This is a genomic window from Bacillus sp. PK6-16 (genome assembly GCF_056530295.1).
Map to the genome: position 1 here is coordinate 1,289,542 of NZ_CP096511.1, position 56,896 is coordinate 1,346,437.

The 56,896-nt window shown below is 35.8% G+C and carries 63 protein-coding genes, 2 pseudogenes, 1 riboswitch and 1 other annotated feature (2 of these 67 running past the window's edge); of the genes and pseudogenes, 42 read left to right on the forward strand and 23 right to left on the reverse strand.

Annotated features, from left to right (window positions below):
• Positions 1-91 carry the 3' portion of a hypothetical protein gene (locus M1D66_RS06725; protein WP_048536132.1) on the forward strand. The gene continues 449 nt to the left of window position 1, outside the view, so the window shows 91 of its 540 coding nt (coding positions 450-540); its start codon lies off the left edge, out of view; it ends in the stop codon at positions 89-91.
• A gap of 34 nt (positions 92-125) precedes the next feature.
• On the opposite strand, the gene M1D66_RS06730 is transcribed toward M1D66_RS06725, so the two are convergent.
• The gene (locus tag M1D66_RS06730; RefSeq protein ID WP_000665709.1) at positions 126-377 is read right to left on the reverse strand and encodes a DUF3932 family protein; all 252 of its coding nucleotides are present in this window, start codon (positions 375-377) and stop codon (positions 126-128) included.
• Between the two features lie 189 nt (positions 378-566).
• Between M1D66_RS06730 and rnz the strand changes: the two genes are divergently transcribed.
• The 4 genes from rnz (at position 567) to sdaAA (ending at position 3,927) form a co-directional block, all read left to right on the forward strand.
• Positions 567-1,490: a ribonuclease Z gene (gene rnz / locus M1D66_RS06735; protein ID WP_000397455.1), complete on the forward strand. Its 924-nt coding sequence runs from the start codon at positions 567-569 to the stop codon at positions 1,488-1,490.
• A gap of 686 nt (positions 1,491-2,176) precedes the next feature.
• Positions 2,177-2,323, forward strand: coding sequence for a hypothetical protein (locus M1D66_RS06740; RefSeq protein ID WP_479831922.1), 147 nt, complete (start codon positions 2,177-2,179; stop codon positions 2,321-2,323).
• Positions 2,324-2,370: 47 nt separating this feature from the next.
• Complete coding sequence (gene sdaAB / locus M1D66_RS06745) at positions 2,371-3,030, forward strand: L-serine ammonia-lyase, iron-sulfur-dependent subunit beta (protein ID WP_000877450.1); 660 nt, start codon at positions 2,371-2,373, stop codon at positions 3,028-3,030.
• Between the two features lie 18 nt (positions 3,031-3,048).
• Positions 3,049-3,927 (forward strand): L-serine ammonia-lyase, iron-sulfur-dependent, subunit alpha, encoded by an 879-nt coding sequence (gene sdaAA, locus M1D66_RS06750; protein WP_000489461.1) that lies wholly within the window; start codon positions 3,049-3,051, stop codon positions 3,925-3,927.
• A 46-nt stretch (positions 3,928-3,973) separates the two neighbouring features.
• Here the strand turns inward: sdaAA and proI are convergent, their stop codons facing one another.
• Positions 3,974-4,813, reverse strand: coding sequence for a pyrroline-5-carboxylate reductase ProI (gene proI / locus M1D66_RS06755; protein WP_086386156.1), 840 nt, complete (start codon positions 4,811-4,813; stop codon positions 3,974-3,976).
• Positions 4,814-4,978: 165 nt separating this feature from the next.
• Here proI and M1D66_RS06760 point away from each other — a divergent pair, with 165 nt between their 5' ends.
• Both M1D66_RS06760 and M1D66_RS06765 read left to right on the forward strand, forming a co-directional pair.
• The gene (locus M1D66_RS06760; protein ID WP_000125119.1) at positions 4,979-5,932 is read left to right on the forward strand and encodes an MBL fold metallo-hydrolase; all 954 of its coding nucleotides are present in this window, start codon (positions 4,979-4,981) and stop codon (positions 5,930-5,932) included.
• Between the two features lie 9 nt (positions 5,933-5,941).
• On the forward strand, positions 5,942-6,736 hold the full coding sequence (locus M1D66_RS06765) for an SDR family NAD(P)-dependent oxidoreductase (protein WP_000147794.1): 795 nt from the start codon (positions 5,942-5,944) through the stop codon (positions 6,734-6,736).
• A 29-nt stretch (positions 6,737-6,765) separates the two neighbouring features.
• Here M1D66_RS06765 and M1D66_RS06770 read toward each other — a convergent pair whose 3' ends face one another.
• Entirely contained in the window at positions 6,766-6,954 is a 189-nt protein-coding gene (locus M1D66_RS06770) for a YqzH family protein (protein WP_001003222.1), read from the reverse strand.
• 224 nt (positions 6,955-7,178) lie between these two features.
• Here M1D66_RS06770 and argC point away from each other — a divergent pair, with 224 nt between their 5' ends.
• From argC to M1D66_RS06805, 7 genes and pseudogenes are all read left to right on the forward strand, one after another.
• A complete protein-coding gene (argC, locus tag M1D66_RS06775) occupies positions 7,179-8,216 on the forward strand; it encodes an N-acetyl-gamma-glutamyl-phosphate reductase (RefSeq protein ID WP_242555071.1) in 1,038 nt (345 codons plus the stop codon).
• A 10-nt stretch (positions 8,217-8,226) separates the two neighbouring features.
• Positions 8,227-9,450 (forward strand): bifunctional glutamate N-acetyltransferase/amino-acid acetyltransferase ArgJ, encoded by a 1,224-nt coding sequence (argJ, locus tag M1D66_RS06780; RefSeq protein ID WP_242555072.1) that lies wholly within the window; start codon positions 8,227-8,229, stop codon positions 9,448-9,450.
• 11 nt (positions 9,451-9,461) lie between these two features.
• Entirely contained in the window at positions 9,462-10,229 is a 768-nt protein-coding gene (argB, locus tag M1D66_RS06785; protein ID WP_001286797.1) for an acetylglutamate kinase, read from the forward strand.
• Positions 10,226-11,386 carry an acetylornithine transaminase gene (locus M1D66_RS06790; RefSeq protein ID WP_076876020.1) on the forward strand — a complete coding sequence of 387 codons (1,161 nt, stop codon included), beginning with the start codon at positions 10,226-10,228 and terminating at the stop codon, positions 11,384-11,386. The genes argB and M1D66_RS06790 overlap by 4 nt, the downstream gene beginning before the upstream one ends.
• 12 nt (positions 11,387-11,398) lie before the next feature.
• A complete protein-coding gene (argF, locus tag M1D66_RS06795; protein ID WP_242555073.1) occupies positions 11,399-12,349 on the forward strand; it encodes an ornithine carbamoyltransferase in 951 nt (316 codons plus the stop codon).
• A 138-nt stretch (positions 12,350-12,487) separates the two neighbouring features.
• Complete coding sequence (locus tag M1D66_RS06800; protein ID WP_002026296.1) at positions 12,488-13,048, forward strand: DUF2062 domain-containing protein; 561 nt, start codon at positions 12,488-12,490, stop codon at positions 13,046-13,048.
• Between the two features lie 57 nt (positions 13,049-13,105).
• A pseudogene (locus tag M1D66_RS06805) lies at positions 13,106-13,313 on the forward strand (hypothetical protein).
• Positions 13,314-13,337: 24 nt separating this feature from the next.
• Here the strand turns inward: M1D66_RS06805 and M1D66_RS06810 are convergent.
• Together M1D66_RS06810 and M1D66_RS06815 are read right to left on the reverse strand one after the other, a co-directional pair.
• The gene (locus tag M1D66_RS06810; protein ID WP_000445819.1) at positions 13,338-13,784 is read right to left on the reverse strand and encodes a MarR family winged helix-turn-helix transcriptional regulator; all 447 of its coding nucleotides are present in this window, start codon (positions 13,782-13,784) and stop codon (positions 13,338-13,340) included.
• A gap of 72 nt (positions 13,785-13,856) precedes the next feature.
• Complete coding sequence (locus M1D66_RS06815) at positions 13,857-14,636, reverse strand: GDSL-type esterase/lipase family protein (protein ID WP_000755850.1); 780 nt, start codon at positions 14,634-14,636, stop codon at positions 13,857-13,859.
• Positions 14,637-15,001: 365 nt separating this feature from the next.
• Here M1D66_RS06815 and cpdB point away from each other — a divergent pair, with 365 nt between their 5' ends.
• A complete protein-coding gene (gene cpdB, locus M1D66_RS06820) occupies positions 15,002-17,359 on the forward strand; it encodes a bifunctional 2',3'-cyclic-nucleotide 2'-phosphodiesterase/3'-nucleotidase (RefSeq protein ID WP_242555074.1) in 2,358 nt (785 codons plus the stop codon).
• Between the two features lie 48 nt (positions 17,360-17,407).
• On the opposite strand, the gene nhaC is transcribed toward cpdB, so the two are convergent.
• Positions 17,408-18,781, reverse strand: a complete 1,374-nt coding sequence (nhaC, locus tag M1D66_RS06825) for a Na+/H+ antiporter NhaC (protein ID WP_000253731.1) — start codon at positions 18,779-18,781, stop codon at positions 17,408-17,410.
• Positions 18,782-19,058: 277 nt separating this feature from the next.
• Positions 19,059-19,279, reverse strand: a binding site (T-box leader).
• Between the two features lie 140 nt (positions 19,280-19,419).
• On the opposite strand from nhaC, the gene M1D66_RS06830 reads away from it, so the two are divergent.
• The 8 genes from M1D66_RS06830 to M1D66_RS06865 all read left to right on the forward strand — a co-directional run bounded on the left by M1D66_RS06830 (position 19,420) and on the right by M1D66_RS06865 (position 26,173).
• On the forward strand, positions 19,420-19,776 hold the full coding sequence (locus M1D66_RS06830) for a hypothetical protein (RefSeq protein ID WP_000726896.1): 357 nt from the start codon (positions 19,420-19,422) through the stop codon (positions 19,774-19,776).
• Positions 19,777-19,853: 77 nt separating this feature from the next.
• Positions 19,854-21,287: an adenosylmethionine--8-amino-7-oxononanoate transaminase gene (bioA, locus tag M1D66_RS06835; protein ID WP_140335867.1), complete on the forward strand. Its 1,434-nt coding sequence runs from the start codon at positions 19,854-19,856 to the stop codon at positions 21,285-21,287.
• Complete coding sequence (gene bioD, locus M1D66_RS06840; protein ID WP_025687583.1) at positions 21,287-22,015, forward strand: dethiobiotin synthase; 729 nt, start codon at positions 21,287-21,289, stop codon at positions 22,013-22,015. The genes bioA and bioD overlap by 1 nt, the downstream gene beginning before the upstream one ends.
• Complete coding sequence (bioF, locus tag M1D66_RS06845; RefSeq protein WP_001077285.1) at positions 21,981-23,168, forward strand: 8-amino-7-oxononanoate synthase; 1,188 nt, start codon at positions 21,981-21,983, stop codon at positions 23,166-23,168. The genes bioD and bioF overlap by 35 nt, the downstream gene beginning before the upstream one ends.
• On the forward strand, positions 23,165-23,905 hold the full coding sequence (locus M1D66_RS06850; RefSeq protein ID WP_242555075.1) for an alpha/beta fold hydrolase: 741 nt from the start codon (positions 23,165-23,167) through the stop codon (positions 23,903-23,905). The genes bioF and M1D66_RS06850 overlap by 4 nt, the downstream gene beginning before the upstream one ends.
• Positions 23,871-24,680, forward strand: a complete 810-nt coding sequence (gene bioC, locus M1D66_RS06855; RefSeq protein ID WP_000608914.1) for a malonyl-ACP O-methyltransferase BioC — start codon at positions 23,871-23,873, stop codon at positions 24,678-24,680. Before M1D66_RS06850 ends, bioC begins: the two co-directional genes overlap by 35 nt.
• Before the next feature lies 1 nt (position 24,681).
• Entirely contained in the window at positions 24,682-25,680 is a 999-nt protein-coding gene (bioB, locus tag M1D66_RS06860; RefSeq protein ID WP_000815856.1) for a biotin synthase, read from the forward strand.
• Positions 25,681-25,861: 181 nt separating this feature from the next.
• On the forward strand, positions 25,862-26,173 hold the full coding sequence (locus tag M1D66_RS06865) for a hypothetical protein (RefSeq protein ID WP_098605457.1): 312 nt from the start codon (positions 25,862-25,864) through the stop codon (positions 26,171-26,173).
• Positions 26,174-26,204: 31 nt separating this feature from the next.
• Here the strand turns inward: M1D66_RS06865 and ribH are convergent, their stop codons facing one another.
• The 5 genes from ribH to M1D66_RS06890 all read right to left on the reverse strand — a co-directional run bounded on the left by ribH (position 26,205) and on the right by M1D66_RS06890 (position 30,475).
• The gene (gene ribH, locus M1D66_RS06870; protein WP_000230895.1) at positions 26,205-26,666 is read right to left on the reverse strand and encodes a 6,7-dimethyl-8-ribityllumazine synthase; all 462 of its coding nucleotides are present in this window, start codon (positions 26,664-26,666) and stop codon (positions 26,205-26,207) included.
• A gap of 18 nt (positions 26,667-26,684) precedes the next feature.
• Entirely contained in the window at positions 26,685-27,878 is a 1,194-nt protein-coding gene (ribBA, locus tag M1D66_RS06875; RefSeq protein WP_016111643.1) for a bifunctional 3,4-dihydroxy-2-butanone 4-phosphate synthase/GTP cyclohydrolase II, read from the reverse strand.
• 12 nt (positions 27,879-27,890) lie between these two features.
• On the reverse strand, positions 27,891-28,535 hold the full coding sequence (gene ribE / locus M1D66_RS06880) for a riboflavin synthase subunit alpha (protein WP_242555076.1): 645 nt from the start codon (positions 28,533-28,535) through the stop codon (positions 27,891-27,893).
• The gene (gene ribD, locus M1D66_RS06885; protein ID WP_242555077.1) at positions 28,517-29,629 is read right to left on the reverse strand and encodes a bifunctional diaminohydroxyphosphoribosylaminopyrimidine deaminase/5-amino-6-(5-phosphoribosylamino)uracil reductase RibD; all 1,113 of its coding nucleotides are present in this window, start codon (positions 29,627-29,629) and stop codon (positions 28,517-28,519) included. The genes ribE and ribD overlap by 19 nt, the downstream gene beginning before the upstream one ends.
• 305 nt (positions 29,630-29,934) lie before the next feature.
• Positions 29,935-30,078, reverse strand: a riboswitch (FMN riboswitch).
• Between the two features lie 190 nt (positions 30,079-30,268).
• A complete protein-coding gene (locus tag M1D66_RS06890) occupies positions 30,269-30,475 on the reverse strand; it encodes a CDGSH iron-sulfur domain-containing protein (protein ID WP_001151582.1) in 207 nt (68 codons plus the stop codon).
• Positions 30,476-30,614: 139 nt separating this feature from the next.
• Between M1D66_RS06890 and M1D66_RS06895 the strand changes: the two genes are divergently transcribed.
• Positions 30,615-30,860, forward strand: a complete 246-nt coding sequence (locus tag M1D66_RS06895) for a DUF2552 family protein (protein WP_000360793.1) — start codon at positions 30,615-30,617, stop codon at positions 30,858-30,860.
• Positions 30,861-30,869: 9 nt separating this feature from the next.
• On the opposite strand, the gene M1D66_RS06900 is transcribed toward M1D66_RS06895, so the two are convergent.
• Positions 30,870-31,796, reverse strand: coding sequence for an alpha/beta hydrolase (locus M1D66_RS06900; protein WP_000819234.1), 927 nt, complete (start codon positions 31,794-31,796; stop codon positions 30,870-30,872).
• An 81-nt stretch (positions 31,797-31,877) separates the two neighbouring features.
• Between M1D66_RS06900 and M1D66_RS06905 the strand changes: the two genes are divergently transcribed.
• Together M1D66_RS06905 and M1D66_RS06910 are read left to right on the forward strand one after the other, a co-directional pair.
• Positions 31,878-32,360: a GNAT family N-acetyltransferase gene (locus M1D66_RS06905; protein ID WP_000902435.1), complete on the forward strand. Its 483-nt coding sequence runs from the start codon at positions 31,878-31,880 to the stop codon at positions 32,358-32,360.
• Between the two features lie 99 nt (positions 32,361-32,459).
• Positions 32,460-33,323 (forward strand): LacI family DNA-binding transcriptional regulator, encoded by an 864-nt coding sequence (locus tag M1D66_RS06910; RefSeq protein WP_000201346.1) that lies wholly within the window; start codon positions 32,460-32,462, stop codon positions 33,321-33,323.
• A gap of 24 nt (positions 33,324-33,347) precedes the next feature.
• Here the strand turns inward: M1D66_RS06910 and M1D66_RS06915 are convergent, their stop codons facing one another.
• Together M1D66_RS06915 and M1D66_RS06920 are read right to left on the reverse strand one after the other, a co-directional pair.
• Positions 33,348-34,667, reverse strand: a complete 1,320-nt coding sequence (locus tag M1D66_RS06915) for a Na+/H+ antiporter family protein (protein ID WP_000994816.1) — start codon at positions 34,665-34,667, stop codon at positions 33,348-33,350.
• 131 nt (positions 34,668-34,798) lie between these two features.
• Entirely contained in the window at positions 34,799-35,797 is a 999-nt protein-coding gene (locus M1D66_RS06920; protein WP_000898973.1) for an alpha/beta fold hydrolase, read from the reverse strand.
• Between the two features lie 121 nt (positions 35,798-35,918).
• On the opposite strand from M1D66_RS06920, the gene M1D66_RS06925 reads away from it, so the two are divergent.
• Complete coding sequence (locus M1D66_RS06925) at positions 35,919-36,395, forward strand: ribbon-helix-helix domain-containing protein (protein ID WP_000151931.1); 477 nt, start codon at positions 35,919-35,921, stop codon at positions 36,393-36,395.
• A gap of 124 nt (positions 36,396-36,519) precedes the next feature.
• Here the strand turns inward: M1D66_RS06925 and M1D66_RS06930 are convergent, their stop codons facing one another.
• Positions 36,520-38,109 (reverse strand): bifunctional metallophosphatase/5'-nucleotidase, encoded by a 1,590-nt coding sequence (locus M1D66_RS06930; RefSeq protein WP_000265553.1) that lies wholly within the window; start codon positions 38,107-38,109, stop codon positions 36,520-36,522.
• A 200-nt stretch (positions 38,110-38,309) separates the two neighbouring features.
• On the opposite strand from M1D66_RS06930, the gene M1D66_RS06935 reads away from it, so the two are divergent.
• The 3 genes and pseudogenes from M1D66_RS06935 to M1D66_RS06945 all read left to right on the forward strand — a co-directional run bounded on the left by M1D66_RS06935 (position 38,310) and on the right by M1D66_RS06945 (position 40,119).
• Positions 38,310-38,573, forward strand: coding sequence for a YqkE family protein (locus M1D66_RS06935; protein ID WP_000727561.1), 264 nt, complete (start codon positions 38,310-38,312; stop codon positions 38,571-38,573).
• Between the two features lie 67 nt (positions 38,574-38,640).
• Entirely contained in the window at positions 38,641-39,165 is a 525-nt protein-coding gene (locus tag M1D66_RS06940; protein WP_001227186.1) for a GrpB family protein, read from the forward strand.
• Between the two features lie 127 nt (positions 39,166-39,292).
• Positions 39,293-40,119 (forward strand): annotated as a pseudogene (locus tag M1D66_RS06945) (aldo/keto reductase).
• A 58-nt stretch (positions 40,120-40,177) separates the two neighbouring features.
• On the opposite strand, the gene M1D66_RS06950 reads toward M1D66_RS06945, so the two are convergent.
• Complete coding sequence (locus M1D66_RS06950) at positions 40,178-41,092, reverse strand: aldo/keto reductase (RefSeq protein WP_016123309.1); 915 nt, start codon at positions 41,090-41,092, stop codon at positions 40,178-40,180.
• 92 nt (positions 41,093-41,184) lie between these two features.
• Entirely contained in the window at positions 41,185-41,319 is a 135-nt protein-coding gene (gene mciZ, locus M1D66_RS06955; protein ID WP_000870302.1) for a Z-ring formation inhibitor MciZ, read from the reverse strand.
• Between the two features lie 74 nt (positions 41,320-41,393).
• Between mciZ and M1D66_RS06960 the strand changes: the two genes are divergently transcribed.
• On the forward strand, positions 41,394-41,933 hold the full coding sequence (locus M1D66_RS06960) for an NUDIX hydrolase (protein WP_000067042.1): 540 nt from the start codon (positions 41,394-41,396) through the stop codon (positions 41,931-41,933).
• 24 nt (positions 41,934-41,957) lie between these two features.
• Here the strand turns inward: M1D66_RS06960 and M1D66_RS06965 are convergent, their stop codons facing one another.
• Positions 41,958-42,509: a GNAT family N-acetyltransferase gene (locus tag M1D66_RS06965; RefSeq protein WP_000803479.1), complete on the reverse strand. Its 552-nt coding sequence runs from the start codon at positions 42,507-42,509 to the stop codon at positions 41,958-41,960.
• A 155-nt stretch (positions 42,510-42,664) separates the two neighbouring features.
• Between M1D66_RS06965 and spoIIM the strand changes: the two genes are divergently transcribed.
• The 9 genes from spoIIM (at position 42,665) to corA (ending at position 50,671) form a co-directional block, all read left to right on the forward strand.
• Complete coding sequence (gene spoIIM, locus M1D66_RS06970; RefSeq protein WP_013142149.1) at positions 42,665-43,282, forward strand: stage II sporulation protein M; 618 nt, start codon at positions 42,665-42,667, stop codon at positions 43,280-43,282.
• Between the two features lie 107 nt (positions 43,283-43,389).
• Positions 43,390-43,845, forward strand: coding sequence for a ferric iron uptake transcriptional regulator (gene fur / locus M1D66_RS06975; protein ID WP_000392657.1), 456 nt, complete (start codon positions 43,390-43,392; stop codon positions 43,843-43,845).
• A 103-nt stretch (positions 43,846-43,948) separates the two neighbouring features.
• The gene (locus M1D66_RS06980; RefSeq protein ID WP_001250432.1) at positions 43,949-44,179 is read left to right on the forward strand and encodes a YqzK family protein; all 231 of its coding nucleotides are present in this window, start codon (positions 43,949-43,951) and stop codon (positions 44,177-44,179) included.
• A 6-nt stretch (positions 44,180-44,185) separates the two neighbouring features.
• Complete coding sequence (gene xerD, locus M1D66_RS06985) at positions 44,186-45,076, forward strand: site-specific tyrosine recombinase XerD (protein ID WP_000390088.1); 891 nt, start codon at positions 44,186-44,188, stop codon at positions 45,074-45,076.
• 146 nt (positions 45,077-45,222) lie between these two features.
• Complete coding sequence (locus M1D66_RS06990) at positions 45,223-45,963, forward strand: FixH family protein (RefSeq protein WP_000733456.1); 741 nt, start codon at positions 45,223-45,225, stop codon at positions 45,961-45,963.
• A 354-nt stretch (positions 45,964-46,317) separates the two neighbouring features.
• Positions 46,318-47,502, forward strand: coding sequence for a phosphopentomutase (gene deoB, locus M1D66_RS06995; protein WP_242555078.1), 1,185 nt, complete (start codon positions 46,318-46,320; stop codon positions 47,500-47,502).
• A gap of 12 nt (positions 47,503-47,514) precedes the next feature.
• The gene (locus tag M1D66_RS07000; RefSeq protein WP_001078446.1) at positions 47,515-48,336 is read left to right on the forward strand and encodes a purine-nucleoside phosphorylase; all 822 of its coding nucleotides are present in this window, start codon (positions 47,515-47,517) and stop codon (positions 48,334-48,336) included.
• A 7-nt stretch (positions 48,337-48,343) separates the two neighbouring features.
• Positions 48,344-49,648, forward strand: a complete 1,305-nt coding sequence (locus M1D66_RS07005; RefSeq protein ID WP_001243069.1) for a pyrimidine-nucleoside phosphorylase — start codon at positions 48,344-48,346, stop codon at positions 49,646-49,648.
• A 60-nt stretch (positions 49,649-49,708) separates the two neighbouring features.
• Positions 49,709-50,671: a magnesium/cobalt transporter CorA gene (corA, locus tag M1D66_RS07010; RefSeq protein WP_002000765.1), complete on the forward strand. Its 963-nt coding sequence runs from the start codon at positions 49,709-49,711 to the stop codon at positions 50,669-50,671.
• Positions 50,672-50,701: 30 nt separating this feature from the next.
• Here the strand turns inward: corA and M1D66_RS07015 are convergent, their stop codons facing one another.
• Both M1D66_RS07015 and M1D66_RS07020 read right to left on the reverse strand, forming a co-directional pair.
• Positions 50,702-51,991 carry an NCS2 family permease gene (locus M1D66_RS07015; RefSeq protein WP_000676248.1) on the reverse strand — a complete coding sequence of 430 codons (1,290 nt, stop codon included), beginning with the start codon at positions 51,989-51,991 and terminating at the stop codon, positions 50,702-50,704.
• Positions 51,992-52,125: 134 nt separating this feature from the next.
• Entirely contained in the window at positions 52,126-52,797 is a 672-nt protein-coding gene (locus M1D66_RS07020; RefSeq protein WP_001161449.1) for an SIMPL domain-containing protein, read from the reverse strand.
• A gap of 159 nt (positions 52,798-52,956) precedes the next feature.
• Between M1D66_RS07020 and M1D66_RS07025 the strand changes: the two genes are divergently transcribed.
• Both M1D66_RS07025 and M1D66_RS07030 read left to right on the forward strand, forming a co-directional pair.
• Positions 52,957-53,376, forward strand: coding sequence for a MarR family winged helix-turn-helix transcriptional regulator (locus tag M1D66_RS07025; RefSeq protein WP_001003307.1), 420 nt, complete (start codon positions 52,957-52,959; stop codon positions 53,374-53,376).
• A 99-nt stretch (positions 53,377-53,475) separates the two neighbouring features.
• On the forward strand, positions 53,476-54,021 hold the full coding sequence (locus M1D66_RS07030) for a hypothetical protein (protein WP_000873787.1): 546 nt from the start codon (positions 53,476-53,478) through the stop codon (positions 54,019-54,021).
• 19 nt (positions 54,022-54,040) lie between these two features.
• Here the strand turns inward: M1D66_RS07030 and M1D66_RS07035 are convergent, their stop codons facing one another.
• The 3 genes in view from M1D66_RS07035 to M1D66_RS07045 are tightly spaced (at most 12 nt apart) and all read right to left on the reverse strand, a layout consistent with a single transcriptional unit that may run on beyond the window.
• Positions 54,041-55,126: an ABC-2 transporter permease gene (locus tag M1D66_RS07035; protein ID WP_086386164.1), complete on the reverse strand. Its 1,086-nt coding sequence runs from the start codon at positions 55,124-55,126 to the stop codon at positions 54,041-54,043.
• 12 nt (positions 55,127-55,138) lie between these two features.
• Positions 55,139-56,206, reverse strand: coding sequence for an ABC transporter permease (locus tag M1D66_RS07040; RefSeq protein WP_137049547.1), 1,068 nt, complete (start codon positions 56,204-56,206; stop codon positions 55,139-55,141).
• Positions 56,196-56,896: the 3' portion of an ABC transporter ATP-binding protein gene (locus M1D66_RS07045; protein ID WP_000922137.1), read on the reverse strand. The gene runs 181 nt beyond the window's last position; 701 of the gene's 882 nt are visible here — the last part of the coding sequence; the start codon falls outside the window, past its right edge; the stop codon is at positions 56,196-56,198. The genes M1D66_RS07040 and M1D66_RS07045 overlap by 11 nt, the downstream gene beginning before the upstream one ends.

Sequence of the window (56,896 nt, forward strand, 5' to 3'; positions counted from 1 at the left end):
AAGTGAAAAGATAATTTTAGATGAGTTTGATCAAAGTATGTATACAGACTTTTGGACGGAATATGATCATTTGTTAAATAAGTATAAATAAAAAAGCACTGTAACCAGTGCTTTTTTATTATAGATTACGAGATTGTAGGGTTTTCAAAAATAACAATCTCTGAACTGTTTGTAGTTGAAACACGTTGGGCGTAATATGTTAAAGCTGAAGAAATATATGCTGGTAACGTATCATTTGTATGTGATGTTGTATATTCATGGATTAATTCCTTTAAAGTTGTCCATTCTAATTGTGCTGGGTGATCAGACACGAAAGAACTTACCCAGCGATCAAATGAAGATGAAAAATCAGTTTGTAAACGAAATACTTCTTTCATAATAAAACGCTCCCTTAAAATGTAGTATAATTATTTTAACACAAAACACGAACGATAGCTAAATTTTTTGAGTATAACGTTCGTGTTATATAGTTGTCTAGATGTTTGGTTATGTAAATTCAATTTGCCATTTGAAATAACATTCCGTAAGATGAGAGATAGAGTATATTTAGAGCTGGAGGAAAGAAAGTGGAATTTGTATTTTTAGGAACTGGTGCAGGTGTTCCTTCAAAAGGAAGGAACGTTTCAGCAATTGCTTTACAATTGTTAGAAGAACGAGGACAAACTTGGTTATTTGATTGTGGTGAGGCCACGCAACATCAAATATTACATACATCTGTACGTCCGCGCCGCATTGAAAAAATATTTATTACGCATTTACATGGCGATCATATTTTTGGATTGCCTGGTTTATTAGGTAGCCGTTCATTTCAAGGAGGAACTACGCCTTTAACGGTGTATGGACCGAAAGGAATTAAACAATTTATTGAAGTGGCATTATCGGTAAGTACGACACATGTGAAATATCCACTTGAAGTTGTGGAGATAACAGAAGAAGGTACCGTATTTGAAGATAATGAATTTTATGTAGAAACGAAAAGATTGTCACACGGTATAGAATGCTTTGGATATCGTATTGTAGAGAAAGATATACAAGGTGCTCTTTTAGTTGATAAGTTGCTTGAGATGGGTGTGAAACCAGGTCCAATCTTTAAACGTTTAAAAGATGGTGAAGTAGTTGAATTAGAGGATGGCACGATATTAAATGGAAATGAGTTTATCGGCCCACCTCAAAAAGGAAGAATTATTACTATCTTAGGTGATACGCGATATTGCGAAGCGAGTAGGGAGCTTGCGCAAGATGCAGATGTACTTGTCCATGAAGCGACTTTCGCAGCAGAAGATGAGCAACAAGCGTATGATTATTTTCATTCTACATCTAAGCAAGCTGCGAGCATTGCACTTCAGGCAAATGCGAAGCGACTAATATTAACTCACATTAGTTCTCGCTATCAAGGAGATACATATAAGGAATTATTGAAAGAGGCTAGAGAGTTGTTTTCTAATACAGAAATAGCGACAGATTTGAAATCATTCCCAGTAGAAAAATAATTATTTTGTAAAAAATGGTAACAGCGGGTTACCATTTTTTTATGTCTAAAAAAATTTAAAAATAAAACTGTTATTATTTTATACTTATACTTGGATGATACAGAAAATTAGGATGGTTTGAATATATAGGATAAAAATACGAAATAATGATTATTTAGAAAAACTGTTATATAAGTCAGATGACATACAAGTGATACAAATAGCAGAAATGGACTTTTATTCAGAACTTTTAAAATTCAACAAAAGTAAGCGTTTTATAAAAAACAAGCTATAATGAGGGCAGATTATAATTTATGATAAGTCGCATGTATTTTAGTCATTATCGTAACAAGTGAAGTTGACTAAATCATGAGAGAGTAACACGAGAATTATAATAGGAAAGATATTACTATTATTTGTCATAAGTCTTTTTCACTTTTTAGCTAAACGATATGATTAGCAAGTGTAGCTATTACGAGTTCCTTAGTAGAAGTTTTTTATTAATAAGGTAGTGGAGATTTAATTGGTACACCACTCTTTAAAAGAGTTCAGAACATCAGCAGGTAGTCTAGGCGGAATAGCGGGTGCAAATTTAGTTGCATTAGCAATGGTTATATCACTTGTTTATGCTATGCTTGCAATGGCTTCTGTGTTAAACTTTGGATTGCTACCAGACTTTATTCTGGATTATCTTGTATCATTTTTAAATGAAAATAATGCTAAGATTCTTATGTATTATGATAACTGGTATTATTTCAGGTTATATTGGATTACTTTTATTCAAAAACTATCCAATTCGTGCAGCAGAACAAATTCGTGGTACAACTGGAAAAGCGACAGATGTAGCAGCTTAATAGAATAGTAGAATAAATTTTTTCATAGAGGTTTAGGGGGAGTTATGATGAAGTATCGCTCAGTATTTGATATTATCGGTCCAGTTATGATTGGACCATCAAGTTCACATACAGCAGGCGCAGCAAGAATGGGGCAAGTTGCTCGCCAGCTGTTTCGTCATGAACCAGAAAGAGTAAGCATTTCGTTATATGGATCATTTGCAAAGACGTATCGAGGGCATGGTACGGATGTAGCACTAATCGGTGGAATATTAGGATTTGAAACAGATGACTTACGTATTCCAGAGGCGCTAGAAATAGCAAAAGAGCGCGGAATTGAAGTGGAATTCATTGAAGAAGATGCCAATGCACCTCACCCAAATACAGCGAGAATTCGTTTGTATAAAGGTGAAGATGAAATTGAAGTTGTTGCTTGCTCAATTGGTGGCGGTAAAATTGAAGTTGTAGAATTAAACGGATTCGATCTTCAATTATCAGGCACGAGCCCAGCACTACTTATTGTAAATAACGATCGCTTCGGTGCTATTGCAGCGGTAGCTTCAATCCTTGCGAAACATGAGATTAACATTAGCACAATGAGTGTTTCTCGTAAAGAAAAAGGAAGAAGAGCGCTTATGGTCATTGAAACAGATGAATTATTAGCAGATGAAGTAATTGAAGAAATAAAAGCGCAACAAAATATTTGTCAAGTAACTATTATGGAATAATTGCAGGGGGGACACACCATGTTTCGGAACGCAGCGGAACTAGTGGCGCAAGCTAAAGAACAAAATGTAAAAATCGCAGAAATTATGATTCAATGTGAAATGGAAACAAGAAGTATTTCACGTGAAGAAGTAATTGCTGGTATGGAAAAGAACTTAGTCGTGATGGAGCAAGCAGTAGAACGTGGTATTCGCGGCGTGAAATCACCAACTGGTTTAACTGGTGGAGATGCTGTAAAAGTTCAAGCGTATATGAAGAGCGGAAAAGGCTTATCTGGAGATACGATTTTGGATGCAGTAAGCAAAGCTGTTGCAACAAATGAAGTAAACGCAGCGATGGGAATTATTTGTGCAACACCAACAGCAGGTTCTGCTGGAACAGTGCCAGGTGTACTATTTGCACTAAGAGAAAAATTGCAGCCTACACGTGAAGAAATGATTGAATTCTTATTTACAGCAGGAGCTTTCGGTATGGTTGTTGCGAATAACGCTTGTATTTCTGGTGCAGCGGGAGGATGCCAAGCTGAAGTTGGTTCAGCAAGTGGAATGGCGGCTGCAGCTGCAGTTGAGATGGCTGGTGGAACACAAGATCAAGCAGCTACAGCGATGGCAATTTCATTAAAGAACATGCTTGGTTTAGTGTGTGATCCTGTTGCAGGACTTGTAGAAGTACCTTGTGTAAAACGTAATGCAGCAGGAGCTGCGAATGCGATGATTTCAGCAGATTTAGCATTAGCTGGTGTAACGAGTACAATTCCATGTGATGAAGTAATTGAGGCAATGTTTAGAATCGGACAAACGATGCCAGTAGCACTTCGTGAAACAGCAGAAGGTGGACTTGCAGCAACGCCGACTGGTCGTCGCCTGCAAGAAGAGATTTTTGGGAAGAACAATAACTAAGTGTAATTATAGAAAAAGGAGCTCAAATAAACTTGAGCTCCTTTTTCTATTTTTTTTTTGTTAGTTGTTCTAATGTTTTTCCAAGATTATGTGATCGTTTCGTTGCCTGTGTAATACAAGAAATAAGTGCTTGTTGAAATTTATGTTCTTGTAATACTTCAATACCTGCTTCGGTAGTTCCACCAGGAGAAGTAATTTCCTTTCTCAAAATAGAAGGGTGTTTGTCACTTGCTTTTAGCATTTCAGCAGCACCAATCATCGTTTGAAGAATAAGTGATTTTGCAACATCTTCTTTTAAACCAATTTTTTTTGCAGCTTCTTCCATAGCTTCCACTACGTAATAAATATAAGCAGGTCCACTTCCGGATAATGCAGTGACAGCATGCATATCTTCTTCCTCTACAACAGAGACGAGACCAATCGTTTCAAATAAAGATGTTGCAGTGCGAATATGCTCCGCTGTTGCATGTTTTGAAGGGGAGATAGCGGTAGCTGATTTTAAAATGGCTGCGGAGGTATTTGGCATTGCACGAATAATTGGAACGTCTTTTTGAAGTAGTTTTCTAATTGAGTCAGTAGAAACACCTGCTAGTAATGAAATAATAAGCACGTTATTATTTATGTATTCTTTAAAAGGGGTAAGCGCCTCTGCAACATCCTTTGGTTTCATTGCTAGAAAAAGAATATTTGCATCAGTAAGTAATTCTTTTTTATTATGAGTACCTTTGACACCGTATTTTTTATGTAGCTCTTGTAATCTTGTCTCGTTAGAACGATTACTTACAGTAATTTGTTCACCTTTAACGACATTTGCATGTAACAAGCCACCAATAATAGCTTCGGCAATAGAGCCTGCACCGAGAAAGGAAATGTTTTGAATAGACATGATGTTCCTCCTTTAATTTTGGTTAGAAATTCTTATAAATGTACATACATTCGTTTTTTTATAGGAAACACCTCTTTTTATCTGAAAATAATGACAAATATATATAGAAGTTGTAAACTGAAGAAGTATTCATTTTTGAACCGGAAAGAGACAGGGGGGCTAAGCATGACGGCGATTCACCGAATGGAGATTCCTGTACCATTTGCAGTGGAAACTGTGAATGTGTTTTTAGTTGAGGGGGAGACATTAACATTAATTGATACAGGGACGAATACAGAAGAGGCAAGGAATGCGTTAGAAAGTCAATTAGGTGCATTAGGACATACGATAGAAGATATTGAAACAGTAGTCATTACGCATCATCATGCAGATCATTGTGGACTTTTAAATATATTTTCTGAGAAGACGAATATTATTGGACATCCTTGGAATGAGCCTTGGATTACACAAAATCCAGAATTTTTAAAGCGGTATCATGAATTTTTTAGAGAGACGGCCTTACAGTTTGGTGTGCCAGCAGCATTTTTGAAAGACGAGTCGTTATTGACGACGAGGACACTTAAATATTCTTGTAATAGATCGTTAACGCATACTGTGAGAGAAGGAGATCGTATTGATTCTTTGCCTGGATTTACAGTACTTGAAACACCAGGTCATGCTTCTACTCATATTTCTTTATATAGAGAATCTGATGGAATATTAATTGGTGGAGATGCTCTCATTAGTCATATTTCTTCGAATCCAATACTAGAACCGCCATATGAAGGGCAAACAGAGCGGGCACGCCCATTACTACAATATAATCAAACATTACAGCGTTTAAGCGAAATGAATATTTCACGCATTTTATCAGGGCATGGGGAAGATGTTCTAAATGTGAAACAACTTATTGAAACGAGATTACAAAAGCAAGAAACACGTGCTTTTAAAGTGCTTGAGTTATTAAAGGAAAAACCAATGACAGCATTTGAAGTATGTGTAAAACTATTTCCGGTATTATATAAAGAACAATTACCACTTACTATTTCAGAAACGGTTGGACAATTGGACTATTTAGCATATAATCAACAAGTGATGATTGATGAGTCATCGCAACAATTGATTTATTATGCAAAGTAGGTGACAGCAATGACAGGACGTTTACAAAATAAAGTAATCGTCATTACAGGTGCTTCTAGTGGGATTGGTGAGCAAGTTGCAATGCAAGTTGCAGCACAGGGAGCGACTCCAGTATTAATGGCTCGAACAGAAGAGAAACTACAAGCGTTAGTAGACAAAATTAAAGAAACTTATAATACGCCTTGCTATTATTATGTATTAGATGTAAGTGAAGAGATGGAAGTACAGTCTGTTTTTTCAAAGGTATTACAAGAAGTGGGACGTATTGATATATTAGTAAACAATGCGGGATTTGGTATTTTTAAAACGTTTGAAGATGCGTCAATGGGTGAAGTAAAAGATATGTTCCAAGTAAATGTATTTGGATTAGTAGCATGTACGAAAGCGGTACTACCTTATATGGTAAACAAGAACGAAGGACATATTATTAATATTGCTTCACTTGCCGGAAAAATTGCAACTCCGAAATCAAGTGCGTATGCAGCAACGAAACATGCTGTATTAGGATTTACGAATAGTTTACGCATGGAATTAGCGAATACAGATATTTATGTTACAGCAATTAATCCGGGTCCGATAGATACAAACTTTTTTGAAATAGCGGATCAATCTGGTACATATGTAAAGAATATGGGACGTTACATGTTAAAACCAACATACGTAGCAGAACAAATCGTAAAGTCGATGCACACGAAAAAACGTGAAGTAAACTTACCGAAGTGGATGGGAATTGGTCCAAAACTTTATGCTTTATTCCCAGGTTTATTTGAACGTGTAGCAGGTAAATCATTAAGTAAAAAATAGGAGATTTCCACATGGAAATCTCCTATTTTTTATTGTTTTCCAGTCACATAATCATAAACAATATCCTCAATCTCCTCGTATAAATCAATTTCAATATTTGAATGAGTCACCGTTTGAATATGTTTCACTAGCATTTCCTGATCTTCTTTTGATATTGGACTGCATTGATATTGCTGAAAACTTTTTATAATCATTTTCTCAATTAATTTTTCGTTCATATTTTTTCCCGCCTGTATGTACGTATGTATTGTTTTATTGTACTTGAAGTGAAATAAAAAAACTACTATGCACTATTTTTGTATAAAAATTCGGTTGAGTATATTATTTTTCTAATAAAATTAAGTTTTTTTAGATTTTAAAATTTATAAATATTTAATTGACTCTATAAATATACAATATTATAATCATACTTAATTTAAAGAATCGATTTGAGGAGGAACTTATGAAAGTCGCAATTATTGGAGCCACTGGATATGGGGGCATTGAATTAATTCGTTTATTAGAACAACATCCATATTTTTCGATAGCATCTCTTCATTCTTTTTCGCAAGTTGGTGAGTGTATAACAAATGTATATCCGCATCTTCGAAATGTTCTCGTTCATACGTTACAAGAAATTGATGTGAAGACAATAGGGAAAGAAGCAGAAATCGTATTTCTAGCAACACCAGCAGGAGTATCGGCGGAGTTAACTCCCAAGTTAGTAGCAGAAGGTTTAAAAGTAATTGACCTATCTGGAGACTTTCGTATGATAAATCCTTCGTCATATGAACTGTGGTATAAAAGGCCAGCAGCGAAAGAAGAAATTCTTAGAAAAGCAGTGTATGGGTTAAGTGAATGGAAAAGGACTGAGATTCAAAAGGCAAATTTAATTGCAAACCCAGGATGTTTTGCTACAGCCACATTGCTAGCGATAGCGCCGTTAATACGTAGTAGCATGATTGAAGAAGATTCGATTATTATTGATGCGAAATCAGGGGTATCAGGAGCAGGAAAAACACCAACAACAATGACTCATTTTCCTGAGCTATACGATAACTTACATATCTATAAAGTAAACCAGCATCAGCACGTTCCGGAGATTGAGCAAATGCTTACAGAATGGAATAGTGAATCACAGCCAATTACATTTAGCACACATTTAATACCGATATCACGAGGAATTATGATTACACTTTATGCAAAAGTAAAACAAAAGATGGAAATAAAGCAACTTCAAAAATTGTATGAAGAAACGTATGAACAATCGCCTTTCATCCGAATTTGTACGCAAGGGAAATTTCCAAGTCCAAAAGAAGTGAGAGGCTCAAATTATTGTGATATTGGCATAGCTTACGATGAAAGAACTGAAAGAGTTACGGTCGTTTCTGTTATAGACAATATGATGAAAGGCGCGGCTGGGCAAGCGATTCAAAATGCAAACATAATAGCGGGACTAGAAGAGACAACAGGTTTACAACATATGCCGCTTTATCTATAAGGGGGACATGATGATTAAAGTAGCGTCTATTACAAAATTAGAAAATGGTTCAATTGTAACGCCGAAAGGCTTTTCGGCAATTGGTACTGTAAATGGTCTGAAAAAGGAGAAAAAGGATTTAGGGGCAATCGTTTGTGACGTACCAGCATCATGTGCCGCTGTGTATACAACGAATCAAATACAAGCAGCCCCTTTGCAAGTAACGAAGGATAGTATAACGGCAGAAGGGAAGTTACAAGCAATTATCGTTAATAGTGGAAATGCAAATGCTTGTACTGGAATGCAAGGATTACAAGACGCATACGAGATGCGCGTGTTAGGGGCGGAACATTTTGGAGTGAAAGAAAATTACGTTGCAGTAGCTTCAACAGGTGTAATTGGTGTTCCACTGCCGATGGATATAATCCGAAAGGGGGTTGCAACTCTTATACCGACGAAGGAAGAAAGTGAAGCATATTCTTTTTCTGAAGCAATTTTAACGACGGATCTTATCACGAAAGAAACTTGCTATGAAATGATTATTGATGGGAAGAAAGTGGTGATTGCGGGTGTTGCAAAAGGTTCAGGGATGATTCATCCGAATATGGCAACGATGCTTAGTTTTATTACGACAGATGCTCATATAGAGCATAACGTATTGCAAACAGCGTTATCACAAATAACGAATCATACATTTAATCAAATTACGGTGGATGGAGATACTTCTACGAATGATATGGTCATCGTTATGGCAAGTGGATTATCAGAAACAAGGCCGATAAATATGGAACATACAGATTGGGAAACTTTCGTAGGTGCTTTACAGAAGGTATGTGAAGATTTAGCGAAAAAAATTGCGCAAGATGGTGAAGGCGCTACGAAGTTAATAGAAGTAAATGTGCTAGGAGCTCAAACGAATGAAGAGGCAAAAAAAATTGCAAAGCAAATAGTCGGTTCGAGTCTTGTGAAAACAGCAATACATGGTGAAGACCCAAACTGGGGGCGAATTATTAGCAGTATTGGACAAAGTGAAGTAGCTATTAATCCGAACACAATTGACATTACTCTTCAATCTATATCGGTATTAAAAAATAGTGAGCCTCAAACATTTTCTGAAGAAAAAATGAAAGAGAGGTTACAAGAAGATGAAATAGTCATTAATGTGTACTTACACTTAGGTGAAGAGACAGGATCAGCTTGGGGCTGTGACTTAAGCTATGAATATGTGAAAATAAATGCTTGTTATCGTACATAAGGAGAGAGAAGATGAGCGATTATATTGTAGTGAAATGCGGCGGTAGTATGTTGAATCAATTAAATGATGTGTTTTTTGAATGTATAAAGAAATTGCAACAGAAGTATAAAGTAGTGATTGTTCATGGTGGTGGACCAGAAATTGATGCCAAATTAAAAGATTGTAACATCAACGTAGAAAAAAGAGATGGATTACGGATAACACCAAAAGAAGTTATGGATGTTGTTCAAATGGTGCTATGCGGAAGTACGAATAAAAAACTCGTAATGAATTTACAAAAGCATAATTTACTTGCGGTAGGTTGTTCAGGGTGTGACGGCAATTTACTTCAAATTCAACCTGTCAGCGAAGAGATAGGATATGTAGGGGAAGTAAGTTATGTAGAAACAGCTTTATTAAAAGGATTAATAAATATGGAGTATATTCCTGTTATTGCTCCAATCGGGGTAAATGGTAATGAAATTTATAACATAAATGCGGACAATGCTGCGGCTGGGATTGCGGCCGCGTTAGGGGCAAAAGAGCTTGTTTTTATTACGGATGTAGATGGAATATTACATGAAGGGAATTTGGTAAAGGAAACGGATGAATCTGAAATTGCAACTTTTATAGAAACAGGTGTTATTACAGGTGGGATGATTCCGAAAGTACAGGCGGCACTAGCATCATTAAAAATGGGAGTGCAAAAGATAAGTATTGTGAATGGTACAAAAGATTTTACTGAGGTTACGGGAGAGTGTATTGGAACGACGGTAACGAAAGGCGTGAGTATTGCATGACGAGTCATCTTTTTCAAACGTATGGCAGAAGAACTATTGAGTTTGTAAAGGGAACTGGAACGAAAGTTATTGATAATAACGGTAAGGAATATTTAGATTTCACATCAGGAATTGGCGTATGTAATTTAGGACATTGTCACCCTACTGTTCTCAAAGGTGTACAAGAGCAACTTGATGATATATGGCATATATCTAACATGTTTACAAACAGCTTACAAGAAGAAGTTGCGTCATTATTAACAGAAAATAGAGCATTAGATTATGTGTTTTTCTGTAATAGTGGGGCAGAGGCAAATGAAGCGGCTTTAAAGTTAGCACGTAAGCATACTGGAAAATCTCTCGTCGTAACATGCCAGCAGTCTTTTCACGGTAGAACATTTGGAACGATGAGTGCAACAGGCCAAGATAAGGTAAAAGAAGGATTTGGTCCATTACTTCCATCTTTTTTACATATCCCTTTTAACGATATTAAAGCATTAGAGGAAGTAATGAATGAAGAAGTTGCGGCGGTAATGGTAGAAGTAGTTCAAGGAGAGGGAGGAGTAATACCTGCTGATCTATCTTTTTTGAAAGAGATTGAAACATTATGTAATAAGTTCGGTTCCTTATTTATTATAGACGAAGTACAAACGGGGATAGGAAGAACTGGAACACTATTCGCTTATGAACAAGTGGGAATAGAGCCTGATATCGTTACCGTTGCAAAGGCACTTGGGAATGGGATTCCTGTCGGAGCGATGATTGGCGGGAAAGAGCTCGGAACGTCGTTTACTGCAGGATCACACGGTTCAACTTTTGGCGGGAATTACATCGCGATGGCTGCAGCGAAAGAAGTATTGCAAGTGAGTAAAAAACCATCGTTTTTAAAAGAAGTACAAGAAAAAGGCGAGTACGTATTAGAGAAGTTGCAAGAGGAATTACAGCATGTCGAATGTATTCAAAATATACGTGGTAAAGGGCTTATGATTGGGATTGAGTGTAAGCATGAAGTTGCAAGTTTTATAGAACAACTAGAAAACGAAGGACTTCTCGTATTACAAGCAGGCCCTAATGTTATAAGACTATTACCGCCACTCATTGTCACGAATGAAGAGTTAGAACAGGCAGTATATATAATAAAAAAAGTAGTTTGTACAAAAAACGTATCAATCATATAAGGGGGAAGTTTCATGTCAACTGTACAAGTACCGAAATTAAATACGAAAGATCTTTTAACACTAGAAGAATTAACGAAAGAAGAAATTATTTCTTTAATTGAGTTCGCTATATATTTAAAAAAGAATAAGCAAGAGCCTTTATTACAAGGCAAAATATTAGGGCTTATTTTTGATAAGCATTCAACTCGTACTCGTGTATCTTTTGAAGCGGGAATGGTACAACTCGGGGGACATGGTATGTTTTTAAGTGGAAAAGAGATGCAAATGGGAAGAGGAGAAACTGTTTCAGATACTGCGAAAGTATTATCGCAGTATATTGACGGGATTATGATACGTACATTCTCGCACGCGGATGTAGAAGAGCTTGCAAAAGAATCGAGTATTCCTGTTATTAACGGTTTAACGGATGATCATCATCCTTGTCAAGCATTGGCAGACCTCATGACAATATATGAAGAAATAAATACATTTAAAGGAATAAAATTGGCTTACGTAGGTGACGGAAATAATGTATGTCATTCATTGTTGCTAGCGAGTGCAAAAGTCGGAATGCATATGACTGTTGCAACGCCTGTAGGATATGAACCGAATGAAGAGATTGTAAAAAAAGCGTTAGCGATTGCCAAGGAAACAGGAGCTGAGATTGAAGTTTTGCATAATCCTGAATTAGCGGTGAATGAAGCAGATTTCATTTATACTGACGTTTGGATGAGCATGGGGCAAGAGGGCGAAGAAGAGAAATATTCTTTATTTCAACCTTACCAAATCAATAACGAACTTGTTAAGCATGCGAAGCAAACATATCGTTTCTTACACTGTTTACCTGCCCATCGTGAAGAAGAAGTAACAGGAGAAATTATAGATGGACCGCAGTCTATCGTCTTTGAGCAAGCTGGTAATCGATTGCATGCTCAAAAAGCGTTATTAGTGAGTTTATTTAAAAATGTAGAAGAGCCTTCCTAAAAGGGAGGTTTTTTTATATTAAAATGTCATATGTATATTTAGTTAACCATTTCGATATCATTTATAATAAAAGAGAAAACTAAATTTGTTTTTCAGAGTGTGTAAGGACATACTACATATAAAAATATAGTTAAAGAGATGATGAGGGTGAAAACAACTAAGAAAACATATTCGTTTTTTCAGCGGATGTGGAGAATATTAAAGTTTCAATATTATAAGTTGCTTCGATCGCCAGAAGGCGCAAAGAAAGTATCGTTAGGGTTTGCTATAGGATTCGGCTTAGAAATGTTAGTCATTTATACGGCATCGCTCGTATATGTAATATTTTATCCAATCGTCAGGTTAGCAAAGGGATCTTTTCCTGCGGCAGTTATTGGCAATATTATTGGGAAAATATCGTTTCTCCCAGTATTTTTATTTCCGCTTGCGTATGCGCTAGGAAAAATGATTTATCCATTTCATGTACAGAAAATTCATCATGAACCATTTAAGATATCGGACTTGTTTTCAAGTCACATTTTTACCATATTAAAGAGCTTATTACAAAGTGAAGTGTATGTATTAATTGGAATGACGATTTTAGGAGTTGTGTTTGGTCTCATTTCGTATTTCGTTGTGCATTATTTATACGAAAAGAACCGTAAGTTACGCTTGAAGAAAAGGAAGAAACGAGTGAGAGAACCACTTGTACAATTATAAACAATGTCACATTCATTTTCTCCTTTGAATATGTTTAAGAAAAAGGAGGAGAGGATAATGTATTATTATTACGTACCTCAAGTATATCCATATGTAAATTATTATCCGGTTTATGATACGAGTAGACAATACGAATTATATCGGCAACAACAATTACAGCAATTATCACAAATACCACAACAACAGCCTACACAGGAAAAAAAAACCATATTTAACAACATGGCCATATTCCAATGTATACTATGGTAACTATTACGAATCATAAAGCTGCTTCTATTTAGAAGCAGCTTTATACGTTTGTTTTCAAAATTAAATTTTGAATGGTTTGAAGAGAATGAATGAGCTTTTCGCGCTCTTCCTCAGATAATGTTTGGAAATTTTCTTTTAGTTTGTCTAAAATGAATTGCTGATACTGATTTACTAATAATTTCCCTTCAGCTGTTAGGGAAATTAAAATGACCCGTCGATCTTTTTCGCTATAATGACGCTCTATTAGTTCTTCTTGAATAAGTTTGTTTAATAGAGGTGTCATGTTAGGCCGTGAAATCGCTAGCCGCTTGCCGATTTCGGAAACTGCTAATGTGCCGTTTTCATGCAAAAGCAGTAATACTTGTGTATGTGATGGCGGCATATGTCTTTGAGAAGAAAATTCTCCAGGAAGCATAAATTTGCGATAAAAAAGAGGCACTAGCGAAAGAAGATGATCAACAATACGTTCCCACTCGCGTGATTCCATATAAAGGCCCCCTTCCACTATCATTGTAACAAAAAAGACATGTTATAAAAATAGAATTGTTTCATGGTCGCTTTAATATTTATAGGATAACACTTGCTTTGTAAATGTATTGGCAATAATTGCATAGCCGTTATCATTTGGGTGTACTTGGTCAAATAATAACTCTTTTTTATCATTCGATATTAATTTGCGAATTGGTAAAACGATAGATGGTTGATTTGCTTTGGAAATGGAATAAACAGATTCATTCCAGCCATCTAAAAACATATCTGCATAACTTGCGATGGAGTCATCGAGTTGTAACGGGTTATAGAGTTCTGAGAGAATGAGTAAAGCGTCCGGATTTTGATCTCGAACTGTCTTTACAATACTTTTTATATCCGCTTCAAAATGGGCTTTTTCTTTATTTAACATTTTTATACCATCTATAACACCAACATCACGATTTAAACGAAATAAATTATTTCCTCCAATATTAATTGTAATTATATTTGCTGCTCTAATTTTTTCCTTTACATCTTCTGATTGAACTTTTTTAGCGAGACGATCTGTTGTAAGACCGTTTACCCCAAGGTTTTCTACTGTAATTGGTTTATGAATTTGTGCTTCTATTTGCTTAGAAGCTAATTCAGCAAATCCACCTTGTGTCGATCCATATCCTTTAGCGAGTGAATCACCTAATACAAGATGATAAAAAGATTCGTTTGTTTGCTTATCAATCCAATTTGGGGCAGATGTTTTTTCTGTTTTTTCTTCAGATTCATTTTGTTTTGTCTCGTCGTTCTTTTCAAAATAAGAATAAGAAATGATCAGAAGGAGGAGACAAACAATTGTTAAGATGACTTTTTTCATAAATTTATCCTCCTTGTAATTGGTAATTGTATCATATTCAGCAGTATTAGCAATGTAAGGGCATATTATATGTTTATGAAAAGTTTATAATAACTTTACAGAAAATTTGTTGAAGTTTGTCAAAAAATATTGACGATAGGAAAGAACTTTATATATGATAATGTCAGATAAGGTGAAAATTTAATTAGTGGGAGCTTTATTTCCTATTAATTGTTAGTCTTCATCAATCGGGCGTTTAAGGGGACTACTCGTTAGCGCAGGGTGAAATGAAAATTGTGTCTCTAATAGAAGAAAAAAGGTATGTGGTTAGAGACAGATAGGGATTCATTTCATTATTTCTGGTAATTGTATAAGGGGGATTTTTTGTGAAAAAGTCAAAAAAAATGCTAGCTGGAGCAACTCTTGCGATTGGTGTAATGGCACCGCAAGTAATGCCAGCAATAGCTCATGCAGATGAGAACACTGGGGAGAGTACAGTTAACTTACGAATTCTAGAAACATCAGATATTCACGTTAACTTAATGAATTACGATTATTATCAAACGAAAACAGATAATAAAGTAGGTCTTGTACAAACGGCAACACTCGTTAATAAAGCACGTGAAGAAGTGAAAAACTCTGTCCTATTTGATGATGGGGATGCATTACAAGGGACACCGCTTGGGGATTACGTAGCGAATAAAATAAAAGATCCGAAGAATCCTGTGGATCCTAGTTATACACATCCATTATATCGTGTAATGAATTTAATGAAGTATGACGTCATCTCTCTTGGGAATCATGAATTTAACTACGGCTTAGATTATTTAAACAAAGTGATTGAAAAAACGGATTTCCCGGTTATTAACTCGAATGTCTATAAAGTTGACCATGATGATAAGGAAGAGAACGATGAAAATTATTTTAAACCATATCATATTTTAAAGAAAGAAGTAGTGGATGAAGCAGGCCAAAAACAAATAGTGAAAATTGGTGTAATGGGATTTGTTCCACCACAAATCATGAACTGGGATAAAGCGAACTTAGAAGGAAAAGTAAAAGCGAAAGACATCGTCGCAACAGCAAGAATAATGGTGAAGAAAATGCAAGATGAGGGTGCAGATATTATCGTTGCATTGGCTCATTCAGGGGTCGATAAGAGCGAATATAAAGAAGCGAATAAAATGGAAAATGCATCATATCATTTAGCAACACAAGTTCCTGGCGTAGATGCAGTATTAATGGGACATTCACATACTGAAGTGAAGGACGTATTTAATGGTGTTCCGGTTGTAATGCCTGGTGTTTTTGGTAGTAACTTAGGTATTATTGATATGCAATTGAAAAAGGTAAACGGAAAATGGGAAGTACAAAAAGATCAATCTAAGCCGCAACTTCGTCCGATTGCTAATAGTAAAGGTACCCCATTAGTAGAATCTGATCAAAAATTAGTTAATGAAATTAAAGATGAGCATCAAGCGACAATCGACTATGTAAATACACCTGTAGGTGAAACGAAAGCACCAATTAATAGTTATTTTTCATTAGTACAAGATGATCCTTCCGTACAAATTGTGACAAATGCGCAAAAATGGTATGTAGAACAAGAACTTAAAAAACCAGAGTACGAAAAGATTAAAGATATTCCGGTTTTATCTGCAGGTGCACCATTTAAAGCAGGTGGCCGAAACGGTGCTACATATTATACGGATATTCCAGCTGGAACGTTAGCAATTAAAAACGTTGCAGATTTATACGTGTATCCAAATACGTTATATGCTGTAAAAGTAAATGGGGCACAAGTGAAAGAATGGCTTGAAATGTCTGCAGGTCAGTTTAATCAAATTGATCCAACGAAAACAGAAGAACAGCCGTTAGTAAATATAGGCTATCCTACATATAACTTCGATATTTTAGATGGCTTAAAATACGAAATTGATGTAACACAACCGGCGAAATACGATAAAGATGGAAAAGTTGTAAATGCAAATGCTAATCGTATTGTAAATATGACATATGAAGGTAAGCCAGTAGCTGACAATCAAGAGTTCATCGTTGCTACAAATAATTATCGCGGTAGCAGTAAAACGTTCCCTGGTGTAAGTGAAGGAGAAGTTATTTACCAATCACAAGATGAAACACGTCAAATCATAGTGAAATATATGCAAGAAACACCGGTTATTAATCCGACAGCAGATAAAAATTGGACATTTAAACCGATTGTTGCAGATAAGTTAATTACAACATTTGATTCTTCACCAAATGCACAAAATTATATAAAGAAAGATGGGAAGATATCATATGTTGGACCATCTGAAAATGAATTTGCTAAATATGCAATTGATATAACGAAGAAGAATGATGATAAAGAAACTGGTGAAGGAAATCCAACGACACCGCCGAAAGGTGATGGAGGAAATCCGACGACACCACCAACAGGTGGTGGAGAAAATCCAACGATACCGCCAACAGGTAATGGAGAAAACCCAACACCACCAACAGAAGAAGGTAATAATGGTAATGAACCAAAGCAAGATGGAAACAATACTGGATCTGGACAAACTACAACAGATGATCAAAATACAAAAGAAACAACAACTGTAGGTGAAAATAAAGAAGCTGAAAAAGATGAACGTGATTTACCGAAAACAGGTGCAAGTATTGCTTCTACAATTGGAGCTGGTCTTGCGTTTGTTGGAGCGGGATTACTTATGTTATTTAGAAGAAAGAAAGCGAATAGATAGTCGAGAAATATAAAAAGGATTACCGATTTGGTAATCCTTTTTGTTATATTATGAAACTGGTACTGCTTTTTCTTTTTTCCATGAAAGACCGAATCCAGTAAAACCGACGATAATGGTTACGACTGGACAAGCTAAACAGAAGATTGCGTATGGCAAGTAATCGAATGTTGGAACGCTAAGAACGTTTGTTAAGAATACGCCACTGACACCCCATGGTACGAGTGGATTAATTACTGTACCAGCATCTTCTAATACTCGTGATAAATTACGACGTTCTAAACCGACTTCATCGTATTTATTAGCGAATGCTTGTCCTGTTAAAACGATAGATAAGTATTGCTCACCAAGTAAGAAGTTTACACCAATTGCAGTTGAAGCAGTAGAAATAATTAAGCGTGTACTAGTTTTTACGAAGCTAGAGATAATATTCATCAGCTGCGCTATAATACCCATTCCTTGTAATAATCCTCCCATACAAAGAGCTAGGAAAATAAGAGCAATTGACATCATCATACTTTGCAGGCCACCGCGAGATAATAAGCTGTCAATGTCTTGGATACCAGTTTTAGAAACGTAACCGTCTTGCATAATTTTTATTAAATCAGCTAAAGAAGTGCTAGGTTTAAAAATAAAGAGAATAATAATCCCTACCACAATTCCTGCAAGTAATGTTGGAACTGCGGGTACCTTTTTAAATGCGAATAGGAACAGTAATAAAATAGGAATCAGTGTAACGATAGAAATCGTTGCATTTTTTTCTAGTGTGTTAATAAATGCTGAGAAATCAACGTTTCCACCAGATCCGCTTCCTAAAATGAAAAATGCGATAAAAGCAATAATGAAAGCTGGCACTGTTGTCCAAAGCATGTTACGAATATGTTCAAATAAATCTACACCTGTTACAGCAGGCGCTAAGTTTGTTGTATCAGATAAAGGAGACATTTTATCTCCGAAGAATGCACCAGAAATAATTGCACCAGCAATAAGAGCTGGATCGTATCCAAGGGCAGTACCCATTCCCATAAAGGCAAGTCCTACAGTTGCAGCAGTTGTAAATGCACTACCGATACTCGTTCCAACAATTGCACAAACAACAAAAACAGTTGGAACGAAAATTTTTGGAGATACAAGTTGGAAGCCGTATACCATTAAAGTGGGAATAGTTCCAGCTGCGATCCAAACGCTAATTAATACGCCTACAAGTAAGAAAATAAATATAGATGGAATGCCAGCTGAAATACTACTAATCATCCCTTTCTCCATAGTAGACCAAGAGATTTTCTTCAAGAATCCAAATGCTAATAAAAGAACGATACCAAATAAAATTGGGATGTGTGGTGAAACTTCTAATTGAATAACACTAAAACCAATACAGAAAAAGATAAAAATTGTTAAAAGAACAGACTCAATTTTTGAAACCATTGTTTTCCCCTCCTAAGTAATGTGAAATAGCTCTTTTTTATATAAAATTCGCCAATATTGTATATTTCCTTCTAAAATTTAGAATTTTGTGACAAATTACCGGTAATTGTTAGTCCTTCTATATGATACGGAAATGATTGGATAAAAAAACGTCCCTGCATATAATTATGCAGGGACGAAGAAATCGCGGTACCACCCTAGCTTGTGAAATGAATGTATCACAAAATAAAGGGTCATATGATATGCACTTATAAAATAAAAACGCCCCTGCAATATATGCAGGGACGAAAAATTCGCGGTACCACCCTAAATTGTGAAACAGTTTCGTTTCACCACTCTTTAGACATAACGGTCTATAACCGTCTTTCACTACTCCTTACGTTTCGTAAAAGAAGCTCCAGGGGGTAATTCATAATTCGCTCTGTACTGGTTCGCACCGACCACCAGCTCTCTGAAATCAGAAATCGAAATACTACTAAATCCTATCAACGCCGATTCATATGATGTTAGTTAAATTTTTATCATATATTCATCATACATGTCAATAAAAATATGTGATATTTTTTTAGGGAAATAAAGGAGATAGGTTTTAACACTAAAAAATGTGCGTTATAATGAATTTGAAAGGGGAGGAAAGAGTGAAGAAAAAAATAATTCTTTTTACCACCTTACTAGTCATTGGCGGAAGTGCTGGCATTTACACAGCTTTTGCAGCTGAATCAGAGCAAGCGAAGCAAAAGCAAGTACAGCAGTCAGAAGTGAAGAAAGCGAAAGAAGCGGAAGAGAAGAAGTCGATGGAGAAAGCAGCTACGAAACTAGGGGTTTCTAGTGATGGAAAAACAAAAGAAGAAATTACGAAAGAAGTAAATAAGGCTAGATTTGAGCAGCGTCATGATTTATTAATTGAGCATGCGAAGCAGCTTGGAATTAATACAGAGGGAAAAAAAGATGAAGAAATTATTTTAGAAATTGGAAAGATACAGCATGGAAAGTAGAACAACTTATCGTATGATAAGTTGTTCTTTTTTAAGAACTATTTGATTTTAAAATAATTGACAGTCATTCAGATTTAATGTTAACTTTATTTGTAAACAAGTTAACATTAGGGGTGACAATTGTGACAATAAATAGTAAAACGATTGAAAAATCATCTTATACATATGAAGAATTAGCAGAGAAAAATAAAGCTTACGTATGGCACCCATTTACACAAATGAAAGATTATTTAGAAGAAGATCCTGTCATTATTGAACGTGGAGAGGGAAGAAAGCTATACGATGTAAATGGTAATGAATATTGGGATGGTGTTTCATCTATATGGTTAAATGTTCACGGACATCAAGTACCGGAATTAGATGAAGCAATTCGTGAGCAATTAAATAAAATTGCTCATTCTACTATGCTAGGACTTGCTAACGTTCCATCTATTTTATTAGCAGAAAAAATTATTGAGGTTGTACCAGATGGATTGAAGAAGGTATTCTATTCTGATTCAGGTTCTACCGCTGTTGAAATTGCAATTAAGATGGCTTTCCAATATTGGCAGCATAAAGGGAAACGAAAGAAACAAAGATTCGTTACATTAAAAGAAGCATATCACGGTGATACAATTGGAGCTGTTTCAGTAGGAGCAATAGACTTGTTTCACCAAGTGTATAGTTCGCTCTTATTTGATGCGATTAAAATGCCGTATCCATATACATATCGTTCTCCTTACGGAAATAATAAGGAGGAAATTGTAAAAAGCCATTTAGAAGAAATGGAAGAATTGTTGAAAGAAAAGCATGAAGAAGTAGCTGCCATCATTGTAGAGCCATTAATGCAAGGTGCTGGCGGGATGATTACAATGCCAAAAGGATATTTAAAAGGACTGCGCGATTTATGTACTAAGTACAATGTATTATTTATTACAGATGAGGTAGCAACTGGATTTGGGCGTACAGGGAAAATGTTTGCTTGTGAACATGAAAATGTGACGCCAGACATTTTAACTGCTGGGAAAGGTTTAACAGGTGGATATTTACCAATTGCAGTTACGGTAACGACAGATGAAATATATAATGCCTTCTTAGGAGAATATGAAGAACAAAAAACATTTTTCCATGGACATAGCTATACAGGCAATCCGTTAGGGTGTGCCGTAGCAATCGCGAATCTAGAACTATATGAAAAAACAAACTTAATAGAAGAAGTGGCACGTAAAACGGATTATGTGGCAGCGCAATTAGAAAAGCTCTTTGCTTATAAACATGTAGGTGATATTCGTCAGTGCGGATTAATGGTTGGTATTGAGCTTGTGAAGAATAAGGAAGCGAAAGAAGCGTTTGACTGGACAGAGAGAGTCGGTGTTCAAGTATGTAAACGCTCAAGAGAGCTGGGTATGATTTTACGACCGCTAGGTAACACGATTGTATTTATGCCGCCACTTGCTTCTACTTTTGAAGAGATTGATGATATGTTACGCATTTTATATAAGGCAATCTCGGATGTTACGGAGGGAGAATAATGAGTGGTTTTTTCATAACAGCAACTGATACTGAAGTTGGAAAAACAGTAGTTGCAGGTGCTATAGCAGGTGTATTTAGAGAATTAGGATATAACGTAGGGGTATATAAACCGTTGCAAAGTGGGCATGTTGCATCAAACCCTGAGGGAGATGCGGCAAGGTTAAAATCATTATCAGGTGTACCGACACAAGAAAATGAAATTTGCCCTTATTCTATTGAAGAACCACTTGCTCCGAGACTTGCCATGAAAAGAGCTGGAAGAGTAGTAAAGTTAAAAGAAATTACTGATTACTATAATGAACTATTAAAAGAGTTTAATAGCTTATTTGTAGAAGGAGCAGGTGGGCTTGCTGTCCCATATACAGAAGATGCTTTAGTAATTGATTTTGCAAAAGAATTACAGTTGCCTCTTATTGTAGTAGCTCGTCCTACATTAGGAACAGTAAATCATACAGTGTTAACGATTGCTTACGCAAAGGCGCATGGCTTAACCGTAGCGGGTGTCATTTTATCAGGTTGCAAAGAATGTGAAATGGAAAGAGTGCAAGAAAATAAAGAGATGATTGAAGAGCTGAGCGGGGTACCAGTTTTAGGATTATTACCATTCTTTGCAGGTGAGTTTACGAAAGAAGAAGTATTAGAATCTGCAAAAGAACATATTATGATTTCAAAATTAGAGGAGTTTATCCAAAATGAATCAAACGTGGCGGGCGCACCTTCAATGTAAATTACAACAATTACATGAGCAAGGGCAGTATCGTGATTTGCATGTAACAGAGAAGGCAGAAGAGACTTGGCTTATTCGAGATAAAAAAAGGATGTTAAATTTAGCGTCAAATAATTATTTAGGGTTAGCTGGAGATGAAAGGTTAAAAGAAGCTGCTATTGCCTGTACAAAAAGATATGGAACTGGAGCGACTGCCTCTCGTCTCGTTGTAGGAAATCATCTATTATATGAAGAGGTTGAGAGAAGCATATGTGACTGGAAAGGTACTGAAAGAGCTTTAATTGTAAATAGTGGGTATACGGCAAATATAGGTGCCATATCTTCTTTAGCCTCTCGGCACGATATTGTTTTTAGTGATAAGTTAAATCACGCAAGTATTGTTGATGGAATCATATTAAGCGGGGCAGAGCATAAAAGGTATCGTCATAATGATTTGGATCATTTAGAGAAGTTGTTGAAAATGGCTTCGCCTGAAAAAAGGAAATTAATCGTAACAGATACCGTTTTTAGTATGGACGGTGATACTGCGTATTTGAGAGATTTAGTACAGCTGAAAGAGAAATACGGGGCAATCATTATAGTCGATGAAGCACATGCGAGTGGAATATATGGAATCGGCGGAGCTGGGTTATCTCATATAGAAAAAAATCTTTCTCAAAAAATTGATATACATATGGGGACGTTTAGCAAGGCTTTAGGGTGTTATGGTGCGTATTTGACAGGTGATGAAATTTATATAGAGTATTTACAAAATATGATGAGAAGCTTTATTTTTACTACAGCCTTACCACCAAGTACGTTAGGAGCAGTGCAAAAAGCAATTGAAATTGTAAAAGAAGATAACGAAAGAAGAGAGAACCTTATAGCAAACGGAGAATACTTCAGAACTAAATTAAGGGATGCTGGTTTTGATATTGGAAATAGTTCAACTCATATTGTACCGATTGTAGTCGGTTCAAATGAACATGCTTTACGGTTTAGTAAAAGGTTGCAAGAGGCAGGGATTGCGGCTATTGCAATTCGTCCGCCAACTGTGCCGGTTCATAGTTCTCGAATTCGCTTTGCAGTTACATCGCAACATACAATAGCTGATTTAAAATGGGCTATTGACCGAATTATCCACATTGCGAAAGAAGAGGAGCTTTTCGTATGAATGAGCTAAAGATTATTTTTATCCCCGGATGGGGAATGGAAGAGAATATTTGGGATTTAGTACTTCCGTATTTTAAAGGATATTCTGTTCAATGCATAGATTGGCGTAATGTGAAAGAACGAAGTGAATTTGCGGAACGAATTATAGATGTAGCGCATAATGACAACGTAATATTGGTTGGATGGTCACTAGGAGCGTTAGCAGCAGTTGAAGCTTATAAAAAGATTCAGGCAAAAGGCATCGTATTAATTGGTGGTACTGCTAAATTTACAAATACGAGCGATTACAGTAACGGATGGAATGCTTTGCATGTAGAACGGCTGAAAAGGAATTTGGCGAGAAGGAAAGAAGATACGCTCAAGCGGTTTTATGAAAATATGTTTACGAAAGATGAGCTAAAAGGGAATAAAAACTTTGAAGACATTGTAGACCGTTTTAAAGGTGATTCTATTCAGTCTTTACAACTAGGTTTAGATTATTTAATAGAAACAGATATGAGAGAAGAACTAAAAGAAATTAAAGTACCTATACTACTTATTCACGGAGAACAGGATGTAATATGCCCATTGTCTGCGGCACGTAGTATGACGGAGAATAGCAGCAGCGAGCTGAAAGTAGTAAGTGAAGCAGGGCATGCATTATGTGTGATGAATTTCGAATATTGCGCAAATGAGATAATTCAATTTGTAGAGGGGATACGACATGATCAACAAAACGTTACTACAAAAACGGTTTAATGGGGCAGCCGTATCTTACGATCGATATGCAAATGTACAAAAAAAGATGGCACATTCATTACTTTCAATCTTAAAGGAACGATATAGTGAAACGGCATCAATACGTATTTTAGAACTAGGATGCGGGACGGGGTATGTAACAGAGCAATTATCAAAGTTATTTCCGAAATCACATATTACAGCAGTTGATTTTGCTGAAAGTATGATTGCGATTGCGCAAACTAGACAAAATGTAAAAAATGTAACGTTTCACTGTGAAGATATTGAGCGATTACGATTAGAAGAATCATATGATGTCATTATTTCAAATGCTACATTTCAATGGTTAAATAATTTACAACAAGTGTTAAGAAATTTATTTCAACATTTGTCTATAGATGGGATATTACTCTTTTCGACGTTTGGACATGAAACATTTCAAGAATTGCATGCTTCGTTCCAACGTGCGAAAGAAGAAAGAAATATAAAAAATGAAACATCGATTGGTCAACGTTTTTATTCAAAAGATCAGTTGCTTCATATATGTAAGATAGAAACAGGGGATGTGCATGTTTCTGAAACATGTTACATAGAGAGTTTTACAGAAGTTAAGGAGTTTCTGCATTCTATTCGAAAAGTAGGAGCAACTAATAGCAATGAAGGATCATATTGTCAAAGTCCCTCACTCTTTCGTGCGATGCTACGCATATACGAAAGAGACTTCACGGGAAATGAAGGGATAATGGCAACGTATCATGCTTTATTTATACATATAACAAAAGAGGGGAAGAGATGAAATGAAACAAGTACAAACAAAAAGGGATTGGAAAAAACTTGCATACGACGTAGTGGAAGAGAAGATGATTACAAAAGAAGATGCAATAGCGATATTAGAAGCTGATGATACAGAAGTTTTAGAAATTATGAATGCGGCTTACATTATTCGCCATCATCACTTTGGTAAGAAAGTAAAATTGAATATGATTATTAATACGAAATCTGGATTATGTCCTGAAGATTGTGGATATTGCTCACAGTCTATTATTTCAGAAGCACCGATTGATAAATATGCATGGTTAACGCAGGAGAAGATTGTAGAAGGGGCACATGAAGCAATACGCCGTAAAGCAGGTACATATTGTATTGTAGCGTCTGGTCGTCGTCCGACAGATAAAGAGGTAAATCACGTAATTGGAGCAGTTAAGGAAATTCGTGAAACGACAGACTTGAAGATTTGTTGTTGTTTAGGTTTCTTAAATGAAGATCAAGCAGGACGTTTAGCGGAAGCAGGCGTGCACCGTTATAACCACAACTTAAATACACATGCAAATAATTACGATAGTATTTGTTCAACTCATACGTATGATGATCGTGTTGATACAGTTCAAAAAGCAAAACAAGCGGGCATTTCTCCATGCTCTGGAGCGATTTTTGGCATGGGAGAAACAATTGAAGAGCGTGCTGAAATTGCATTTGAATTACAACGTATAGATGCAGATTCTATCCCTTGTAATTTCCTTGTTGCTGTAAAGGGGACACCTCTTGAAGGGCAAAAAGAGTTAACGCCAGTAGAATGTTTAAAAGTACTGGCAATGATGCGTTTTGTAAACCCAACAAAAGAAATTCGTATTTCAGGAGGGCGTGAAATCAATTTACGTTCTGTACAGCCAATCGGTTTATTTGCAGCAAATTCTATTTTTGTCGGGGACTACTTAACGACAGCTGGACAAGAGCCGACTGCGGACTGGGGTATGATTGCAGATTTAGGATTTGAGATTGAAGAATGTGCATTATAAGATAGATGAAAAAGCAAACTTGTAAAAGAGTTTGCTTTTTTGTAAATAAAATGTAATAAATAGTTGTGAACGCTTGATACTATTGGTTTTTGAACGAAAAAAAGAATTTTTGTGGACGAATTTTCCAAGCCCTAGTTGTACATAGTAAATATGTAATTTATATTGGGTTGGAGGATTTTACATGTACAAATACATATTAGCGATTATGACTTGTTTAATTTTAATAAAAGCAATAAGTTCTGATCCAGTTAAGGCTGCTGAAAATCCTGAACAAAAAGAAATGCAACAAAGAATCGAACAACACTTTCGAACGAAAGCTGAACATTTTGGATTGAAAACGGAAGGAAAAGATTTAAAGGAAGTTAGAAAAGAAATTACTATTATAGAAGAAGCGAAAAAAAGAGAGAATGTATGGAGAACGGCACAAGCTCTTCATATAAAAACAGAAGGAAAAACAATGAATGAATTAATAAAAGATGTACAAAAAAGGTGAAAAAATAAAAAGAGGCCGCAGCCTCTTTTTTTTATGCCCATTGTTTTGATAAGTGAGCCATTTCAATTGCAGCAACAGCTGATTCATATCCTTTATTACCAGCTTTCGTACCTGCGCGTTCAATCGCTTGTTCAATTGTTTCTGTCGTTAATACGCCGAAAATAACTGGGATGTCCATTTGTAGTGATAAAGACGCAACACCTTTTGCTACTTCATTACAAACGTAATCGTAGTGAGTTGTAGCACCTCGGATTACAGTACCTAATGTAATAACAGCATCATACTTTCCGCTACTAGCCATCTTTTTAGCGATTAAAGGAATTTCAAATGCACCAGGAACCCAAGCAACATCAATATCATTTTCTTCTACACCGTGACGCTTTAATCCGTCTAAAGCGCCGCCAAGTAACTTACTTGTAATAAATTCGTTAAAACGTCCAACAACAACTCCAACTTTTAATCCTGTACCAACTAAATGACCTTCGAATACCATAATAAATCTCTCCTTTAATTATAAGTTTAGTAAGTGTCCTAATTTGTTTACTTTCGTTTGTAAATACGATTTATTCTCTTCTTTTGCTGGCATTTGCAACGGTACACGCTCGATTACTTCTAAATCGTAACCTTGTAAGCCAGCAATTTTTCTTGGGTTATTCGTTAATAATCGTAAACTCTGTAAACCTAAATCTTTTAATATTTGAGCACCGATACCGTAATCACGAAGATCAGCAGGGAAGCCGAGTTTTTCATTTGCTTCTACAGTATCGAATCCTTCTTCTTGTAATTTATAAGCACGAAGCTTATTAAGAAGCCCAATGCCTCTTCCTTCTTGTCTCATATAAAGAAGAACACCTTTTCCTTCACGCTCAATTTGAGCAAGTGCTGCATGGAGTTGTGGTCCGCAATCGCAGCGATGTGAACCGAATACATCTCCTGTTAAGCATTCAGAATGAACACGTACAAGTACCGGTTCACCTGTTGAAATATCACCTTTTACAAGTGCGATATGTTCTTTCGTATCTAATGAGTTAGAATAGCCAATTGCGTGGAAAGTACCGAAATCTGTAGGTAATGTAATTTCCACTTCTCTCGTCACAAGTGTTTCATGATGGCGGCGGTAAGCAATTAAATCTTCTATTGTAATCATTTTTATATCAAATTGTTTTGCGCATTCTATTAAATCAGGTACACGTGCCATCGTGCCGTCCTCATTTATAATCTCGCAAATAACTCCAGCTGGTTCGGCACCGCATAGCTTTGCTAAATCAACAGCAGCTTCTGTATGACCTGCACGACGCAGGACACCGCCTTCTTTCGCAATTAATGGAAAGATATGTCCAGGTCGATTGAAATCAGCGCCTTTTGATGCGGGGTTTAACAATTCTTGTATCGTAGTTGCACGTTCGTGAGCGCTAATCCCTGTTGTTGTAGAAACATGGTCAATGCTCACTGTAAACGCAGTATGATGTGAATCTGTATTATGAGATACCATTGGTTCTAATTGTAGACGTTCTGCGTACCCTGCTGTAATCGGTACACAAACGAGACCACGGCCATGTGTAATCATAAAATTAATTGTTTCTGGTGTAATGTACTCTGCTAAAGCAATAAAATCGCCTTCATTTTCTCGGTTTTCATCATCACATACGATAACGACTTTACCTTGTTTTAAATCTTCTAGAGCTTCTTCAATACGATGAAACATTGTGCTTCCCCCTTATAGAAATCCGTTTTCTTGTAAAAAGCTTTCAGTCATTGAACCTACTCGTTTTGTAGGTTTAGTAATAAAGCGTTCAATATATTTACCAATCATGTCACACTCAATGTTTACGATATCTCCGGCATTTTTTTCTCCAATGACAGATTCGCTTACTGTGTGCGGGATGAGTGAAATCGTTATGGAAGATTCGTCTATATCAAATATCGTTAAACTCGTTCCATCAACAGCAATGGATCCTTTATGCAAACAATAGCGCAGCAGTTCATCAGAAATTGCTATTTTGTAATAGACGGCATTGTAATGTTGTTTTTTATTTAAAATCGTTCCGATGCCATCAATATGTCCTGAAACGAAATGTCCACCGAATCGTCCGTTTGCAGCCATTGCTCGCTCTAAATTTACTTTAGAGTGCGGTTTAAGCATGCGAAGTGATGTCGACTGCATCGTTTCAGGCATTGCATCAACTGTAAATGAAGTAGTTGTAAAGTTTGTTACAGTTAAGCAAATACCGTTAACCGCGATACTATCACCTAAGTGAACATCTGATAAAATTTTCTTTGCATGAATCGTTAATTTCATCGCTTCTCCGCTTTGTTGCATGTTTGCTATCGTTCCTAATTCTTCTACAATTCCTGTAAACATTTTGTCACCTCGTTTCGGGCATTCGCAACGATTTTTATATCATCACCAATTTGTTTCATCTCTTGAATTTTCAAGGAAAGCGCATCTTGTAATTTTGAAAAACCATTTCCTCCAAATAAAGTAGGAGCATCTTTCCCACCAATTAATTTCGGGCTTATATAGGTTACAATTTCATTAAAATTGTTTGTTTTTAAGAAACTTGCATGAATCGATTGGCCACCTTCAACGAATAGAGAAAGAATTTGTTTTTCTCCAAGAAAGGAAAGAAGGTCCTCGATTTCTATATGCTTCGTTTCCATTTGGAATATAGCTATATTTTTAGATTCATAAGAAGATATCTTCTCTTTCTTTACATCCTTACCGACAATAATCCATGTCGGTGCTAAACCATCTGTTATAACATGAGAAGATGGTGGCGTTCGTAAATGGGTATCTAAAACAACGCGAATAGGATGTTTCCCACCACTTGGAATTCTTGTTGTTAAATGAGGATTATCAGCTATAACTGTATTCACTCCAACAAGAATTGCATCATGTGTATGGCGATATTGGTGAACATCAGCACGTGCTTCTTCACCTGTAATCCACTTACTTTCACCAGTTACAGTTGCTGTTTTTCCATCTAAGCTCATCGCTGTTTTGATTGTTACAAAAGGGCGTTTCGTTTTCATGTAGTGAAAAAAGTAGCGATTTAATAAAACTGCTTCTGCTTCAAGAACACCGGTCGTTACTTCAATTCTAGCTTCCTCTAATCTTTTTTTTCCATTACCAGAAACGAGCGGATTACAATCGAGAGTAGCAATTACAACACGCTTAACTCCTTTTTCGATGAGCAATTCACAACAAGGTGGTGTTTTTCCAAAGTGGCTACACGGTTCCAGTGTTACATAAACGGTAGCGTCTTTGGCGTTCTGACCAGCCATTTGAAGGGCATGAACTTCTGCGTGTTCTTCACCAGCTCGTAAATGAGCCCCCATACCAACGATGTTTCCATCTTTTACAACAACAGCACCAACCATAGGATTTGGACTTGTTTGTCCTGATGTCCCTTCTGCTAACTGCAGGGCAATCCTCATATATTCTTGATCTGTCATTTTCTTCACCTCTCCTAAAAAAATCAAAAAACCCCAAGGATTTAATATCCTTGGGGTTTGGGAGACGTGATTTCTAGAAATATAGTTTGAATACGAAAGCATAGGAAAGAAACCTAACGATAATTGATATTTCTGCATAAGGAAAAAACCTAGCAAAATATCGAATTTTTAAACGCTAGTTGTCTCTTTTTATTTCAGTATAAAAAATAAGTATAGAAAATTAAACATATATAAAGAATCAAAATGAATCTTTAAAAATATGCATACTGAAATAAAAGTGTATTCACTATATAAAAAACTAGAAACATATCCTTCTCCCATCCAGACTATACTGTCGGCCCTAGAGTTTCACTAGATCCACCGTTTTCGAGTTGAAAACGGGTCACGGACTTAGAAGTTTTCACTTCATCACCGCCGGTTGGGAATTTCACCCGACCCCGAAGGATGCTGTTTGCTCAAATTATAGCACAAAAAAAATAAAAGGCTAGTAAAAAATATTCGAATGTGAAGAATTGTGTGAAAATATATGCAGGCTGGAATGGAAATAAAAGTATTAGAAATGTTGTAAGGAGAAGGGATATAACGGAGTTGCTAAAAAGAAAAAACATGCACAAAAAAATGTGCATGTCACATGTAAAATTATTCTGCCTCTGGTGCTCTAACAACAGATTCGAATTTACCTTTATGCGAAGCGTCGCAATAAGGCATATTTTTTGATAAACCACAACGGCATAAAGAAAATGCCGGTTTTGCTGGGAATACATTCCCTTGTGAGTCGACTAATTCCACGTCCCCTGTAACGCGAAAAGAGCCATTATCATTTACTTTAATTTGTACTTTTGCCAACGTTATCCCTCCTTCCCAAACGCTTAATTTCATCATATAATCAAGGGAAGTGCTTGACAATATAAAAAGAGCACTTTGTTTGAGAAAGAAGAGAGTGTTATAATAGTTTTCATAACTGACTAGAGTAAGGTGACGAGAGATGGATAAACAATTACATACATTACGAAACATTGCAAATGAGCGCACGTGGGCATCATTTTTGAATGATAATCATCCATATAGTTTGTTACATTGGTCCATTGCAGGTGTAGGGCAAGAGGCAAAGGATGTTTGGTTACTTCAAGATGAAGTAACATTTCAAACGACAGAATTCCCAACGTTAGATGATGCAATGCAATGGATTTCTGAAAATATGGAACAAGTTACAGACGTTTTAGCGCAATAAAAAACAGGCTTATGCAAGCCTGTTTTTTGTTTCTTTCACATATGTGTTTAAAAATTGATCGACGGCTGCTTCGTACTCTTCTTTATTTTCGTTATAAGAGCAAGCGTGTGCACCGTGTTCTGCAATATAAAGCTGCTTATTATTTTCTTTCGCTTCATATAACGCTTTTGTCATATCAGCTAAAATATAGTCGTCATCTTTACTATGAATAAAGAGAACGGGATTGTTAATGTTTTTTATACAGTCGATTGGTGAAACTTCACGAATTGTATAACCGTCACGAACTTTCAAAAATGCGTTTGCTAAAGGTAATAAAGGCCATTTTGGTAAATGGAATTCAACCTTTAAACGGTGCTGTAATTGTCCGTGAAAATCAGAGAAAGGACAATCTGCAATATAGAAATCAGCACCATCTTCTACAAGTCCTGCGTATTGAAGAAGTGTTGCAGCTCCCATAGATTCACCATGAATACCAAGTGTAATATTGGTGCCAAAACGGTTTTTTAGCCAGTCAACTACGGATTTTAAATCATGTTTTTCATAGTATCCATAGCTTGTTGTTTTTCCGCCAGTTTTACCATGACGACGATGATCGTAAATGAGGACGTTATATCCCCTTTTTAAGAATAAGTTTGCATATTTTACAGAGTTTATTTTATTTACAGTTACACCGTGGCAAAAAACCATAAACTTATTGGTGGAATGACCAGCAGGAATGTAATATCCGTGAAGGTCGTATCCGAATTGTGAAGGGATATGAATTTCTTCTTTATGAAGAGCATCAAAATCCTCTATACGAAAATGTTTTTTCGTTTCTCTTTCGAGTACTTCTTCTTCTGTTTTTTTCTTTAAGTACATCACTTTATTTGTAAAGAAAATCCCAAGGGCAGTTATTGCACCTAGTATAGTAAACAATGCTGCAAAAAAACGTTTCATACTTTACCTCATCCTCCAAATACCGTTACATGTGATACACTTATATTGTATCACAATGATATAAAAGGGGAGAAATAGGAAATGCTGCATATACAAAAAATTACACCAGCGATGAAAGAAACAATCCGAATGTTCATGTGTGAGAACTGGGGAAGTTCATTGATGGTGTCACGTGGTAAGGGACATCAGTTAGAAGAGTTGCCAGGATTTGTTGCGCTCTCAGATGACAGAATAATCGGAATTATAACGTATGAAGTGACCGGAAATATATGCGAAATTGTATCGCTAGATAGCTTTGAAGAAAGAAAAGGAATAGGGACGAAACTTGTGGATTGTGTATTACAAGTTGCAGAAGAAGAACGGTGCAGACAGGTTTGGCTTATTACAACAAATGATAATATGAATGCGTTACGATTTTACCAAAAACGTAATTTTGTAATGACTAATTTATATGTGAATGCGGTAGAGGAGGCACGAAAAATAAAGAAAGAAATTCCACGTATGGGATATGATAATATCCCAATTTTACATGAAATTCAGTTGGAGTATCGTTTAGTGAAATGATGTAACAATTTTCAGAAATGTGAGTTATTAATCTTGACGGATAGTGTAATTTAGGTTACCGTAAAATTGTAATCTATTACCATATTAAGGGGTGACGATGTGGCAACTATACGTGATGTTGCAAAATTGGCAGGTGTTTCAGTCGCAACCGTTTCACGAGTTATTAATGAAAAAGGATACGTTCATGAGGACACAGTAAAACAAGTAAAGGAAGCAATTGAAGAATTACGTTATAGGCCAAACAGTGCAGCGAAGCCACTATTTAAAGAGAATTCAACGATAATTGCATTACTTGTAGATAATTTATGTAACCAATCAAACATCACTTTGCTACATTGTATTGAGGAAATAGCATATAAAGAAGGCTATCAAATCATTATTTGTAATATAGAGAATAAAGATAGATACATACATATGCTGAAGCAAAATAACATTGCAGGTGTTATTTTGACGAGAGCAGTTTTTAAAAGTGTAGGAGAAATTCCATTTCCGTTTGTTGTGATCGATGAGCAACAATCACATGGAAATTATTATGAAAGTGGACAGAGAGCTGTTTCGTTATTAAAAGAGAAAGGGTGTCACTTTCTTGCATATTTCGGTGAGGGAGAAGAAAGTGAAGAAATGGAAGATCATATAGCAGGGTTTTTAGACGCTGTTTGGGATGAAGGAATCTCTTATCGAGAAGAATGTGTACAAGGGTATACAAATAAACAATTTATTACATTATTGCAAAACAATCCGTATATAGATGGAATTGTAGCCTCAAGTGATCAGATTGCTATTGAGTTAATTCGGTCAGCGAGATTTCTAAATATACATATACCAGATAAATTAAAAATTGTTGGACCGAATGGGAGTATAGAGTGTGAATGGATAGGTTCATCACTACCGACAATTGAAAGCTATGTCAAAGATAACGGAAAAGTAGCTTTTCAACAATTAAAAGGAAAAATAAAAAAGTAAAAGGTGCGTTTTATACGCACCTTTTTATAATGTAATTGCGGCAATAAAGCCAAATATAAGTAACGGTATATTGTAATGTAGAAAAGTGGGTACACATGTATCCCATATATGATGGTGCTGACCATCAGCATTTAAACCGGATGTTGGTCCAAGGGTACTATCCGATGCTGGAGATCCTGCGTCACCTAGTGCTCCGGCTGTACCGATAATTGCAATTGTGGCCATTGGACTAAATCCAAGCTGAATGCAAAGAGGTACAAAAATGGTTGTTAAGATAGGGATGGTTGAAAAGGATGAACCAATTCCCATCGTAACGAGAAGTCCAATAACGAGCATAAGAAATGCAGCGAGTGGTTTGTTATTTCCAATTATATGTGCACTCGTTTGCACCAGAGATTCAACATGTCCTGTTTTTCGAAGAACAGCGCCGAATCCAGCGGCAGCAATCATAACAAAGCCAATAAAGGACATCATACGCATTCCGCTTGTTAATATCGCATCTGCTTCTTTAAGTGGTAGACTGCCACTAACTGATAAGACGATAATACCTGCTAAAGCACCGAAAATCATTGATTCTGTTGTTAATTGAACAGTTAATGTAGCAATGATAGATAATAACCCGAAAGTAATGCTACGTTTTGTATAGGGAACGATTTCATTTTCGGTAGTATGAATTTGTTCTGTTTCATACGTACGAGGTTTTCGGTACGTAATGAATACCGCTACACATAATCCAATAATCATACCAATTGCTGGAATAGTCATTGCTTTTGGAATAAGTGTGACATCAAATGTAAGGCCGCTTTGCGCAGCGTTGGTTTGTAATACGTCATGATAAATTTTTCCGAATCCTGCAGGGATCCACATATAAGGAGTAATCAATCCAAATGTAATAATACATGTGACAAGTCTGCGATCCACTTTCAGCTCATTTAATACTTTTAAAAGTGCTGGAATTAAGATGGGGATGAAAGCAATGTGAACAGGAATCACATTTTGTGAGAAACAAGCCATCGTTAAAATAATGAATAAAATAAGTATTTTAGAATAAACTTGTTTTTTCGTGTCTTGTTCATTGCCAATCCATTTTAATGCAGTTTGAATCATAGCATCTGGAAGTCCTGTTTTGGAAAGGGAAATAGCGAAACCACCAAGCATTGCATAACTTAAAGCGATTGGAGCACTGTTTCCAAGACCAGTTGTAAAAGTGTTAATCGTTTCTGAAATACCGAGTCCGCCGATAAGTCCGCCTGTTAAAGCTCCAACAATGATGGCGACAATGACCTGGACACGTAACAAACTAAGCAATAGCATAATTGCTACTGCGACGAGTACAGCGTTCATAATAAATGTAATCTCCCTAAATTTTTATTCTGTTAAGACAAGTAAATATGAAACATTTTGCTATGTTTATACATGCTTGCGACATATTATTATAAAATGTTTTCTATGAAATGTAAAAGAGCCTTTTGTTACTAATGCTGAAAAGCTAGCTCTTGTTTAATTGATTGTAAAGAATTAGCGAATAATTCTGGTTCTTCTAAATCAGGAGAATGTGCTGAATTTGGGAACCAAATCATCTTTTTTATAGGCGCTTCAATAATATCGCAATATTCCTGAACGAGTGCATAAGGAGTTTGATAATCATAGCGACCAGAACAAAAATAAACTGGAATAGATAAACTTGAAATAGAAGAAAAGAAATCGATTGTCAGCATTTCTTCCCATAAAACACCAGATTTTAAATTTCCTGCGAGAAACTTGAACCAATCTAATAGCGTATATTCAGGAGAAAAGAAACCTTTTCGTATGAAAGAAAAGGAAGATCCGTTTTGGATTGCGCCTCCAAATGTGCCAAGCCACTTTCTTTGAATAATGAGACGTCTCGTATCTAAAAATGGTGGTTTGCCTAATTTTAAAAGGGAAGCTAATGCTTTTTTATGATCATGTTTTTTTGCAGAATGAATTAAATGTTGATATAGCAATTCTTCATTTTGTTTCATATGTACAATTTGCCCAATACCGATGTAAGCCTCGATATACTTTGGATATTGATGTGCTATGTTAAGCCCAATAATACTTCCCCAAGAATGACCAGCGAGAAATAGTTTTTGTTTGTTGAACCTTTTAAGTACATATTGAATCACTTCTTTTGCATCGGAAACGAATTGTTCGATTGTGAAATTTGCTCCGAAATCTTTCATTGAAAAGGATTTACCAGCCCCGCGCTGATCCCAATTAATAACAATAAATTGCTTCTCTAATTCTTTTTGAAAATGGCGAATAAATCCGATTTGTGCCATCCCAGGTCCGCCGTGACAGCATAATAAAATAGGTTGCTCTACGTTTTGTCCACGCATAAGGAGAGTTTGTTTTCGATTATTAATCATAACGCTTTCTATCGTAGCGATACTATTAGGAATAAGTTGTTTGTTTTCGTTATAGAACTGAGGGGTGTAGCTACGAAAAAGCATATTGAAAACCTCCTTTTGTGAAATCGTATGAATCGCACAGGCTATTCATTTTGCATATACTGTTAGAAAATCATTGTAACATACCATACTAGTGTCATTTCAACACGGGAGGAGGGAAATTGTGACGATTGGAGAAATTATAGATGGTTTAAATAGACGTGAATCCATCGCTATTATAGCAAAACGTCTTGAAATAAGCCCGTATACATTATCGAAGAAATTAAGATTGATTGGATACGAATATGATGGAGAGCAGAAGAAACGTATTTTTGTAGGAGATGGAGAAGAACCACGTCACTTACAACTCCAAGAAGCGACCGCCCTTCAATATGAGAAAACAGATTATCAATTATTAATTTATGAGCAATTACAAAGCATTTATGAGTTATTAAGAAAAAGAGAAGAAGTAATTGCACCAATTGTGAGTAAAAGTACAGAGAAAAAGAGACGGACCTTTTCTATTAATACAGAAATATTAGCAAGATTGGACCTTATATCAGAATCGAAAGGAATTCAAAAATCTAAACTTGTAGAAGAGGCGTTGCAACAATTTTTACAGCAATATGAAGTTGACAAAACATCACATTTTGATAACTAAAGAAAAGGATACTGTGTTCATTAGAAGAACGAGTATCCTTTTTATGATGTATATTACGTATAAAATAGAGGGTCAGTACAAATCCTTTATGCGTGAAAAATGAAATTTATTATTAGAGAAACACTTAATTTACTTTTTGAATTCTTCCATCAATAACTGGCTGAATTGGTTCTTTTAATTGTTTTACGTAATTGACTAACGCTTCAAAGTCGTTTGGCCCAGTTTCTGCATTTTTACCATTTTTAAATGATACGAATCCATCACCGCCAGAAGCTAAGAAGGCATTTGCAACTACGCTATACGTTGTAGATGGAGATAATTCTTCTCCGTTTGTTAAACGTATATTTGTAACTTTTTCACCGTTTGGTTTATTTGCATCCCACGTATATTGAATACCTGAAATTTGAAGCATTCTTGTTGTTCCTTTTTGCCATTGCTGATTTAAAATATCGCGAATGTCTTGACCTGTTAAATTTACTTTAATCAATTGATTTCCAAAAGGTTGAATGCCGTATAACTCACCCCACGTAATATCACCAGCATCTAAGTCATTACGAATGCCACCAGGATTCATGAGGGAGATTTGAGTTTGCATCGTTTGACGCTGAGCATCGGCAACTAAATTTCCAAGAGTGGACTCACCAGCATCATTTTGTTTACGGTCGATAGGTGCTGTAGATTTTCCGACCACTTCATTTACAAGTGGTGCGATTTTTTCTTTATATTGATCTAGTTTTTTCTTTACTTGTTTATCAGGTTCTACACCTTCATGATACGTTGTAACAACTTCAGCTTTTTTCTTTACAATATCCTTTGTTTTACGATCAATTGTTACATCGACGTCTGAGAAAGCCATTCCATATGAATTTGCTTGGACAATTAGTTTATTATTTACTGTACCATTTACATACGTATGACTATGTCCACCGAAGATAACATCAACTTCTGGGTCTGTTTCATTTGCAATTCGAGTAAGGTCGCCATTTGTTACCCCAGACTCATCGGTTGTTCCACCGACATGAGCAAGAACGACGATAGATTTAACGCCGAGGCGTTTTAATTGTTGTGTTGATTTATTAATTGCTTCTACTTCATCAGTAATTTGTACATTGTTAAGCATCGTAGGCATAACAACATTTGGTGTATCAGTTGTAACAACCCCAATGAATCCTACAGGAACACCATCTACCATTTTTACAGTAAATGGTGGTAAAAATAAGCGGCCAGTTGATTTGTTATAGAAATTAGCAGCTACATAGGGGAAGTTAGCCCCTTTGAAATTTCCTGTTTTTTCATGATATCCACCGTAAATGAGGCGTTTCATTTCATCAATGCCTTCATCAAATTCATGGTTCCCGATTGTACCGACATCAAATTTTAAGTCATTTAAAAATTCAATCGTCGGTTCATCTTGTAATAATGCTGAAACTGGTGGACTAGCTCCGACGATATCACCAGCATGTACGAGAAGTGTATTAGGGTTTTGTTTTTTATGTTCTTTTAAATAAGTAGCTAAGTAATCAGCGCCACCAGCTTCTTTATTATTGATTTTTTTAACAGTATCTAGTTGTCCATGGAGATCATTAATACCAAGCATTTGTACGTCTATGTAGCGGTTTTGTTCAGCTGGATTCTGAGATGGGGGAGCGGCAAATACGCTTGAAAAAGTAATGGTGCTTAAAACAGCAACGGCAGGAATAATTTTTTTCCACATAATATAATTCTCCTTTTTTATAATCTGACATCATACGACATAATTTTAATAGATTCATAGGATTATAGCTACATAAAAATTTAGTCTTTTCGAAAAATTAACATATTTACAAAAAGTGAATAATAGAGTAAAGACCCTTTTTTATTGTCGATTTCATTGTGTATCTACTATAATGGAGAAAAAAGTAAAAGGTGAGTAGCATGAAGAAAAAGAAACAAAGACAAATGCAAAGACAATCACAAGTGAATCAACCAAAGAAAGAAACACTTACATTAGGCGATCAATTAAATGATTCACTCATGCAACAATTAAAGAGTAAGAAGAAAGAGTTGCAAGTGAGGGAAGAGGAAAAAGAGGCAGCTGAACTGGAAAGAAAGCGCCAAGAACAAAAAGAACGTGAAAAGAATAAATCATTTGAAGAACTGCTAAGTGAAAGTAACCTTACTTGGAAAGACTTTAAATAATAAAAAAATGATCAGTGAAATACCACTGATCATTTTTTGACGAGCTTGTAAGAAAAGGGGAGTTAGAATGAGAAAAATTGTCGTTGTTCCACATGAAAACCATTGGAGTGAAAAATTTCAAATGGAGGCTAAAAGATTAAAATCAGCGATGCCAGAAACGGTAAAAATTCATCATATTGGAAGTACGTCAGTTCCCGGACTGGCAGCTAAACCTATTATTGATATGATCATGGAAGTAGAAAATATCGAAAGAGTAGATGGGTGGAATGAACGATTTATAGAGCTTGGTTACATCGTAAAAGGGGAAAATGGTATTTCAAGACGCCGATATTTTATTCATGGAACTGAAGAAAAACGCTCGTATCATTTACACGTGTTTGAAAAAGGAAATCCAGAGATAGTAAGGCATTTAGCATTTCGTGATTATATGATGGCTCATTGTGAAGAAGCAGAGGCATATGCAACCTTAAAGAAAGAATTAGCCGAAAAGTATACATATGATGGCGCGTTATATACGGAAGGAAAAAATGAGTTTGTGCGCAATGTGGATGAAAAAGCGAAAGAATGGAGAAAAAATAACGTGAATGAATGAGTTCACGCTATTTTTTAGCTATATAAAAGTGTTATGTAAACTGTACGTATGTTTTGACTTTTGGGATGAATCTTGTTGAAATAAAATTGTGGCTTATAAAAAATGTAACAATGAAAGGGAGACGACTGTGCATATTCCAACAACTACACTTCATAATGGCGTGAAAATGCCGATGATTGGTCTAGGCGTATATAAAGCGAAAGAAGGAGACGAAGTAAAGCAAGCAGTAAAAACAGCGTTAGAAGTTGGATACCGTTCGATTGATACAGCAACTGTATATGAAAATGAAAGCGGTGTCGGAGAGGCGATACGTGAATCAGGAATTCCAAGAGAAGATATATTTATTACAACAAAAGTATGGAACGACGATCAAGGATATGAGGAGACACTCGAGGCGTTTGAAAAGAGTTTGAAAAAATTACAAATGGACTATGTAGATTTATATTTAATACATTGGCCGGTAAGAGGGAAGTATGTTGATACGTACCGAGCTTTAGAGAAATTGTATGAAGAAGGTAAAGTGCGTGCGATTGGTGTTTCTAATTTTCATAAACATCATTTAGAACTATTATTACCAAATTGCAAAGTGAAGCCGATGGTAAACCAAGTGGAACTTCATCCGATGTTGACGCAATTTGAGTTGCGAAATTATTGTCAAGATGAGCAAATTCAAATGGAAGCATGGAGTCCGTTAATGAGGGGCGGAGAAGTATTCCAGCATCCAATCATTCAGGCTATTGCTAACAAATATGAAAAACACCTGCACAAGTTATATTAAGGTGGGATATTCAAAGCGGGATTGTTACAATTCCTAAATCTGTTACACCATCTCGTATTAAAGAAAACTTTACTATTTTTGATTTTGCACTAACTGAAGAAGAGATACGTCAAATTAACACGTTGAATCGTGATTTACATGTAGGAACGAATCCTGATAAATATGATACGTTATAAAAAAGACTGTCTCCTAATACTGGAGACAGTCTTCTGTTTTATCGGTAATTCGATATTTTTAACGATGCAAAGCATATGTGTCATATTTAACAATCTTTTGAAGTTGTATATATTCTTCTTTCGTTAAAGGTAACTGTTGACTAGCTCGTATATTTTCCTGTAATTGTTGAAGAGAGCTTGCACCAGGTATAATAGCTGCAACAGTCTTATTATGTAAGCAATATTGAATAGCTGTTCCTGTTAAAGAGCGTTCTCCAATTATTTCTTTTACACTTGCTAGAGTTGCATGTAATTCATCGTAAGAATAAGAGAGATAATCCTTTTCCTTTACTCTTTCTATCTTTCTTGCATTATTGTCAGTTAAAATTCCTTTTGCAAGTGGCCCGCGGGCAATGACGCTAATTTGGTGTTCATTTAGAAGGGGGAACCATTCTTCTGGACGACGATTTAAAAGGCTATATTCCATTAGTACACTAACGATGTTTGAGCGTTTTGCATATTCACGAACGACATTTGGGCGTATAGAAGAAATACCGTAATGGCGAATAATACCTTCCTTTTTCAATTCTTCAAAAGCTTCAATTGTTTCATCTATTGGATCTTCAATTGTTCCGCCATGAAGTTGGTAAAGGTCAATATAATCAGTTTGAAGTCTACGTAAACTTTCCTTTACTTCAGTCTTTATGTAAGCTTTAGAAGGATCCCAAGACCAGCCATTTTTTTCTTCTGTCCAACGATTTCCAACCTTCGTTGTAAGTACAATTTGGTCTCTTCTTCCCTTCAAGGCTTTTCCAACAAATTCTTCATTTAATCCGTAATCATATAAATCTGCTGTATCAAAAAAATTAATTCCTAAATCGATCGCTTCATCGATAATATGCATAGCTTCTGTTTCAGATGTACCGAGAGACATACAGCCAAGGCCCATTTCTGTAACAAACAAATCTGAGTTTCCTAATTGACGTTTTTTCATAGGTCAACCTCCTTACCTTTATTGTACGAGAGGGAAAAGAGGTTGACAAACGTTTACTTTCCGCTTCGCATTAACTGCCCGTAAAAGCATGATTAATGTTTCACTTTATTTGCTGTAATCCACTCTTGTACAGTTGTATACTCTTTGCTATATTGCTTTAGCTTATGGCGAATTTGCCATGCTTTTCCGACTAAAGTGACGCGATTTGGTAAAATATAAACTTTCATTTCTATCACGCTCCTTTCAATGTGGTAAAATGTATGAGGAAAGAATAGGAAATAGAACAGGGAGATGAAGTAGTATGAGTAATCTTGCAGAGAGAACAGTAAAAACTGAGCCAATTTTTGATGGTAGAGTTATAAAAGTTCGTGTTGATGATGTAGTATTACCAAATGGAGCAATGAGTAAACGTGAAATTGTAAATCACCCTGGTGCAGTTGCTATTATTGCTATTACTGATGAGGGGAAAATTGTGCTTGTTGAGCAGTATCGTAAAGCACTTGAAAAGGCGATTATAGAAATTCCGGCTGGCAAGTTAGAACCTGGTGAAAAACCTGAGGTAACAGCAGTTCGTGAATTAGAAGAGGAAACAGGATATGTATGTGAAAATATGGAGCTCATTACTTCTTTCTATACATCTCCAGGATTCGCAGATGAAATTTTATATGTATATAAAGCGACAGGTTTGACAAGAAAAGAAAATAAAGCTGAGTTAGATGAAGATGAGTTTGTGGAATTAATGGAAGTATCGTTAGAAGAAGCGATTACTCTTATGAAAGATCTTCGTATTCATGATGCGAAGACGATGTTTGCAGTACAATATTTACAACTACAAAAATAAACACTCGCCAAAGGCGAGTGTTTATTAATTGATTTTTGCATATACACGTGCATCACGTAAGCTACCATCTGGTGCTAGGAAATCATTTTCCATTGTCCCTTCTAGAATGAATTCTAGACGTTCTGCTAAGCTACATGCATTGATATTTGTTGCATCAGTACGAATTTCAATTCTTCTAGCGCCTAGTTTATCAAAGGCGAACTGAATTGCACCTTTAACAGCTTCGGTCATATAGCCTTGTTTTGTATAGGCACTATGTAGCCAGAAGTGAAGTGAAAACTTTGGAATATCCCAGTTTTCAGGCTTTAGTGTAATTGCTCCGATGAATGTACCAGATACTTTATCGTATAAGTGAAAATCAAGTGTTTCACGAAGTAAAAACTGTCCGTGAGCTTCGCGAACAATTTCTTCAGCACTCTCTTCAGTTTCAGCGTTAATTGGTATCCACGGTACTAAGTCTTCTAGAGAAGCTTGGATTGCTTCATATACTTCTGCACCATCACCTGGAAATGGTTTACGAACTTGCAAGCGTTCGGTTTGAAATAATGTTGGAAAATCTAATAATAATGGTTTCAAGAGAAATCCCTCCTATTCTCTACTTTTTAGTTTAGCAAAGTAGAGCGGAATTTCAATGTTAATTCGTCATACTTTTTTCTTTCTTTCATACATTTTTAATAAGAGTGTGAACGGAGGGAAGAAAAATGTGGCGAAAAAATTGGCAAGACCGTGTAATGTCTCACATACAGGAAAACTCTTCATTATATATATTTAACGCTGTTTTATTATTGATGGGAGTAATATTCGGAGCCATTCTCGTGAATAGTTTACAAATTAATCAAAAACAAGATTTATCATTTTATTTACAACGTTTTTTTGGACAAGTCTCTAAAGGAGAATTTGCCATTGCGGGCGAAATGTTTCGAGAAAGTTACTTTTCGCAATTAAAATACATCGGATTTATTTGGATTTTAGGAATTTCAATTATTGGATTACCACTTATTTTTATTTTATTATTTGTAAAAGGAGTTGTCGTTGGATTTACAGTTGGTTTTTTAGTAAGTCAGCATGGATGGAATGGACTATTACTAGCATTTGTATCTGTTTTGCCACAAAATTTAATTATCATTCCAGTCTTTCTCGTTATGACAACCATTGCTGCAAGTTTTTCTTTACGGATGATTAGGCATCAATTTATTAGAAAAATAACCGAGCCACTATTACCATTATTAATCCGTTATACATGCTTCTTTCTCGTAATTGGAGTGGTGTTAGCACTTGCTTCTAGTGTGGAGGCTTACGCATCACCAGTTTTAATGAAAGAAGTCGTTGAGGCTATTAATAAAAAATAAATACTTTTTGAGAATAATTATCAATTTGTTTTTATTGTTTTTTCTTTTGACAGAAGCCCTTCTTCTGATATAATGGTGTAAGAGTGGCGAGGAGGGAGTAGTACCGAATGGAAGAAAGAATTGAACGAATTAAGAAGCAATTACATGCAGCGAGCTACAAATTAACACCGCAACGTGAAGCAACAGTTCGTGTGCTGCTAGAAAATGAAGAAGATCATTTAAGCGCAGAAGATGTTTACCTCCTTGTAAAAGAAAAGTCGCCAGAGATCGGATTAGCAACCGTCTATCGAACTTTAGAACTATTATCTGAGTTAAAAGTTGTCGATAAGATTAACTTCGGAGACGGTGTTTCACGCTATGACTTACGCCAAGAAGGTGCGCAGCGTTTCCACCATCATTTGATTTGTACACAATGTGGTGCTGTACAAGAAATACAAGAAGATTTACTTGGTGAAGTGGAAAGGAAAGTAGAACGAGACTGGAGCTTTAAGGTGAAAGATCATCGTTTAACATTCCATGGGATTTGTAAAAATTGTCAAGAAAATGAAACGGATGAAAAATAACCTTTTCCTATTTATCTAGGAAGAGGTTTTTTATTTGAATAAGGTATAAATTGGTGAAAGCTTGGCATATGTTGTAATAACTTATATTTTGGAGGAATTTACAATGCGCCGAGCTTTAAAATTAACTTTTGATGGAATAAAAGTATTTTTATTATTTACAAGTTGTACGATTTTGTTTTATTTCGCTATACTATGGATAAATGAAGAATATGAAAGCTATCATCGTTATGAAAAACCTAAAGAAGAGACTGTAGAAAAAGTATCAGGGAATGAAGAACCGGCAAAGGATGCTTTCGTAAATAGAATGATGTTTTTCTATGAAAATGGGGAGTAGTGTAGAGTGGAAGATCAATTAAAAGATTTTATTCATTATATGGTTGTCGAAAAAGGATTAGCAAAGAATACAGTAGTATCTTATGAACGGGATTTAAAAAGCTACGTAAAGTATTTGCAAAATGTGGAACAGACGAAAACTTTTCATGAAGTGACCCGTTTACACATTGTTAACTTTTTGCAGTATTTAAAAGAGAACGGAAAATCTTCGAAAACATTGGCGCGTCATATCGCATCAATTCGTTCGTTCCACCAATTTTTACTTCGTGAACGAGCGGTAGAACACGACCCATCCGTACATATTGAAACGCCACAAGGGGAACGGAAATTACCAAAAGTATTATCAGTTGATGAAGTAGAGGCGTTACTTCAAACACCAAAAATGACAAGTGCTTTTGGTATTCGTGATAAGGCGATGCTAGAGTTACTGTATGCGACAGGACTTCGTGTTTCAGAATTGATTGCACTCAATTTAGAAGATGTACATTTAACGATGGGATTTGTTCGTTGCATAGGGAAAGGGAATAAAGAAAGAATTATTCCACTAGGAAGTTTAGCAACGGAAGCGATTCAAAAGTATATTGAAAAAGGAAGAAGAGAATTAATGGGGAAAAAAGTAGTAGATGCACTCTTTTTAAACCATCATGGTAATCGATTATCAAGACAAGGATTTTGGAAAATATTAAAACGATTAGCGAAAGAGGCAAATATTGAAAAAGAACTTACACCTCATACGTTGCGTCACTCGTTTGCTACGCACTTATTAGAAAATGGAGCAGATTTACGTGCTGTACAAGAAATGCTTGGACATGCAGATATTTCAACTACGCAAATCTATACGCACGTTTCAAAAACTAGATTAAAAGATGTATATAAACAGTTTCATCCGAGAGCATAGTTACTATGCTCTTTTTTCATAGATTAAGAGGGGAAGACCGTTTCACAGAAACTTCACAAACATTTCGTATATTGTTTTCAGCAGAAGACTGGAATATTACAATGTATTTCCTCTATACTAAATAAAGTATAAAGGAGGAAATGATGATGAAAAAACTGATTATAACTTTATTTATCGCGATGCTAGCGTTGGCTGGCTGTAATACAAACAAAGAAGAACCGAAAAAAGAACAGAAACTTGAAGCTGTAAAAGTAGCAGTCCAAACAAATCCGAAAGAAATTAAACCAGGTGAAAAAACAGAAGTACAAGCACTTGTTACACAAGGGAAAGAAAAAGTAACGGATGCCGATGATGTAAAGTTTGAAATTTGGAAAGATGGCGACGAAAAGCACGAGATGTTAGATGGTAAGCATAAAGGAAAAGGTGTTTATGCAGTAGAGAAAACATTCGAAACGGATGGAGTATACCATATTATCGCTCACACAAATGCACGTGAAATGCACGTTATGCCAGAAGTGAAAGTTGCTGTAGGAAATGCGAAAGTAGAAGATGCAAAAAAAGAAAATAGTGATCACAGTGCAGGACATGGAGATCATAAAAGTGACACAATGATCCATCTTATGGCTGGAGACATAAAGGCAAATGCTGAATCTACAATGAAAGTTCATTTAAAGCAAAAAGAAGAAGCCCTAACTGGTGCTGAAGTACAACTAGAGATTTGGAAAGATGGTGTTGAAAAACACGAATTTATTCCAGCGAAAGAAGGGAATAAAGGAGAGTATGAAACGAAACATACTTTCAAAGAGAACGGTGCTTACAAAGTGAAAGTACATGTAAGAAAAGGCGAATTGCATGAACATAAAGAAGAAACAATAGAAGTAAAATAAAAAGTAGCTCTTTAGAGCTACTTTTTATTTTTAATATGAAGAAATAAATCATAAAAAAATTAGCACTTCGTTGCAGAATGGATTACAATAGAAGTGTGAAGAAAATGAGAAATTCTACGAAAATGTATTAAAAAGAAAGCGTAAACATGTTATGATATCAGTATCAGATGTCTGACATCTGACTTAGAAAAAACTAGAAATGTTTTTGAATCGTTTCAAGTAAACGAAATAGGTTAGAAAATGATTTAAAGAAGTACTGTTTGACAATGAGAATTCTTTTGGATAACAGTTTCACTTTATAGCGTTTTGAACATACTACAAGAAGTAGAACTGAACTTATAGGAGGTCGCAGTTATGAATAAATATAAACGTATATTCCTAGTCGTAATGGACTCTGTGGGAATCGGTGAAGCACCAGATGCTGAGCAATTTGGTGATCTAGGATCTGACACAATTGGTCACATTGCTGAACATATGAATGGGTTACAAATGCCTAACATGGTGAAATTAGGTCTTGGTAACATTCGAGAAATGAAAGGTATCTCTAAAGTAGAGAAACCACTTGGATATTACACAAAAATGCAAGAGAAATCTACTGGTAAAGATACAATGACAGGTCACTGGGAAATCATGGGCCTTTACATTGATACACCATTCCAAGTGTTCCCAGAAGGATTCCCGAAAGAATTACTTGATGAATTAGAAGAAAAAACAGGCCGTAAAATTATCGGTAATAAGCCAGCTTCTGGAACTGAGATTCTTGATGAACTTGGTCAAGAGCAAATGGAAACAGGCTCTTTAATCGTTTATACTTCTGCTGATAGCGTATTGCAAATTGCAGCACACGAAGAAGTAGTGCCACTTGATGAGTTATATAAAATCTGTAAAATTGCACGTGAATTAACATTAGATGAGAAATACATGGTAGGTCGTGTTATTGCTCGTCCATTCGTTGGTGAACCTGGAAACTTTACACGTACACCAAATCGTCATGACTATGCATTAAAACCATTCGGCCGTACAGTAATGAACGAATTAAAAGATAGTGACTACGATGTAATTGCTATTGGTAAAATCTCTGATATTTATGATGGTGAAGGGGTAACAGAATCACTTCGTACGAAGTCTAACATGGATGGAATGGATAAGCTTGTAGATACATTAAATATGGACTTTACAGGTCTTAGCTTCTTAAACTTAGTTGACTTTGATGCATTATTCGGCCACCGCCGTGATCCACAAGGATACGGAGAAGCTCTGCAAGAATATGATGCACGTCTTCCAGAAGTATTCGCAAAACTAAAAGAAGATGATCTATTATTAATTACAGCAGACCACGGTAATGATCCAATTCACCCTGGTACTGACCATACACGTGAATATGTACCATTATTAGTATATAGCCCAAGCATGAAAGAAGGCGGACAAGAGTTACCACTTCGTCAAACATTTGCTGATATTGGTGCAACAGTAGCAGAAAACTTCGGTGTGAAAATGCCAGAATACGGAACAAGCTTCTTAAACGAGCTAAAGAAATAGGGGGATAAACAAATGAATCGTGAACTTATTACAAAATCAGCTTCATACTTAAAAGAGAAATTTCAAGAGACACCACAAGTAGGACTAATCCTTGGATCAGGACTAGGTGTATTAGCAGACGAAATTGAGAATGCAGTAACAGTACCTTACAGTGAAATCCCTGAATTCCCAGTATCAACTGTAGAAGGCCATGCAGGTCAACTAGTATTTGGTACACTTCAAGGTGTAACAGTAGTAGCAATGCAAGGACGTTTCCACTTCTATGAAGGATACGACATGCAAAAAGTAACATTCCCAGTTCGTGTTATGAAAGAACTAGGTGTAGAAACAGTAGTTGTAACAAACGCAGCTGGTGGTGTAAATACATCATTTGAGCCAGGCGATCTTATGTTAATTTCAGACCACATTAACTTCATGGGTACGAATCCATTAATCGGACCGAATGATTCTGAAATGGGCGTACGTTTCCCTGATATGTCTACATCATATACAGTAGAACTTCGCGAAATGGCGAAACAAGTTGCAGCAGACTTAAATATTAAAGTACAAGAAGGTGTATACGTAGGAATGACAGGTCCTGTATATGAAACACCTGCTGAAATTCGTATGCTTCGTACACTTGGCGGAGATGCAGTTGGTATGTCAACAGTACCTGAAGTAATTGTAGCGCGTCACGCTGGTATGAAAGTATTAGGTATTTCTTGTATTTCAAATATGGCAGCTGGTATTTTAGATCAACCACTTCACCACGATGAAGTAATTGAAACGACAGAACGTGTTAAAGCTAACTTCTTAGCATTAGTAAAAGCAATCGTAAAACAAATGAAGGGGTGACTTCACAATGAGAATGGTGGACCTAATTGCAAAAAAACGTGACGGACATGCATTAACGACAGAAGAAATTAACTTTATTGTTGAAGGATATACGAATGGTGATATTCCTGATTATCAAGTAAGTTCACTTGCAATGGCAATTTTCTTCCAAGATATGAACGATCAAGAGCGTGCTGATTTAACGATGGCAATGGTAAATAGCGGTGATACAATCGACTTATCGGCTATTGAAGGTGTAAAAGTAGATAAGCATTCAACAGGTGGTGTTGGTGATACAACGACACTTGTATTAGGTCCATTAGTAGCTGCTTTAGATGTACCAGTAGCGAAAATGTCTGGACGCGGTTTAGGACATACTGGTGGTACAATTGATAAATTAGAAGCAGTTCCAGGATTCCATGTGGAAATTGAAAACGATGAATTCATGCGTCTTGTAAATGAAAACAAAATCGCTGTTATCGGCCAAAGTGGTAACTTAACACCTGCTGATAAAAAGCTATATGCACTTCGTGATGTAACAGCAACAGTAAACTCAATTCCGCTTATTGCAAGTTCGATTATGAGTAAAAAAATTGCTGCTGGTGCAGATGCAATTGTTCTTGATGTAAAAACTGGAGCAGGTGCATTTATGAAAACGGATGAAGATGCAAAACGTTTAGCAGAAGCAATGGTACGTATCGGTAATAACGTTGGTCGTAATACGATGGCAGTTATTTCTGATATGAGTCAACCACTCGGTGAAGCTATCGGTAACGCATTAGAAGTTCAAGAAGCAATTGATACATTACAAGGTAAAGGGCCGAAAGATTTAGAAGAGTTATGTTTAACACTTGGAAGTCAAATGGTGTACCTTGCTGGACAAGCTTCATCTTTAGAAGATGCACGTGAAAAGCTAATTGAAGTAATGAACAACGGAAAAGCGCTAGAATCATTTAAAACGTTCTTATCAGCGCAAGGCGGTGACGCATCTGTTGTTGATGACCCTTCTAAATTGCCACAAGCACAATTTAAAATTGAAGTGGAAGCGAAAGAAGACGGATATGTATCAGAAATCGTTGCAGACGAAATCGGAACAGCAGCAATGCTTTTAGGAGCAGGACGTGCAACGAAAGAGTCTGAAATTGATTTAGCAGTTGGTCTAATGCTGCGCAAAAAAGTAGGCGATAGCGTGAAGCAAGGTGAATCTCTCGTTACAATTTACGCAAACCGCGAAAATGTTGAAGATGTAAAAGCGAAAATTTATGAGAACATGAAGATCTCTAAAGAACACGTAGATGCACCAACTTTAGTACACGGTATCGTAACGAAGTAATAAAAAAAGCTGAGGAGATTTCTCCTTGGCTTTTTTTACTATTTTTTGTTTATAATAATAATGGGTGAAATTATGATTAGAATTTGTGCAGTAACAAAAACAGATGAAGTATTATATGATGTTTCTCTAGAAGAAACAAAGAAAGACCATATTGTATGGTATTGGCTAGATTTATATAAGCCAACGAAAGAAGAGTATACATATATTCTGCAAGACCATTTTAAGTTCCATCCCCTTGCAATTGAAGACTGTATAGAATACGTACAGAGGCCAAAAGTTGATTTTTATGATGGATATAACTTTTTAGTTCTTCATGCATTTGGGGAAGATGGACTAGAACCGCACGAAATCGATTTATTTATTAGTGATCGTTATATTGTTTCTTTCCACTTTTCTCATAACAATGCAATCGAAAGAGTATGGAAAACACTTGGAGAAAAGAAGCGTATTAAAAATAGTCCTTTACATGTAGCTCATACAATTATTGACCAAATTGTAGATGACTATTTTGCGCCTGTATATTACATTGAGGATCATTTAAATGCAATTGATGATAATTTAACCGGGGAGACAGCAGGAAGTGTATTAGAAGAGGTATTTGATATACGTGCAGATTTATCAAAGCTAAGGCGTACAATCATTCCGATGCGTGATTTATTATATCGTATTTTAAATTCGACTCGTTTTTATGGTATAAGCGATCATGAAATTTACTTTAAAGATATACATGATCATTTGCTTAAACTAACAGAAATGATTGAGGCAAGTCGAGAGTTAACAGCAGATATTCGGGATAGTTATTTTTCATTAAACTCACATCATATGAATAACATTATGAAAACATTAACTGTATTCTCGACTATTTTCATGCCATTAACATTTATTGCGGGAGTATATGGAATGAACTTTACGCATATGCCAGAGCTTGGTGGACAATATAGTTATTTTATTTGTCTACTTATCATGGCACTAATTGGCGGCGGAATGATGGCCTGGTTTTATAAAAAAGGATGGTTTAAGTAAAAAAACACCGAGGATTTCCTCGGTGTTTTTTTAACCAATAGCATGTAATACAAACATAGCTAAGAATAAGCATGTAATGATATACATAGATGGTGCGACTTCTTTACGCTTTCCAAGAGCAACTTTTAAGATAGGGTAAGCAATAAATCCGAACGCAATGCCATCAGCGATACTATATGTGAGCGGGATCATGACGATAATTAAGAACGCTGGAAATCCTTCTGAAAAATCGTTCAGAGGAATTTGCTGAATGCTTGTAATCATCAGGCCGCCAATAATAATTAAGATTGGTGCAATGGCACTATCAGGAATTAGTTTGACAAACGGAAGTGCAAACAATGATGCAAAGAATAACAACCCCGTAACGATAGACGTCAGACCTGTCTTTCCGCCTGCAGTAATACCTGCGGCACTCTCTACTGTTGATACGGTAGGGCTTGTGCCAAATAGACCACATGTCATTGCTGAAATTGCATTGGCTTGGTAAGCACGTGGGAATTTACGGTCATCTTCTAATAAACCGTGCAGAAGTCCCATGTTCTCAAAAATAAGCACCATGCTTAAGGAGAATGTTGCAATCCAAAACGGTAAGGAAGAAAGTTTGCCAAATGACATAGCTCCAAACACATCGCCGTAATTAGCGAATGAGAATGAACTATTTCCGATTTGACTTGTATCAACAAGGCCAAATAGCCATGCAATACCAGTTCCTATTGCAATCGTCCATAAAAAGTTTCCACGTACGTTACGAATAAATAGTACAAGTGCAACGATAAGAGTAAGCACGGTCGCAAGAACGACAGGGTTACTTAATTTACCCATTGCAACAGCAGTATTTGGGTTCGAAACGACTAAGCCACCTTTTTGCAATCCGATAAACGCTAAAAATAATCCGATGCCGACAGTAATTGCTTCCTTTAATGACTTTGGAATTGATACTGATAGCACGCGAGCGATTGGTGTAAAAGCGGCAATTGCAAAAATAATACCAGAGATAAAGACAGCAGCCAATGCTTCTTGCCAAGTTAGTCCAAGCGTATGCACAGCTGTGTACGTGAAGAATGCATTTACACCCATACCAGGGACAAGAATAGCAGGTGCATTTGCCCAAAATGCCATGAGTAGACATCCGACAAATGAACTAAAAACAGTTGCTAAAATTCCAGCTTCAAGAGGAATGCCAGCATCGGATAAAATTGATGCATTTACAATCATAATATATACGATCGTGAAAAATGACGTAACTCCAGCTAAAACTTCTTGTTTTGGTGATGTTTCGTGTAAACCTAATTTAAATGTTCTTTCAAGTATTCCTTTCATGTTAAACCTTCTTTTTCATATCCCTCTCCCACCCGTGATATCTCTTTCGTAAGAGCTCACCGTCCTTTATTATATCAGAACATCATGTTTTTACAACAAGGAAAATGATAACGTTTACTTATAAATGAAATTATTTATAAATACGTAAAAATTGCCCGTATTGTTGAAATAATTTCTAACTCTCCCGATTGAATGGGTGGAGCTGCTTGCGCATGTAAAGTAGCATAAGACGTAACCTCCCTTGGTAATTGGGCAGATTCTTCAACGAATGAGAGGGGAACAGGATTAATATTTAAATTATATGTACTCGCAATAGCACGAGCTTTTTCTACTGCTTGGTGCAGAGCTTGAATGAGAGCTTGCTCATAATATTTATTTGGATGAGATACTCGGAAACGTAAACCTTTTGCTACATTTGCTCCATTTGAAACGGCTATATCATATACTTCCCCAGCTTTTTGTACATTTAAAACGGTAATTTCATACAAATGCTCTACACGGTATCCTTGCAGCAATGCTTTATCATTTACATATTCGTATTGAGGAGTAATTGTATAAGAAATCGTCTCTATATCTTTATCGGCAATACCAAGCTGTTTAAGTGCATCCAGCAATTGTTTGGATTGCACTGCATTTTCTTCTTGAGCCTGTTTTACATTTTTATCATCTGTTCGAATGCCAAGCGTTAATATAACAACATTCGGTTTTGCTTTTACAACACCTTCTCCTTGTACAGTAATAGTAGCTTCTTTACCAGTATTAGCAGTGCGTACGTTGTGTAAATAAGGATTCATTCCACCCTGCATTTTCCATCACCATCCTTTTTATATGTATATGTGTGAACAAAAAAGAAATTTATATGAAAAAAGTTACATAAATGAGAATCTTGAGGAAAGAAAGCATATACAACATAGGTATTTATAGATTATAATATGTGTAAATATGATAAAAAAGGGACGAGGCTATTGAACGAAAAAAGAGAAACGCTGATTTTAGATTTATCTGCATCATTTCGAAAAATGATACGTTTATTACAAAATGATATTAATACACGTTTTGCAGAACATATGCCATATAATGAATTTTCTGTATTACGTGCGTTATTTTTAAACAGTCCACAGATGGCTTCGCAAATTGCGAGTGAAGTAAACGTAACCTCCAGTCATATTACAGCTGTTACAGATCGTCTCGTACGAAAAGGATTAGTAGAAAGAAAACGTTCTAATTCAGATCGTCGAATCGTGTACTTAGAAATTACAGAGCACGGAAGAGAAGTAACTGAAAAACTTGAAGCTGTGCGTAAAGAATATTATAAAGAGAGATTTAAAGGTTGGAGCGACCAAGAAATAGAAATGGTCTTAGAACTATTTGGCCGCGTATTATAATAAATGAGGATAGGAAGCGAAAGCACTCCTATCCTTTTTCTTTTGAATAAAAATATTTTGAAACTCCGATACTTTAATTAAAAGATCGGAGGAAAGATTATGAAATATATTGCTGCACTTACCATTTTATTTGGTAGTTTTTTCTGTTTTCAAACATTCACGTACGCAGATACGCCTATCCAAGTGGTGCGAAAAGAAGTGAAGTACATCGAAAACGATAATACAGTCTTATATTCAAAATTATGGGTTCGTTCTATGCAAAACGCAGTATTATTCCACCATAGCGATAATATTCGTAATCGGGACACATTACGTAATGTAACAAGTTCATCGCTTGTTAAAGCGAAGCAACTATCTTTTCAGAAAGCAGCACTCTATATACCGAGACTATCGCAATACGTATCAAAAATAGGAAAAGAAAATATTCAAGTGTACTACATTGCGATTCACTATAATGTGAAAAAAGAAAATGCATATCAATTAGATGGCATGAACTATTTTCTACAAGTATTCGTAAAAGAGCGTGGGGAATGGAAAATTGCCGAAAGTGTAGTTGCACCGACAGAGCAAATTGTGCAAAATGGTGATGGATTTGGGATGAAAGAAGAGATGGTGTATGGGGATAGGAGAGAGAATGTGAAATAACCTCCTCTTAAAGAGGAGGTTATTTCACACGCCAAGAAAATTTAAATTTTAATAAGCGAGATAATAGTAGGTAGACTATCGTACTGGTCCCTATAAAACCAATATAATAATTTACGATAGAATGACTTCCGCCCGCTGCCATTCCTCCAAACATTCCAATAAAGATTACACAGCATATCATACATAGTGTTTTAAGCTTCGGATATAATAAAAAGTTTCCGTTTTGTTCATTAGGTGATCTTGTATATAAGTACATTCCTAAAGGGAATAGAATAAGTATATTTGCGATTGGACCGGTAAGTTTTGTTGCTGAAGGAATATACGTAAAATTAGGTTCATCATGACGTACGCCTTGTTGATCAGTATAAGCACGTTGAGGATCGTAATTAAACTTAATATTGAATCCGCGAACTGGCGCTAAAATACTCACTTTTTCTATTACTGAACCGTAACGATCTACATTTTCCTCCGTATAGACGGTATGATTGGAAGTAAGTCCAACCGTATGAATAGAAATAGCTCCGGCAATTAGAGCCGGCAAAATAAAAGGGAATCCAAGTATAGCAACACTGAAAAATCCTTGTGAAATCATATTACCAGCAATTGTTCCTATACATAATGCAAGTGTATATATAGCAACTAAGATAATAACCATGTATAAGAAGTAAGTATGAAATGGTGAAAATATTTGATACTTATTATGAAAGGTTGTCTTTTTCATAATAGCAAAAAGTCCCCAATTTAGTATAACGATAGCTACAATATTACACACACCAAAAAGCCATTTCGTTATGAAGAGATGTGTTCGTTTAAATGGCATAGACCATAAAATGTCACTTGATTGATTTTGACGTTCCCATCCAATAAGAATGCAGGCTAATATAATAAGGAGTCCTCCTTGAACCATAATAGCATCGGGAAGTGAAAGTTGATAATTATATCGGTATATATATTTCCATTCATTATGTTCATGAAAATATTTTAATTGCTCGGCAGCTGCTAAATAGTATTTATATGATAGTACATAAAAACTTACTAACCAAAATAGCCAAACAATATATTTACTTTGTTTGTAGGTATGTACCCATAATGCTTTTTGAAACATAGGATCTCTCCTTTAAAAAACTTTATAGTTTGTAAGACGTGATAATATAAAATAAGTGACGATTCCAAATAAAAAGAATCCAACATAGTAACTAAATAATAAATCAAAACGTTTTAACATTTGCCCACCTATTAATGCAAAATAAAAGGTAGTACCCCACATCCAGAGTGAGTTGTATTTTGGAAAAAGGAAAATTTTCTTATTATGTTCATTAGGTGATCGTGCATAAAGAAACATACCAATTAGTAAGCTGGAAATAGTATAGAAGATAGGAACAAGTATTACTTTTGCAGAGTAGTAACTATGAAAAGTGGGTCCCCTTTGTATTACTTTTCCATGATCTTCATCTGATTGGACAGTAGGGTGGTAATTATAACTAATTGAAAAGTCTAATATAGCGCTTGAAATGTTGGTCTTTTTATTGAATGTATAAATGTTTTCGAAATTCGTATAACTTTTATTCCCCTGTATTGCCTCAGCGTGAGCTGTAAAGAAAAGGAGTAAGAGTGAAAAAATTCCCATTCCCATTATGCAAAAAGTAATGCTGAAGATGCTTTGTGAAATAATACTGCCAGTAAATGTACCTATACATAAAGAGACAGTATAGATAGCGATATATGTGAAAATTGCGTACAGGAAATATCGATGAAATGGTTCGAAAGATTGATATTCAAAGTGAATCGTAGATTTATAAATAAAATACATAAGACCCCAATTGATTAGAAATGATAGTACAATGAAAAATCCACCGAAAACCCATTTCGATAAGAACATATCACGTCTTTTAAATGGAAATGTCATAAGTGAATCTCCATTTTGATTACTTCGCTCCCAGCCAATTAATATACAGGATAGGATAATTGTAATAATACCTAACCAAAAGCTATTAGAAGAATAAAAAGAATAATGATAGTAGAACTTTTCTTCACCTATTTTTTCTGGATGGAGAAAGAGAGACTGTTGAGTTTCTGCTGCTTGATAGTATTCGAAAGATAAAAAATAAAGTGAACTGAAGAGAAAAAGTAACGCAGCATATTTCCCGCGCTTCCAATTCCACATCCACAACGCTTTATGAAACATATCCATCCTCCTCCAGTGTCGTAACGAAGACATCTTCAAGTGACATTGTTAATTCTTCAATGAGCAGTGGTTGCTCTTTATAAAACTTCTCCAGTGTTGTAGCCACATTTCCCTCAATTAAAATCGTATACACTTTTCCTGTTTGATTTAATATTTTAATATTGCTTAAGTTTTCTAGTTTTTGAGGTAATGAACGCTCGTAAGCTACTTGTATTTTTGCAAATTGTGATTTTGCATCGTCTAGTGACGTAATAGATGCTACAGTATGTCCTTTTAACATAATGATTGTATCTGCAATTTGTTCCACTTCATCTAAATGATGGGTAGAGATGAAAATGGTAATTTCTTTTTCTGCAACTTCTCCAACGAGAAACTGTAAAATCTGTCTTTTAACGATAGGATCAAGTCCGTTTGTTGGTTCATCTAAAATAATATATTCTGCTTTTGCAGCAACAGCTAAAATGATGGCAAGCAGTGCTTTCATTCCTTTTGAATAACTACGAATTCGTTTGTTTGGTAAGTTGAAACGTTCTAGTAGTTCGTAGAAATATGGTTCATCAAATGCTGTATAAACTGCTTTATAAAACTTCACGATTTCTTTTACTGTATAACCGTTCAGTATGTTAGTAGAATCCGGAACATATACGATTTTTTGTTTCGTTTCAGGATTTTTATGGATGTCGATATCCT

Excerpts from the sequence above, each read along its gene's own strand:
- M1D66_RS06730 (WP_000665709.1), bottom strand. The coding sequence starts at position 377 with ATGAAAGAAGTATTTCGTTTACAAACTGATTTTTCATCTTCATTTGAT.
- M1D66_RS06740 (WP_479831922.1), top strand. The coding sequence starts at position 2,177 with ATGAAAATAATGCTAAGATTCTTATGTATTATGATAACTGGTATTATT.
- sdaAB (WP_000877450.1), top strand. The coding sequence starts at position 2,371 with ATGAAGTATCGCTCAGTATTTGATATTATCGGTCCAGTTATGATTGGA.
- sdaAA (WP_000489461.1), top strand. The coding sequence starts at position 3,049 with ATGTTTCGGAACGCAGCGGAACTAGTGGCGCAAGCTAAAGAACAAAAT.
- proI (WP_086386156.1), bottom strand. The coding sequence starts at position 4,813 with ATGTCTATTCAAAACATTTCCTTTCTCGGTGCAGGCTCTATTGCCGAA.
- M1D66_RS06760 (WP_000125119.1), top strand. The coding sequence starts at position 4,979 with ATGACGGCGATTCACCGAATGGAGATTCCTGTACCATTTGCAGTGGAA.
- M1D66_RS06765 (WP_000147794.1), top strand. The coding sequence starts at position 5,942 with ATGACAGGACGTTTACAAAATAAAGTAATCGTCATTACAGGTGCTTCT.
- M1D66_RS06770 (WP_001003222.1), bottom strand. The coding sequence starts at position 6,954 with ATGAACGAAAAATTAATTGAGAAAATGATTATAAAAAGTTTTCAGCAA.
- argC (WP_242555071.1), top strand. The coding sequence starts at position 7,179 with ATGAAAGTCGCAATTATTGGAGCCACTGGATATGGGGGCATTGAATTA.
- argJ (WP_242555072.1), top strand. The coding sequence starts at position 8,227 with ATGATTAAAGTAGCGTCTATTACAAAATTAGAAAATGGTTCAATTGTA.
- argB (WP_001286797.1), top strand. The coding sequence starts at position 9,462 with ATGAGCGATTATATTGTAGTGAAATGCGGCGGTAGTATGTTGAATCAA.
- M1D66_RS06790 (WP_076876020.1), top strand. The coding sequence starts at position 10,226 with ATGACGAGTCATCTTTTTCAAACGTATGGCAGAAGAACTATTGAGTTT.
- argF (WP_242555073.1), top strand. The coding sequence starts at position 11,399 with ATGTCAACTGTACAAGTACCGAAATTAAATACGAAAGATCTTTTAACA.
- M1D66_RS06800 (WP_002026296.1), top strand. The coding sequence starts at position 12,488 with ATGATGAGGGTGAAAACAACTAAGAAAACATATTCGTTTTTTCAGCGG.
- M1D66_RS06810 (WP_000445819.1), bottom strand. The coding sequence starts at position 13,784 with ATGGAATCACGCGAGTGGGAACGTATTGTTGATCATCTTCTTTCGCTA.
- M1D66_RS06815 (WP_000755850.1), bottom strand. The coding sequence starts at position 14,636 with ATGAAAAAAGTCATCTTAACAATTGTTTGTCTCCTCCTTCTGATCATT.
- nhaC (WP_000253731.1), bottom strand. The coding sequence starts at position 18,781 with ATGGTTTCAAAAATTGAGTCTGTTCTTTTAACAATTTTTATCTTTTTC.
- bioA (WP_140335867.1), top strand. The coding sequence starts at position 19,854 with ATGTTAACTTTATTTGTAAACAAGTTAACATTAGGGGTGACAATTGTG.
- bioD (WP_025687583.1), top strand. The coding sequence starts at position 21,287 with ATGAGTGGTTTTTTCATAACAGCAACTGATACTGAAGTTGGAAAAACA.
- bioF (WP_001077285.1), top strand. The coding sequence starts at position 21,981 with ATGAATCAAACGTGGCGGGCGCACCTTCAATGTAAATTACAACAATTA.
- M1D66_RS06850 (WP_242555075.1), top strand. The coding sequence starts at position 23,165 with ATGAATGAGCTAAAGATTATTTTTATCCCCGGATGGGGAATGGAAGAG.
- bioC (WP_000608914.1), top strand. The coding sequence starts at position 23,871 with ATGATCAACAAAACGTTACTACAAAAACGGTTTAATGGGGCAGCCGTA.
- bioB (WP_000815856.1), top strand. The coding sequence starts at position 24,682 with ATGAAACAAGTACAAACAAAAAGGGATTGGAAAAAACTTGCATACGAC.
- M1D66_RS06865 (WP_098605457.1), top strand. The coding sequence starts at position 25,862 with ATGTACAAATACATATTAGCGATTATGACTTGTTTAATTTTAATAAAA.
- ribH (WP_000230895.1), bottom strand. The coding sequence starts at position 26,666 with ATGGTATTCGAAGGTCATTTAGTTGGTACAGGATTAAAAGTTGGAGTT.
- ribBA (WP_016111643.1), bottom strand. The coding sequence starts at position 27,878 with ATGTTTCATCGTATTGAAGAAGCTCTAGAAGATTTAAAACAAGGTAAA.
- ribE (WP_242555076.1), bottom strand. The coding sequence starts at position 28,535 with ATGTTTACAGGAATTGTAGAAGAATTAGGAACGATAGCAAACATGCAA.
- ribD (WP_242555077.1), bottom strand. The coding sequence starts at position 29,629 with ATGACAGATCAAGAATATATGAGGATTGCCCTGCAGTTAGCAGAAGGG.
- M1D66_RS06895 (WP_000360793.1), top strand. The coding sequence starts at position 30,615 with ATGGATAAACAATTACATACATTACGAAACATTGCAAATGAGCGCACG.
- M1D66_RS06900 (WP_000819234.1), bottom strand. The coding sequence starts at position 31,796 with ATGAAACGTTTTTTTGCAGCATTGTTTACTATACTAGGTGCAATAACT.
- M1D66_RS06905 (WP_000902435.1), top strand. The coding sequence starts at position 31,878 with ATGCTGCATATACAAAAAATTACACCAGCGATGAAAGAAACAATCCGA.
- M1D66_RS06915 (WP_000994816.1), bottom strand. The coding sequence starts at position 34,667 with ATGAACGCTGTACTCGTCGCAGTAGCAATTATGCTATTGCTTAGTTTG.
- M1D66_RS06920 (WP_000898973.1), bottom strand. The coding sequence starts at position 35,797 with ATGCTTTTTCGTAGCTACACCCCTCAGTTCTATAACGAAAACAAACAA.
- M1D66_RS06930 (WP_000265553.1), bottom strand. The coding sequence starts at position 38,109 with ATGTGGAAAAAAATTATTCCTGCCGTTGCTGTTTTAAGCACCATTACT.
- M1D66_RS06935 (WP_000727561.1), top strand. The coding sequence starts at position 38,310 with ATGAAGAAAAAGAAACAAAGACAAATGCAAAGACAATCACAAGTGAAT.
- M1D66_RS06940 (WP_001227186.1), top strand. The coding sequence starts at position 38,641 with ATGAGAAAAATTGTCGTTGTTCCACATGAAAACCATTGGAGTGAAAAA.
- M1D66_RS06950 (WP_016123309.1), bottom strand. The coding sequence starts at position 41,092 with ATGAAAAAACGTCAATTAGGAAACTCAGATTTGTTTGTTACAGAAATG.
- mciZ (WP_000870302.1), bottom strand. The coding sequence starts at position 41,319 with ATGAAAGTTTATATTTTACCAAATCGCGTCACTTTAGTCGGAAAAGCA.
- M1D66_RS06960 (WP_000067042.1), top strand. The coding sequence starts at position 41,394 with ATGAGTAATCTTGCAGAGAGAACAGTAAAAACTGAGCCAATTTTTGAT.
- spoIIM (WP_013142149.1), top strand. The coding sequence starts at position 42,665 with ATGTCTCACATACAGGAAAACTCTTCATTATATATATTTAACGCTGTT.
- fur (WP_000392657.1), top strand. The coding sequence starts at position 43,390 with ATGGAAGAAAGAATTGAACGAATTAAGAAGCAATTACATGCAGCGAGC.
- M1D66_RS06980 (WP_001250432.1), top strand. The coding sequence starts at position 43,949 with ATGCGCCGAGCTTTAAAATTAACTTTTGATGGAATAAAAGTATTTTTA.
- M1D66_RS06990 (WP_000733456.1), top strand. The coding sequence starts at position 45,223 with ATGAAAAAACTGATTATAACTTTATTTATCGCGATGCTAGCGTTGGCT.
- deoB (WP_242555078.1), top strand. The coding sequence starts at position 46,318 with ATGAATAAATATAAACGTATATTCCTAGTCGTAATGGACTCTGTGGGA.
- M1D66_RS07000 (WP_001078446.1), top strand. The coding sequence starts at position 47,515 with ATGAATCGTGAACTTATTACAAAATCAGCTTCATACTTAAAAGAGAAA.
- M1D66_RS07005 (WP_001243069.1), top strand. The coding sequence starts at position 48,344 with ATGAGAATGGTGGACCTAATTGCAAAAAAACGTGACGGACATGCATTA.
- corA (WP_002000765.1), top strand. The coding sequence starts at position 49,709 with ATGGGTGAAATTATGATTAGAATTTGTGCAGTAACAAAAACAGATGAA.
- M1D66_RS07015 (WP_000676248.1), bottom strand. The coding sequence starts at position 51,991 with ATGAAAGGAATACTTGAAAGAACATTTAAATTAGGTTTACACGAAACA.
- M1D66_RS07020 (WP_001161449.1), bottom strand. The coding sequence starts at position 52,797 with ATGCAGGGTGGAATGAATCCTTATTTACACAACGTACGCACTGCTAAT.
- M1D66_RS07030 (WP_000873787.1), top strand. The coding sequence starts at position 53,476 with ATGAAATATATTGCTGCACTTACCATTTTATTTGGTAGTTTTTTCTGT.
- M1D66_RS07035 (WP_086386164.1), bottom strand. The coding sequence starts at position 55,126 with ATGTTTCAAAAAGCATTATGGGTACATACCTACAAACAAAGTAAATAT.
- M1D66_RS07040 (WP_137049547.1), bottom strand. The coding sequence starts at position 56,206 with ATGTTTCATAAAGCGTTGTGGATGTGGAATTGGAAGCGCGGGAAATAT.